The following is a 57,182-nucleotide window of genomic DNA, read 5'->3' as shown; positions in this document are numbered from 1 at the left end:
TCAATGATAGCATTGTCATAAAAGAAGAAGGAGTATGATTATGGCTACCATTGAAGATTTTATAGCACTTGATATACGAATTGGCACGGTTATAGAGGCAGAGGAATTGCCAAAAGCGCGTGTTCCTGCGATTAAAATGACCATTGATTTTGGTGAAGAGCTTGGCATTAAACAGTCTTCTGCACAAATTACCAAGCGTTATACACCGGCGCAAATGATTGGGAAGCAAGTAGTGGCAATTGTTAATTTTCCTCCCCGCCGTGTCGCAGGATTTAAGTCAGAGGTGTTAGTTATTGGTGGAGTGCCTATAGAGGGCGATGTGATCCTGTTAACACCTGATCAGCAGGTACCAAATGGCACAAAAATACAGTAAAGAGCCTTTGCATTACGCAAAAGGCTCCTTTTTATAAATGGGGATCCATATTTCACTTGTAAATGTTGGGGAGGAGAAATCGGTGCTTGCATGGCGTACGATTTCAGGGCCAGCTACTTGCTCATAGCCAGATGATGGGAACCATTCGGCATAGATGCGGCCCCACATTTCCTGTAGTGTTTGCGGGAATGGTCCGACCGCTTCAAATACGGCCCACGTACACGCAGGTACATCCAACTCAGTAAAGTGGTGGGTACCTTTTTCTGTTGTGGCTACTCCAATATAATGGTCGAGTTCTCCCTTTTCTTCCATTCTCCCTTCTGAAAAGTTGGTGGAGGCTTGGATTATCCCCTTTGGTTCGATATTGGACAGCTTTTTCAGTTGCTCAATGTCCGCCATTGTCAAAGAGCGAGCCAGCTCTGTTATTGCTTGATTTTCTCCTTGAAAAACAATGGGTACTCTTTTCATGAGTCCGATAATGTGAAATGCTTCTTTTTGCTCGAGTCGGTAATTCATTTCACTACCTCCTTTAATAGTAAGTTGGAAGGTCATCCGGGGGAATGCTTTTAAGATTTGACCACTTTGCCTCGCCTCGGATGGTGTGATGCCGTGCATTTGCTGAAAGGCTCTTGTAAAAGCATCTGCGGAGCGATAGCCATAACAAATGGCAATATCAAGGATTCTCCTAGAGGAATGAGACAGTTCTAGAGCGGCAAGTGTCAACCGCCTACGACGAATATACTCGGACAACGATACCCCTGCTAGAAAGGAAAACATTCGTTTAAAATGATAGTCCGAGCAATAAGCTATTCTTGCAGCCTCTTTTAAGTCTATTTCTTCTGTTAGATGAGCTTCAATATAAGCTACTGCCTCATTTAATCTTGTTAAAGAATCCATATCCATCACCTTCCTTATCACTACCTTAACAGGCATAACAATACGACATCCGACAATTGATGCACCATTTAGTCGCCTTTCAAAAAATAATCTATCGAACAGGCAAATAACTAACTTTCGAAGCTATTTTCTCATATATATAATAGTGTAAAGCTAATTTTTTAGCCTTACACCTCCTGACTTGATACTTAGGGTCACTGCTCGCACGGTGGCCCTATCCATTATGACCAGCAATAGCTTACATGTCAATATTTGTAAAACACCCTTATAAATAGAAGAACTCATGATGCAATGTAATTTTTAAATTTTCTGTATATTCCATTTACTACTATTATTAAATATAGCCAAGCGATCCTTTTTCAAGCATACTATGCGCTTTATTTAAGGGGGTCTTTGAATATTCAGGGGCTATGTTTGATACGTTTTAGCATCGTATGTACTGTAGTAGGATGATTTTCAATCCTAATATGAAATGACCAAGAACCTAGATTCTTGGTCATTTTTTGTTAGCGATAATTATTATGTGTTGGTTTAAATAGTGCTTCATCGGCGTTGCGCACAAGTGAGAAATGATCCACATTGTAATGGCCATGTAAAATGTCGTTATGATGTGCAATAATAACTTCTGGTGATAAACAGTCGGAGCCGTTAGTGGAATGACCTTCTGCCACTAATGTGACATCAAAGCCATGAACGGTTGCTGTTTTTACTGCTGTATCCACACAATGCTCGGTTTTACAGCCCATCATCACTAAATGTTTAATGTCATGGGTCTGTAAATAGTCCAGTAAGCCTGTTTTGTAAAAAGCATTCGTTGCCAGTTTATCAAAGAAGACAGCTGTCGTTGGAACTTGGATCGCTGGATGTACTTGAAAGCCTTCCCCTTCGCCACCTGCCACATCTTGGTCACGAACAAAAATAATATGTGCCTGGGCTTCCGCGGCCTTCTGGATGACGGCATTGATTGTCTCCAGTAATTCGTTTTTCTGATAGACGGCTTGTTCATCCTGATTACCCTCGATTAGTTCTTGCTGTGCATCAATCACCACTAGTGCTTGCTTCAAAAGCATCTCTCCCTTATTGTTTGCTAACAATATTTTACCATTAATAGTAAATTAGTTATACTATTTTTTAACTTTGGAAACGGTTATACCATCCCCAATTGGGAGAAGGATGGACTCAAGCTGTGGATGATTAGCGATCGTCACGTTGAATTTTTTCATGATGGCTGTATAACGCTTTGGTGTAGCCTCAGGGTCTACTACACTGCCCCCTGCAAGGACATTGTCTGTCACAATTAATGCACCAGGGTTTGCCAGCTTGATGCACGCCGTTACATAATTTTCATAATTATCCTTATCCGCATCAATAAAGAACAAATCAAAACGTCGTCCATCTGCTACTAGCTTTTCCAGACTGTTTAATGCAGGGCCCGTCAAATAGGTAACCTGCTTCTCAAAGCCTGCCTTGGCAAGATTTTTAGCAGCAAGCTGTGCATAGCTTTCATCTAACTCTAATGAAGTCAATGAACCTTCTGCATCCAATCCTCTTGCCAAACAGATGCCACTATACCCACCGAGCGCACCGATTTCTAATAAAGCCTTAGCCCCTGTAATCGATACAAGCATCGTCAGCAGTTTCCCTGAAGATGGTGACACGGAAATGGCAGGCATGCCTTTTTCTGCAATCGAGGAAATAACATTCTCTAACAGCGTATCCTGCTGATAAAATACCGTATCAATATAGTTATTCATTTGTTTCATGCACATTTTCCTCCTGTCGACTGTCAGCTGCTTCCGTTGTTTCACCTTCCTGAATGTCAAATAACTGGCTAAATTCTTGGATGACCATGTCAATCGCTTTTAATTCCCCTATCAAAATTTGCTGAATCGATTGAAACTCAGGCTGCTCTAATTGCTGTTTAATCGTTGCTCGCTTAACATGTAGCATTTCTAAAAATGAAATGGCCTTGCCTCGTCGGAATGTTTTCGCTCCTCGCTGTGCTGTACCATCCATGCCTCTATGACGTCCTCCACGGTGATGTCCTTCTCGCATATGTTCTCTAAATCCAGAACCTCTCATTAATAAAAATCCTCCTTTTGTATACAAATGTATACATTTATTTAAACTAATTGTATACATTTGTATACGAAATGTCAATTAACATATTGCTTTGCTAGTCAGACATATGCTAGAAAATAGGCAGGTGGAAATGGAGGTCAGTTGATTGAAAAGGATTATAAAATATGTTTTGGGAATCGGTACTTTATTGATACTGTCAGGCATATTTTTGATTGGGGCACAATCTCACTATAATCAGCAGGAAATTAAGATTGCTAGTAAGCTATGTCTTGAAAATGGAGGCCAGCCAAAAATCGTACGAGATTATTTGGCATTGAATTATTCCTTTTCATGTCGAAAGGACTGAGGTTGTACATAATGCAGGCAGTGGTATGCTAGAAATTCTAATCTATTTCTCGGGCAAATGGCTAGCGAACAAAATTACTTTTTCATATGTATAGTAGTGTAAAGCAAATCTAGCCTTTCCAAAGCTCTCCTGTTTTGAGGTCACTTTCCCCTGAAGGTGGCCTTTTTGCCATTAAAAAAGACGTCATGTAGACGCCTTTAATGTTTGATCGATATCCTCAATCAACCTATCGACTTGTTCCTTTGTGATCTTGATGACATATAATTCTGTCGTTTCGATTCCATCATGGCCTGTTAGGTGTTGAGGATATTGACAGTTATTTGATATTTCTTTGTCCATACAATCACCTCTTCAATGATATATTCGACATAAAGTATAGCAAACCTTCTATAAAAAGGAAAATATCAGTATATTTTTTCACTCATTTTGAATATTGGATTGACTGCTGGTATGAAAAGAAGTTAAAGCAATAAGTTCATTTAGACTATTTGCTTACCAAATTTCGCAATTTTTTTGAGATAGAATGTACCCATAAAAACTAGAATACTGCCATAGATTTTCAGCATCACATTTCTAACAGACGCCTCTTCAATCGTTGTACTGAGGAATGTAAGTCCCACGACAATGATAACCATACCAATGATGGCATGAATAATTTTCATCTCTCATTCCCCTTTTTAATACGCAATACCTACCCGTGTCTTCAAAAATTCCTCGCTAAAGATTTGTTGATAGGCAAAGTCTGCAGTATCTGCTACTGAAATTTGAGTGCCACCCTCTGGCAAGAAATCACGTTCGATTCGGTAGTTCCCTGTCCAAGCTCCTTTAGGTAGATAAGTAGGACAGACAATCGTCCAGTCCCTATCAGACTGCTGTAATTGTTCGAATACATGTTGGTGCTCCTGTGCGGCAAACGTGGATTTTTGTTTAGATTCAGTCGATTGATAGCGGAGAATCGTCGGTGTAACACGACTTTGTAAAATCCCTGCTGTTCCGATTGTAATGATTCTTTTCACCTGTTGTTGTGTCATCGCCTCAAGTATCAACGGTAAACTCGCCGATAATGTATCGCGACCATCTGTATTTAATGCACTGACCACCACGCCCACATTAACCATTGCCTGCTCAACATCCTGCCTATTTAAAACATTTCCTTGAATAACACGCAGCTGTTGATGATGTTGCTGTATTTTATCAGGATCACGGACCAATATAGTGACCTCGTGCTGATCCTTTAATGCCAGCTCAACTAGATGGCTACCTACACGTCCACTCGCCCCTAATACTAAGATTTTCATTGATCTCACCTCTTTTCTTATTATAGCATGCTTTAATTTCCCTTTATATGTAAAAGGAGACACTATCCCATGTGCCTCCCTCTCAGCTCATTTAGCCTCTATTAGCTGGACATTAACCATAAATAGAGGGATATTGTTTTTTCTGGCCAGCTCGTCGATGATGGATTGAATCTCACTTTCTGTACTTACATCAATTTCTTCGCCATTGTGTAATTGAATCGTGATGACCTGATGTTCTGGCGAGTCTATTAAATAGCCAACCGTACTATCAGGGGCGTAGCCTACCTCTCGTATCTCCTGCAACACCTTTTTCGTAAAATCTGTAGTCTGTAATTTTTGGCCAAGCTCCTCTGCATAGGGAGTTGGACTATTCGTACTGGTCGCTGTGGTTAAAGGCTGCCTTTGTACAATTAGCAATGAGATCACTACTATTAAGCACATGAAAAGAAAGAAGATTTGCAGTATTCTCTTCATACATTCACTCCATTTCTTCATGAAATTAACAGGCGGAAGTCTAGCAATCTTTTCTCCTGAAAACTGTTAGGGTTATCACAATTATCTATGGCTATCTCTCTCTTGATTTTTCAAAAAATAATTTTAAGCTGTCGCAGGGGGCAATTACCAAGAAGTATCGTTCATCATTTCATAGATTATAAGTGTAAAGGTTAGCGCTACCATTACTAAAAAACTAACAAAAAGGGAGATTAAAAGATGCAAGATAGTAGATTTAGCCATTATATGAATTGGAATAAGAAAAAAGAAAAGTGCTGTGAACAGTATGTAAAATGTAATTGTCATTTACAGAAGAAATGTGAGCACAAAGTAGAAGAATGTAAGTGCAAGCATAAGTATGACCAATATAAATGGGAACATAAACAGGATGGATGCAAGTGTTGGCAAAAAAATGAGCCATGTCAGCGGGAACAAAAGCATAAGCACTGCCATTGCAAAAAAGAGGAAAAATACTGTGATGAAGAAGATTATTACTACGAGGCGGAACATGCTAAAGATCACCACTGTAAAGGCTGTATTTGTCATCAATTAAAATGTCTGTCTACTGGTGCTTTCGTAGATGTTATTTTAGCAGGTGGCGGTAGCTTCGCGGGTATTTATTTTATCAGCTTAGATCCTAAAACTTGCTGTGCAACATTCTTTGAGGTAGCCGGTGCAGTCGCATCACCACTCATCATCGATTGCCAACAAATTATCGCCATTAGAAGTGCCAATCTAGCGTAAATGTTTGAACGCCCTGTTGGATACCAATTCATATACTATAAATCCTACCACTACTAGCAAATTTGATCTTCTGCCAGGTTATTTGACTCAAACCTGGCAGAATACATTTTTTCTATTATGCATTCACAATCACTTTGACAATGGGCTCTAGTTTTCCTCTATTGACATCGCCAAGATAATCAACATCTACTACGACAGCTCGTGGCTCAAAACGTTGAATACATTCTATGAGGCGAGTTGTGTTCAGCTTCTTTATACGTTGGAAGGGTTTACGAGTTTCACACTTGATCGCATATTCTCGAAGCGGACAAGGGATCGTAAACGTTGATAAAATAAATGCTACATTTTGTAAAATGCCTTCCACTCCCGTAGCATTGCCATTAACATTACTTAAAGCCGTTACTTGATGTGTCATACTATCAACCTTTCTTCTACGTTCATACAGTTTAATTGGCCTTGGAAAAAGAGCACTTTGTTATTTATGCGGGCAAATCAAAAATTATGAACATTTGTTTTTATGTACCCTCAGTTATTTTTATTCAAACAACTTCTTCGTTGATAGTTTGACAGACAAGCTTAGCGCGTAATGGCATAGTATACAACATACAACCAGCTAAAACAGCCATGGATGATTGCCCAAATAATCGAATGATGGACACTCCATGAAATCGTTATCGCTAAAACTGAACCAAAGCCAATGCCATTTTTTACGACCGTTTTATGCTCCACTCTTTTCACCTTCTTTGTTCTTTTCACCTCTCCATCTTGCCAGCGCAACATGTTTTCCTCCTATCGTCAATGATGTTTATGCATAAGCGAACAAGGGCATCCTGAAAGAAAGGATGTGATGTTATGACCATTTTCATTTTGGCTACCACCATTGTGATCCCGAGTCTTATGGTTTATCTACAGCTCAAATGGGCGATCTTTCGCCTGCTGTTCAACATAGTAGGAATCATCGCTGCCATACTTTTCAGCACGATTGCTGCTACTTCTATAACGCACATTATTCTTGAGGATGCGGTTTTTATGACAACGATTCATGCGGTTTTCTTAAACCCTCTTTTTCTATTGACAGGAGCGTATCTCGGTCTATACTTGATTAACCGAATCATCGATTGGACCGTTCGTGAAAAAGGCAAGCCCTCTTCCCTTCAGTAGAAATCGCAATAGACGCGCCAAGTCTGCGTTGTTGGATTGTAGAAAAAATAAAAATTGCCATGATCCACAATGTTCAATCGTGCCTTCGCATCCGAGGCAATTTGGAGGACAAATGGTGTATCCTCTCCAAAATCATAGCCACTCTGACAGAAGCTTGGGTAGCCACCGATTTTATGAAGCGGATAAAGGTCTTCTACGATATCCTCAAAATATTCTAGCTCCTCTTCATGCTCCAAGGTCAAAATATCTTCTTCTATTTGAAGCGGTATACCTCCCCCATCCCATACTGGATAGTCATTCGTAATAAGCTTTGGTTGGAGAGGAAATGCACGAATGCCATCATGCTGCCATTCACGCTTTACTAAACCTTCCAATGTCGTGTATGTTCTAATATGAAAATAAGGACTAAGATCATCCTCCGTTAGATGATCCAAAAGACGTTCATCAACAAACAGTGTGACTAATTGAAAAGGCTTTAGCGCTACTGGTACATAGGGTAGATCTTTTAAAAAGAAGGTAGCAAGCGGCTGATAGCCAGAGGGTGGTTGTTCCTCTGGTAAAGACCAGCCGACATAGCCAATCCAGCTTTCCAATAAATCATGTGTCGGTCGAATACCACCTGTTTGAAAAATCGTGGCCTGCTTTGCTAGTTGCGCACGAATATATTCAATTGTCATGCGCTAGCTCCTTCTGGCGACAGCAGCAATCCGTTGTATGATCATTCACCATGCCAACTGCCTGCATAAAGGAATAGCAAATCGTGCTACCGATAAATTTAAAGCCGTCCTTCTTTAATTGCTTGCTCATACGATCACTAATTTCTGTCGTCACAGGTACATCTTTTATAGATGCCCATTCATTCATCAATGGCTGGTGATCAACAAATCCCCAAATATAGTCAGAGAATGAACCGTATTTTTCCTTGATTTGTAGATAGGCTTTAGCATTTGTCACCACACTAGCAATTTTTAATTTATTGCGCACGATTCGTGTGTCTTGCTGTAATGCCTGTAGCTTGTCCTCTGTATAATGTATAATTTTTTCCACATCGAATTGATCAAATGCCTCACGGTAGCCTTCACGCTTTTGTAAAATCGTCCACCAGCTTAGCCCTGCCTGTGCTCCCTCTAGACAAAGCATTTCAAATAAATGCTGATCATCATAGACTGGCACTCCCCACTCCTTGTCATGGTATGCCACATACAAAGGCTCATCTAACTTGACCCAATCACATCTTTTCATTTTATTCCCTCCATTTTATGTATCTCTTACTTAATGGCTGTCATACAGAGCCACCCTTTACTCGATTTTTCCGTAACATAGACTGTTTGAAAACCTGTACGTTCTAATAATTGCTTCATAGCAGCTGGTGTTTGATAAGCTTCCATATGGTAATTCATTTTATATAGCTCTGCTATAATAATAAATTTTCCTCCGTTTTTCAGCACCCGCCATACTTCCTTGACATCCTGTTCTAATGATGGCCAAAAATAATGTGTTTGAAAGGCTGTAATGGCATCAAAAAATTGATCCTCGTATGGGATGCTTGTCACACTCGCCTCTTTAACCACTACTTTGCCACTGGCGACATGTGCTTCATTCAGCTTGATGGATTCCTTCACTGCCTGCTCAGAAATATCTATACCATAGATTATACCATTTGGATTCAAATTGGATAGAATTTGAAGCGTTTTTCCGCCCCCGCATCCAATGTCTAACACACGATCCCCATCATTGATGGCGCCTTGCCGAATGAGCCATGCATACATACCTCGATGGGCAATATTCATTATCCGTAGCATCCATGAGCCAATCCAGCCATTAGGTTTTTTCGCTTGTTCAATTAACGTTTGTAAGAGTGACATTCAGTAGATTCCCCCTTTTTCAGTACTGGTGTTAAAATAGAAAATGTAACATTAGTGGAAGCTCTTACTAGTTTGTACGTGCTAAAAATCGTTTCGTTTCATTTTTTTCCAGGGGGGATTGTATGATCAAGCAAGCAACACAACCGGATGCTCTAGCAACAGCCACATTAGCCTTACTGCTTTGGCCCAATCATTCACTAGAGGCATTTGCCGAACAGATGGCTCAGCTCTTAAAGGAAGACAACGCCGCTATTTTTCTAGCCTATGACCAGGCTAAAGCCATTGGATTTGCTCAATGCCAATTGCGAACGGATTATGTAGAAGGTACTAACTCTAGCCCCGTAGGCTATTTAGAAGGTCTTTTCGTAATGGCAGATTATCGACAGCAAGGCTATGCAAGACAGCTTGTAGCGCACTGTGAGCAATGGGCAAAGAACAAAGGCTGTCAAGCGTTTGCTAGTGACTGTGAATGGCACAATGAAGAAAGTTTACGCGTCCATCTACAACTCGGTTTTACAGAAGCCAATCGCATTATCTGCTTCACAAAAAAATTATAAAAATGGCTGACAAAAAAATCACAGGTGCTTTGTGTAGCTCACCTGTGATTTTTCGATACTTTTTAGTTTAGATATGTATTGTTGGAAATATTTCGTTCGCGCTCATCTATGATTAAATGGATCATTAATGCGAGTTGTTGTTCGATTCGCATATTGTTTAAATGTAAGATATCAGCAATCACATTCTTTTGCTTTTCTGCTAACTCAATCCCCTCTAGCAGCAACATAATTTCTTCTTTTGTCAGCCCAAACATACACATATCACCCCAATATCTCTGTCATTTTATTATTGTAAAATCATTACACACATTTCTCAAATAACGTATAATTATCTTATCACATGAACCATTTTTACTAATTATAGGATAAAACATCGTAAATAATCAATCTCTTATCGATTATTACTTAATAATTTTTTTACATTTCATTTATACTTTATTATTTTCATCATAACTTTTACAAGGAATTGTATAGCTTTTCCATTAAAATATTCAAAATATTACAGAAATCGCAGGATGACATCTATTCTATTATAAAAATAATCATGCATTTTGTCGAATTATCGTGTTCTTTTGCACAAACTCAAGGTTTTTCAACTGTGCAAACATATTCCTTTACCCACTTTTCACATGAATAAAACCTATTTTCTCCATTCCATAAAAAAAGTAATTTCAAAATTGAAACTACTTATCTTATTTGTATAATCGGCTTTTATATTATTTTTTTAATATCATGTTTCGTGATTTCTATCTTATGGTCTTTCATCACCTGCATACCCTCAATTGAGGAAACCTTGGACGCTGCATCCTTTTGCCATGTCCCTGTATGAACTTGCCCTTGCACAAATAATTGACTATTTTCCTGGACCACAGCCGGAGCCTTTACTGCATGAATATCCGTATGACGCATCTCCATTAATGATTTATTGGACAATGCTAAAAATGGTCGAGCTGCCTCATCCACCGTACAATGTTCAATACGTCCCATTGATTGATCTGACCAAATCATGACATAAGGACTTTCTTGACCGTCTTTAAAATAGCTATGGGCTACTTCAAAAATGGCATCAATACAAGTAATGCCATTTCCTTGCATTTGTTCAAAGGTACAATACTGTGTAAACAAACGGGCATTGTTTATATAGATGTGATGGCTTTGCAGCTCTCGAATCATTGTATGTTGCATCATAATCTTGGCATGATCATTGCCATAAATACCACCCGATTGTCCGAATTGAATGGTAGATTGACGAAGCTGAAGTCCACTGGCATCCACAATGATATGGAATTGCTGATGATTTTGAATTTGACATTCCGTCAACGAAACATCTGCTTCGTCGACAATCGCTACACCCACAGCCATGCCATTTCGAATGTGGCATTTACGAAATTCTACCTGGCTATTTTCAATCAGAATCTGTGCCTTCACATGTCGATAAAATTGGCAATCATATAACTTCGCTTCCGTTTTTTCACCAAGGTAAAGACCGTGACCTTGCCCATCTGAAAAGATTGAATCAGCGATCATTAGCTCACTGCGGTGGACAACCATATTCGTATCGAGATGCTCTTTTATTTCACAGCCATCCATCCGCAAAGTTGTGCCATCAAATAGCTGAATTCCTACCCATTGCCCCTGATGAACCAGACAATTCGTCATAGCCATTTCACTCGCTGCTGCAATAATTTGTGCCTTGGCATGCCCATGAATCTCACAGTCCTCCAGCACCAGCTTCACATGACGAATGGCAAAAATACCATGCTTTTTCCCCTCCAGCAGCAGACAATTCGTCAACGTCAGCTCACAATTTTGGGCAATGATTTGGGCCTTCACATGATGCTCAAATGTCGTGTCAACGAGGATCACACTTGAACCATTTGCCACCCGTAGCCCAAAATGATTTAGCGATGTCGCCAGCACAGCACAATTTTTCATCAGCAAACTACCATAGCTCACCATCATCTGTGTCCGAATCAATTGCTCCTCAATAATACAATTTTCTAACTGTAAATCCCCTTTGATATATAGCCCCTGACCTTGCCGAAACCGTAAATTCCGCATATCCACATGGGTTTGATAGCGAATAAAAACGCCACCCTTGATGGTCACATTCCCAACCCCATACAACGTCAGCCGCTTGGAAATATCCAAGCTCTCCTCATAAATTCCATCCCGAATCTCAATCATATCGCCAGGCATTGCCTCTTCAATTGCCTGCCCGATACTTTGATACCGATGCATAATACTCCTCTTCACCACAAGTACAGCCATTTGCACACTCCTTAGCCTAAAAAATGATCGTACCCTATTTATATACCGAACATGCTTAGGGTTATTCAATTTTGTGCAAAATTGCTGCAATATGCATGCATTCACATGAAAGGTTTGACATTTTAATGAATGTGTACGGTTTTGGGGAATAAAAAATGAACAGCGATTGTAGGTCAACTGACCCCACCTGTTGCTGTTCACCTTTTTTATTTATCTGTGATGGTTATTTAGTTTTAAAGAATAGCACACTTTTTATGCAGTAAGTGACGGACTCACTTAGGCAGTTACGAGGGGCAGGAGATTTCAATCCACACTCTCTATACAGAGAGTGACTGCGAAAATAAATAAATTCTCAACAAAATATCCTTAATATTAATGTTTATAAATAAAAAATAGGTATTAATAACCAATATAGTTCTGTCCAAGCGGCATTTCCATCAATATTTTTGGTGCGAATCATGCTATGAAATCATGTTAGCTTACTATCCGCACTTTACTTTATTATAGCAATCATTTCCTGTAAAAAAAACCAACAATAACCGAATTTCCTCGATCATTGCTGGTTCTTAAAATTTGTTTTATTTTTTTCGTTTCACAAAAACAAAGGCGAAAATGGCTGCTAGGACTACTAGGATGGCAATCATCCATACTGTATTTGAGTTGGATGTTGTGTCATCTGCTGCAGTTGTTTGTTGTTCTTTTGGCGTGGCATTCGATGACTGCACTTCTTTGGCGTCCTCTTTTGCTACTTGTGCGGAGCTAATTTGCACATATTGTAGAGTAGCTTCATTCGAGGCTGCTGCTTCGTGTTCATGGCTGTCGCCGTGCCCTTCGGCATGATCCCCGTGACTTTCTTCTTGACCACCGTCATGACCATGATGATGATCTCCTGCTGTTGTGAAAATAGAGCGTTCCAGTTGTTGACCTACCCAGTTTTTGGCATCTGTTGAATCAGCAAAGATGCGCGGGTGTCCTGACAGCATGTATGTTTTACCACCAATGATGATGCCTGTTTCGTCACCTGTTACGACATCTTCAATAGTACCTGTTGGTCCTTCTGCAAAGCCGCCCATTTGAATAAGCGTATGACCACCCATATCAAATGTTAGGTTCTCTGTTAAGAACGCAATGTACTCCTCTTTTGTCATGGTCGCATCTGGATTCGCTAGCTCTAGTTTATGATGAAAAAGGGCAGTATTAATTTCTTTGTACGTAAGGTCCCCCTCTAAGGAAGAAACGTAATCCTCTTTTTGTGCTGCTTGTGCTAGCTCATCTACAGTCGATCCTGCTAGGCCAAAGAAGCCACCTACCCAGCCTGCAAAATCCTTGCGTGATAAGTTGTCTGTTGGGTTTAAGGCCATATCTTTGCCATTGTACCCAAGAAGCCCGATACTGTGTAATACCATAATGTCCTGAATATTAGAGGCTGTTTCAGGGACATCTGTGAATAGTGTACTTTTATCCATCGTATGGGCATAGGCAACTGGTGCCATGAATAAAGTACTCATTAATAATAAAAGTAAATATTTTCTCAAAATGATTCCACCTTCCAATGCAATAGTATACAGCGTAAATGTGTTGGAAGTTTGAAATCAAGCGCAATTTTCTATAGTTTGAAGCGACGAATGAGGCCATTTAATTGTTCGGCCATTTCTGCTAAATGCTCGGCACTATGTTTCATTTCCTCCATAGAGCTTGCAGCCTGCTCAATGGTCGCCGATGTTTCCTGAATACCTGCCGCTGACTGCTCTGAGACAGCCGCAATATCATCGACAGATTGGTGAATCGTGACAGTATTGTGAACAACCCCGTGTAAATCGGAGGACATCCCATTAATGCTTGCTGCAATGGCATCGATCGCATCTGCAATACGATAGAATGTTGTATTGGTCGTGGCAATTTGCGCTGTGCCTTTTTCTACTTCTCCATAGCCTTGCTCTAATGAGGAGGTCACTGTACTTGAATCATCCTGAATAGCTCTTACGATAGCTGTAATATCATCAACGGAGAAGGCCACCTGCTCGGCTAATGCGCGAACCTCGTCGGCTACTACTGCAAAGCCCTTTCCTTGTTCCCCAGCTCGGGCCGCTTCAATCGCTGCGTTCAGTGCTAATAAATTTGTCTGTGCCGCAATATTTTGAATGACCGCTACAAGCTTAGAAATTTTTTGTGTTTGTTTACTGAAAACAGTTACTTGATCCACCGCGTCCTTTACCATCTGCTGAATCGCTTCCATTTGCTTTGTGGAAGAGGTCATGGCATCTCTACCTTCTTCTGTTAAAGCTTTGACTTCCTGCGAATATTGTTGAACGTCTTTACTGCCGTCATGAACAGTCGTTACTTTGACAGCAAAGTCGTTTATGGAGGAAGCGACATCTGCTGCATGGTTTGCCTGTCGTTCTGTACCGCTGGCGATTTCTGTAACAGTATGGGCAACTTGTTCTGTACCTGCTTTTACCTCCGTGGTTGACTGCAAAAGCTCCTCACTGTGAGCCGCTACCTCATCCGACACTGTTTGAATATGTTTCAAGAGTTGATTTAAAATATCTGCCATTGTGTTGGTCGCTTCCATCAACTGGCCCACTTCATCCGTTGATTGAATAGGTAAAGGGGGCTCGCTTAAATCCCCCTTCGTCATTCGTTGCATACGCTCTGTTAATGTAATAATGGGTCTTGAAATACCACGGGCACTTAGTAGTTCAATCATCACGGCTAGCAGGACAATGAAAATACCTACGACAATCGCAATTAGCTGTTTATTTTCACCAGCAGCAATCATGTCCGTGCCTACCTCATTAATGGCTTGCTTTCGTTGCGCCGCTAACCCTTCATAGCCCTCACGAATCGCGGTTGCCGTGTCATCCATTTTCGTTAAATTTTGGATAGCAAGCTCGGTTTGACCCTTGTCATATACTGCAAATACTTGTTGTTCAATATAACGATTCCATTCCTTTGCCATTTGCGCATATTTCCCGAATTCACCTGAGGTTGTGAGTGCTGATCGTTTTTCCTCGTTGTCGGCTGCCTTCGCCACATTATCTTGGAAAATCTCTTTATATTTTTCATTACCAGACAGTACATAGCCTCTAACTGCCGCTATTCTTAAATCGATTGTTTGTGCTTGCTCAAAATCTGCAATTAATAATTGTAATTCTTGCTGAACAATTTGTTCTGTCGCATTGTTGCTTTGTGTGATGGCATAATAGTTGTACGCAATGTAGCCTATCATGATGGCGATGACAATACTAAAGGAAAAAACAATGCGTCGACTGATTGTTTTGAACTTCATCTGCAAAAACTCCTTATTTTCCATATCTATTCCATAAATAGTAATCTACCATTTAACAAGAAGGATTGGTGGCTTTAGGAATTTTTACTAGATTTCCAGAAATAACTTGGTCAATATAGTGTTTTTTATAGCATCTTTCGTCTTGAGTATATTGGACTACAATCAATCCCAAGCATTAAACATAACGTCGCCAATCGTTTGGCTATTAAAATAAGCGATGTACTGCCATTCCGTCACTGATAAGCTATGTAAAGCCTGATCCTTTGATAGTAATGTCATAAGAGTAGTCGCTTCTAAGCATTTACGCATGGGGAAATATTTGTGTAGCCGAGGCTTTGATAAAAATGTAAAGGGAAGCTCCTCATTCTGCTTCGCAAACGCAATATAGGGCATATATCGATGATGAAGAATTGTCAGCTTCTCCCCATCTAAGTCCACCATTGCCTGCATGTAGACAAAGGGAGGTTCATCGATAAATTGTCTTACTTTTGCTCGCTGTTCACTTGTCACTAAATGGTACACCATTGACTGAAACGTACGCATATCCTGCTCGATTAAATGCTCGGCATCAAAACCAGTAATTCCTTTTGTTAAACGCAAACCATCACTCCTTTTTAGTTGACTCTATAAGGACCTTCTCGTTTGAACTAGTCATTTCCTGCCAATCTACCTTATTTCTTTCAATATGATAATCAATTTGTAAAAAAGGAATCCCCAATATCGTCATCCGATGCGAAGCGGTCAATGATGCCATTTTCTTTATGATGCTCCCCCTTGCTTTCTCCCCAGCCACTAACCTGTAAACCTGGTATGACCTTCGTTTCATAGGTAAAACGCTGTGGCTCCTCAGGTGCTCTTTTCGGTATATATGTATGGATGTAAAACGTAAATCCCATTGCTCATGCAGCTGTGGTTTTTGTGTATAATCCCATGCTTTTTCTATAGGAGCCTGGATGTCTATCTCAACATAAATAGGTTTTTTGCTCATAAACTCACTCCTTTTTTTCGATTAAACCACTATCATTATAGCAGTAAATTGATAACCTTCTATTAAATGGGTATGCTTATTAAGTTTCTTCCTAAAAATAAAAAACTTGAATCGAAATGACGACTTGCCGAGTCTAATAGTCGAAAAGGAGGCGATTTTCATTACAACCACGCAACAATCTCTTGTAGCCTTAGCCCAACATGGCGATGAGCAAGCGTTTTATCAGCTAATTGAGCTGGAGCAGCATAAGCTTTATCGTATGGCTTATGTCTATGTACAAAATGAAAACGACGCCGTAGAAGTTTTTCAGCAAACGATTATTCGAGCCTTTGAGGGCTTAGCACAATTAAAGGAGCCGCACTATTTTACCACTTGGCTAACCCGCATTATGATCAATTGCTGTAAAACCTATATAGCCAAGAAAAAGAAGGTTCAGCTTGTCGAACCACAAACCTTAGAGGATTTAAAAAGTACATCTCCTACATATATCGAGGAAGAGCTGGATTTATGGCAGGCTCTTTGCCAGCTTGAGGAAAAGTATAAAACGGTGTTATTGCTACGATTTTATCAGGACTACTCCGTCAAGGATATTGCAGCGATTTTACAATGCCCTGAAGGCACCGTCAAAACACATATTCGCCGTGGCTTGCAAGCATTACGACAACAATTAAAGGGGGCATATCTTGATGAGTGGGTTCAATCCGTTGAAAGAAGTCATTAATGCAATACCCATCCCTGAAGGACGTTTAACGGAAGTGTTACGTGTTGAAGGGATGTCCAAAATTTATCAGCAAAAGCATCACACCGTGAACGCCTTAAAAAATATCCACTGCACCATTTATCAAGGAGAGATGGTGGCCATTATGGGGACAAGCGGCTCTGGTAAAAGTACCCTACTGAATATGATTAGTGCGATTGATGAACCAACAGACGGGGCATTATTTTTATTTGGTCAGGAGGCTCAGGATATATATCAAGAGCCCAAAGCATCGCAATTTCGTAAAGAAAATATCGGCTTTATCTTCCAATCCTTTCATCTGTTAAAAGATTTATCCGTGGAAGATAATATTGCACTCCCCCTTATTTTAAATGATGTTGCTAGTAAGGACATTAAAGTGCGCGTGCAGCACATGATGGAAAAACTGAAAATCGGCGCTTGGGCAAAGCATCGACCACATGAGCTATCCGGAGGACAAAAGCAACGGGTTGCTATTGCTCGTGCCATTATCGCAAATCCGCCTATTTTGCTAGCTGATGAGCCAACAGGAGCGCTGGACGTCAATACGACGGATGAGATATTGGAGTTGCTTGTTGAGCTTCAAAAAAAGAGTCAACAAACGATTTTACTTGTCACTCATGACCCTTATGTTGCTACCTATGCCAATCGGGTGTTGTTCTTCCATGACGGTGCGATTGTAGACTCCTATCAAAACCAGCGAAATGAAGAGGATTTGGATTGTATTTTAATGAAATTTAAGCAGGCTACGAGGGGGGAGCGATAATGTTTACAATGCGTGCCGTTGCCCTAAAACTTTTTCGTGCCGCTTGGGCAAATGTCCTAACGAGTATTAGCATTATAACCATCTCCATTTGCCTTGTGATGACGATGAGTGTCTACGCTTTAAACGCCCATAATCAAATGAAGGCTGACATCCAAGCCTTGTACGGAGAAATGGATATAATGGTCGGCTATAATCCAGATCAACATCAGCTGTTAACGACACAACAAATAGAGTTACTTTCCAGCCTAGCAGGTGTCACCCAAGTGTCTAATGTATCTTTAGCTCACACAAAGGTTGAGCAAGAAAAAAGCACAACCTTTTATACCGTTGGCGTAGAAAATGATGACCTTGTGAAAAGCCGCTATCATTTCGAGATGAATCTTGGTCCGAACGATGCCATTATTTCAGAAAATGTGGCACGTATTTTCAAGAAGAACGTCGGAGACACCATTCATATTCAAACGAAGAATTTTATTGTCCGAGAAATTTTACCAACGATGAAAGGTACGGATAGCCCTAATATCATATTGTTGCCAAATACCATTGTGAAAACATGGATGAATAATAGTCAGCCACAAACTGCTGGTATGTTTGCACTTATTAAAACAGAGGATGGGCTTGCTAAGGCAGTTGGCACAGAGATCAAGCAACTTGATGAAACTCTTCGTGTAGATGTCATGAGTGATTATGATTTGTTTAAAAGAAATTTACAAAGCTTAATGATTTTTATGATTGTCCTAGCTGTCTTTATTTTACTCATTGCAAGTGTTTTATTACTGTCCACTTTCCAGCTATTATTTTATAAAATTAAAGAACAGCTGATGATTTTACGTGCTCTCGGTGCATCAGTGCAGCAAGTTAGGCGCATTGTCAAACTACAATTATCACTTATTATTTGCTTTGGGGTTATGCTCGGAACAACGATGAGCTTACTGGTCATAAAAATTTGGCTACCACAATTGATTAGCCTCTTACATTTACCAAATGCTAGAACAGAGCTTCCTCTTCCTTTTGTGATTGTGATCGCGCTTTCGAGCTTCTTGATTCTTCAGGTAATGACACAATGGCAAGTAGCAAAAAGTGCCAGATTATTGCCATTACAAATCGCAACAGACAATGAAAATTTACGTCTTCGTTGGACCAAATGGAAAACGATCATGGTCGGCATTGGAGGAATTATCGCTGTTTTGTTTTTGTTGCAAGCACAACTGACAGGAACAGGAAGCAATCAAGGAGCACTATTGATTTTAATCGGAACACTATTGATTTGTGGGATTTTACTGTTATTCATCCCCTATCTGTTTACAGCCCTCCTTCAGGTTGCATTAAAGCCGATTCGTGCAGTGCTTGGCAAGGAAGCCTATTTAGCGTGCCAGCAAGTCATGCCACAAGTACGCAAAAATAGGCCGATTGTGCTCAGCATTATTGGGTTAATGGTCATTTTAACCTTTGGTAGCTCGTTAATGAAAACGTTACAGCATAATGACCTAGCCTTCACCGAATCACAATACGAAACCGCTGTAAAAATCAATAATGAATTAAATGATCCAACCCTTACACCCGCAGTTATTAAGGAAATGGAGGCCTTGCCAAGCGTGCAGTATGCTTATGCACAAAGTAATAATGCGTACATTGCCCTGCAACTCGGCGATGAATGGCTACCAGAGAACTATACAACCATTGATATCGAGAAATTTGGACAATTAGGGAAGTTGCCAAAAATCGAGGGCCCTTTACAGGATGGACTGTTAGTGACAAAAAGCTTGGCGAATCGTCATCATTTATCGGTTGGTGATCGTATTACAATAGGCTCCTATGATGTTGCTGCACAGCAGGATCGGCCAACAGGTGAATTACAAATTATAGGAATTATTGATGCACCTCTTCACTACGCAGAATTAATCGTGGATTGGTCATCCTTCCTCACTTCTCAGGACCACACAATCATTGAAGACATTATGGTCGAAACGACTAACCCTGAGCAAGCATTGTCTGACTTGTCATTCTTAGAAGAGCGCTGGCCAGCCTTGAAATTTACGGATAAAGTGACCATGATGGAGCAGTCCCGTGAAATGTTCTTCCAACGTTGGAGCCTATTTGTCGGCGTCTTTGTACTATTAATTGTCGCTACTGTCCTTGGTGTACTGCAAACATTACTGCATACCATTTATACCAAACGTAGTGACTATGTCATTCAACGATTGATAGGCTTATCACCAAATGGTTTAATAAAACTTATTTTGACGCAAGTCCTATCGTTTGTGCTATATGGCCTCACTGTCGGCACGTTTATTGGACTTATTTTAACAAGAATGCTGGGATTCATTGATGAAAGCTCTCCGATGTCCTATGACTACTTAACATTAGGCATAACAAGCAGCGCCTTCTTAATAGCAACACTTATTGTCTTTACGATCCAAGGCTATTGGATTAGCCGACAAAAATTAGCGAATGAAATCGTGGAAATCTAAATAACAACAGCCCTTCTATATCAGAAGGGCTGTTGTTATTGTTGTTGAAAAAAGGTGATGTCAATAGCAGAAAAAGAATCTTTAGCAAGGTGAGCGGGTGATTTCCGCTCCGCCAGCGTCCTTTCCAGGGGGCGTCCGATGAGCCGTAGTGAACAAAATAGCCCATTATTTGTATGATGAGAGAAAGGATAGGCTCTTATTTTCCATGTGGAGAAGTGATGAGTGACAATACCCTTCCATAAAGAGTAATGAATACTTTCACTTTAGTTGAAAACCTTTGCTAAAAAGGTACCATTTTTGTGGGTTGAAGTGGAAGGCTACTTGACTCCCGTGGGATAGCGAGACAGGCGATCCCCTGCACGAAGCGGCTCGGCGCTCGCCCACAAGAAAAAGCAAGTAGCCTGCAACGAAAATCCTTTTTCACCTCTCACCTTTCACAAAAATGCTATTGATGGTTTTGTTTTTCAACACTATGACAACAGCCCTTCTATTCAGAAAGGCTGTTGTCTTTACTGTTCAAAATTCAGATTTTGAAGGGCTCTCACATTCGTTTCGTCATTTTTTCGACGAGTTGCCCATTCCATCGAAGGTTATGGTTTTTGGCAAGCAAAATTATAACCACCTATTTTTCTAGCCTCCGTCGCATTGGTTTGTCCATTTAAACCAGCATCATCTCTTGAGTCAATGATGGGGTTGCCACCCTGTGCAAAGCATTTATTCATGTAATTCATTTTTTCTTTATGTGTCAAGTATCGGTCCCAGAAGAAATAGCCTATGAAAGAAACCAAACCAATTCCGGCAAGCCATGCTATAACAGCATATGGTGTTACTTCTCCATCTTCATTCTCTTTATAAAGGATTGTACCATCGTAATTTTCCATGTCTAGCCCAAAGGTTAAAAGTTTATGGTGAACCTCATTAGGAGATAGTGATTCGAGAGATTCGTAATAATTTAATTCTTCATCTGAGAAATGATATAATTCCTGGGCAGCTTCTTCATCAAACTCTAATGTTTGTGTAGCCAAATTATAGTAGATGGATTCGGCTAAAGCACTTTCTTTACGTCCAAATTCATTAGCATTCGCAAAATTCGGAAAAATTGTAGCAACAATCAACGTAACAATCAAACCACAAATAAAAAATTGAAGCTTCTTCATCACAGCAAACCTCCTTGTTTTATTTATTTATGTTAAAATATTACATTAATGGATAATGTAATATTAACTTCATTATACATAATATCCAGATAAATGTATAATATATAAAGAAAGTGAGGTGTTTTTTTGTATTTCTCAAATATACAATTATTAATGCTTGTATTTGCCTTTATTATTGCGATTTTCAGTGTGATTAAGGTGTATCAAATAAAAAAAGAGTATTTGATTAAACACAGAGAATTAGAGGTGGAATACGAAAGAATCCAACTGGAGAAACAAAAACAAAAGATCCTTTAATTTAGAAAGAAACATGCACCTCAGTCATTAGATTTTCCCTAACGATTGGGTGCATCTATTGGTTTTATCCTAACACCTCTTGGTCTCCAGAATGCTTGTCCTGCAACATTCCTCCATTAGCATTTATTCCAAAAAATCTATTATCTCCTGTATGATTTCATCTTGATCCCGGCCTAATGTCATCAAATGTTTAGCGTTTTTAAAGCCCCTCTTCTGCTTAGTGGAAGAGTGAACATGTTGATAAATCGTTTCAGCGCTTTGTGCATACGATGCATCGTCGCGTTCACCGTAGTAGATAGCGATAGGAACGGTAATTCTATCAAGCTGCTGCATCGTTGCTTGGATAAACTGTTGAAATGCGCTCATAGCATCTAACGCCATGTGGTGAAATGGCTCCATTTCCTGTGAAATTTGAGACGCTGATTTGCCCTCTATCGTTTTATAATTGTAAGCATAATCAATTATTCTTTGTTTTAATTGCGCTGGCTCCTTATCAATTGGTACTGATAAGACAATGATTTGTGATAGCTTTTCGAATTGGGCAAGCTTTAAAGTAAAAATGCCACCGATGGATAAGCCAATGACCGAAATTTTCTGATAGCCTTCATTCAATAAAAATTGGTGGGCATTGACTACATCCTGCCACCAGTCGTCTACCTGATAGTGTAATAACTGTTCTGGGGTATGACCGTGTCCTCGGTATAATGGTGCATAGCAAGTGTAGCCTTGTGCATGTAATGAAGTGGCTACTTTCTTCATATCTCTTGTATGACTTGTAAAAGAATGTAAAAGTAATACGGCATGCTCGTTTCCCTGTAAATAAATTTCTTTCGCTGGTAGTATCTTCAGCACATAATCAAGCCCTTTCTCGAATTCGTTTATGCTCCCACAAACAATACTGCCTGTCCTATCGCAATAAAAAAGGCTTCCTCCTGGATGGGACTACTGTCTTCAATTTCTAGCGTAATGTCAAAATGCGTCTCACAGAAAGTAGCTTGCCAACGTGCGATAGGCTGCTCATTCACTGTAAATACAGACCAGCCCTCCATTTCTTTGTTGAGCTTGATTTGCTGTTCACCATTTGTAATCAGTAAATCAGGAATCATGATTTGCCAGCCATCATAGGCAATCATATAGTCTTTGCCTGACACCAAATCCTTGCCTCTGAAATGTACGCGCCCACGACGGGATACTTTTTTACACGTAAAAAGTGGTCGACCGTTGCGATCATTGACATCAAAGCGAACAAAATAACGATAGTCCATTGTGCGGTCAAATGCTTTTTTTAGAGCATTGGAATAAACACGTTGAACAGTGGACGATACCTCCCCTGCTTCATTGATAATTTGGATGGCCTCTGTTGACTCGATAGCTGCTGGTTGCTTGTATGTATAAATTTTCACGACTTTCGCTCCTTCAAAACAATAACTTTCTTAAAGCTACCATAAAATAAGCGCCAAATACAAAGGATGTATTTGACGCTCCTATTATTGTATAGGTACTTCTACTGTAAATGGTTGGAACTTCACTTCTTTATAGGATGATGGATTGAATGGGATATGTGTTTCTTTGCCATCAGCGTCTATTTGAACGCTCCCACTTCCTGATGGAATGGAAACATAAGGCGTAATGATTAATTTTTCAACGTGTTGTGCTATTGGATCAAAGGCTTTGTTCCATACTTGTTTCCTCTCCTTCCATACTTAGAGTCTTTTATCCAAGCAAAAGGTTTCACTTTTATTTATTTTTTTGGCCATACAAAAAGTAGACTACTGTATTTTAAGTAGCCTACTACATTTTCCTTTATTGATCTAATTTAAAGGTAATATCTCCGACACCCAATTCCGAATGAACCTCTAGCACAACATCTGCCTTGTCATAGGCTTCGTTGACATAGACACCCTGGCCTTTGGATACAAGACCCTCTATATTTGAAGATCCGATGCCCTTCTCTGTCGTTAATTTGACACCAACCTTTGATGGTAAAATAACGGTTGTTTGACCGACGCCCGTTTCAATCGATGTCTTAAAGCTCTTTTTCCAATCGCCACCTAAATTAACCGTTACATCACCGACACCTGCATCAATATCAAGCTTTTCCAGCTGGAGCCCCTGTAAATCTAGGTTTGCAAGGGATGCGCCTGTTTCAACTGTCAAATCCATCGGGATACTGTCATTCAGTTGGATTGCCCAAGTGTTTTTAATATTTGAGATTCCTAGCTTTGTAGAGCCTTTATGCTGAATATCCACTTCTCCCGTATCGCCGTGGACATCATAGTCTACCTGTGGGGCTAGCTTTTTAATATTATAGTCGGCCTTGCCCTCTACCCATTCCTTCGCACCGCTCGATACTGTCAGTTCACCAACACCTAGATCAATGTCTACCTCTAATGCTTTCACTTTATCCTTTTCTACCAAGATGGCTTCCTCTCGCATCTTGTTGTTTGGAATAAAGGAGAAACACCCCGATAAGACCAATACAGATGTACCCATTATGACACCTAAACCAACTAATTTTTTCAACATGATTTCCTCCCACCATATAATCTACCAATAATTTCATTATATAGGAGTCAACCTTTTAAAATACGACCCTGCGCTCGAAATTTATCTAAGACCTAAGACGTAGGGTTCGCTACTGATAAGGGATATCTCCCCCTTCCAGCAATGCCTTTAAATTAGCCAGCGAAGCCTCATAGCCTGGTGAGTTAATGCTTACAGTTGTCCCCTCGTGCTGTTGTACTAGCGTAATGGCAATCAACGTTTCCGGCACCTCTAAGTAAAAGGAAAACTCCTCATGTTTTTTTACGTGCTGAATCGTGAGCTGCATAGGTAGCTTTTCAGATAGCTGATTATGCGCATTAGGCATTAACGTAAACGTTATCTTTTCACCATCTGCGAGTTTAGGGATATCCCAGGTGGAGCCTGGTGCATACCATTGCGAGAGGAGTTGTTCCTCTGTAATCGCTTGCCACACGCTATCTATTTTCGCATCAATCCAAATCGAACTGGTCATTCACCATTACCACCTTTTTCTATTTTCCATTATTTTACCGAATTTTCAAACGATAGACTACTTTGGGATGTTCGGTATAAATGAAATGCCCCAATGATGATGAACATGGCCATGAAATCCAAGGCTATTTGATGACTTGAGAAAACAGCAACTAAAAAACCATACAACGTTGGTGCTAAGACAATAAAAAATTGATTAATCGTTAAAGCTGCACTCACGGTAAGTCCCACAGCTTGAGGATCAGAATGCTCGGTGACACAGGTAATATATAAGGAATACCAGCCGAGTGCTAAAAAACCAAACACACCACAAAAAATAATCATCAAGCTCTTCCCATGTATGACAAAGGGCAAACAGCCAATCATCATAAATGTGGCAACCATGACAAGCACTAACAATGACGCACGTTTATGAGCGAAATATCGGTCACCCAGCCAAGCAAGCACAATTCTCCCTAGCATGCCTCCCAGCAAAATCAAACTTAAATAGCTCCCTGCCTCTGTTAATGTATAGCCGCCCTCTTGATGTAAATAGCTCATAAAATGAGCAATGATGACCATTTGTAAGGACATCATGACAATGCCGACAAAAAATAGAGGATAGAGCGCTCGATTATGTTGAATAGCCATCATCTTTTCTTTAAAGGAAATAGGATTTGCGGCAACGGTTACGTGCTGTTTTGGTTCATGATACAGCAGTAAAAATAAAAGTCCCCCACCTATCGCCACTAACCCCTGTACCAAATGCACAGTGGACAGATGGTGCTGTTGATATAAATACGTTAGTACAATAGAAGAAAGTGCCCCACCAATGGGGATACCTGTCTGGCGAATACCAATAGCAAGCCCACGATGCTTATCTGGAAACCACTTCACAATAGCGGTACTGCCGCCAGTTTGTGCACTACCATACCAGATACCAACAACTATTAATACGAGGAGCAATGTCGTATAATGGTTCACAGGTATTAACAGGAAGGCTGACAGGCCCAGTATAACGGAGCCCCATCCAATAATCCGCTTTTCTCCTTTTTTATCCATAAGGTAGCCAAATAACAGCATGGAGAAAATCGGCCCTATATTGACGGCTGAAACAATCAGTCCAGTTTGAAAGGACGTTAAGTGCCATTCCATTTGATAAAAAGAGGCAACTGGCCCCATCCCATAGGTGACAAAGGTTGAAGCTGTCTGTGACAGTGTAGCCACTAGTAAAATAACCCATTGATAATATGTATGCATGTTAACCCTCCATCAGGTTGATACCGCTTTATTTATGCAGTATACCTTGTCGCTACCTAGAGTTTACGTTGACTGATAGCATACGTAAAATGGAGGAAAATGATAGCAGCTATCAAAAAATTTAATAGGTGTGTGACGAACAATATGAACATTGAAGACATTGCCTTAAAAATAGAGCTTTTAGAAAGGCAAAACTTAAGTAAATCCGCTGAAATCACTAATTATACACAATCTGCCTTAACTTCGAAGGTAAAAAAAATAGAAAGTGAAATTGGACAGGAGATCTTTAAACGAACACCACAAGGTTTAAAGCTGACGGAGGTAGGTAGCCATTATTTACAATTTTTAAAACAGGTTGCCCAAAACTATGAAGAATTTTTACAAATGATCGGACCTGCTCAAACGAGCCTCCATTTTGGAACTTCTCATACAACCATTAAAATTTATGGTGCATCCATTATGAACGAACTCCAAACGAGTCATAGTCCAATTGATGTCGATTTCACTGTCGAATCAAGTACATCTTTAAATCACAAAGTACATAATGCTGAGCTGGATTGTGCACTGACTAGTAATCCAACTAAACAGTATGCCGATTTAAACTATGATCTAATTGCGTCAGAAACATTTGAGGTCATTTCAAGCCCTTCTCATGTCATCGATTTTGAGCAACGAACGCCAGTAACACTACTCGTCTTAAGTAAAGGCTGTATGTATACACATGCATTGGCACAATGGCTAACAATGAAGCAAGTTCCTTTCACAATGAAAGAAATTAAATCCGTTAGTAGTATTCTTGATTTTTTAGAAATTGAGCATACGATTGCAGTCTTAAATACGAAATTATTGGCACTTTATCATTGCCCTGACCTGCACTTTTATGACATGGATGATCTCAATAAAGTAATTGAAACGGTCTTTATTTATCATGAAAACGACAGCAAGCATTCCTCTATTATGCAATTAAAGCAGGTAATAGAGTCCTTGCTTGAAACGGAATAGTATCGAATACAGCAAGGCTTCGCTAGTCCTTGCTTATTCTATATTAATGAAGGTGTTAGAACGAATAATACGTGGATGCTGTCATTGCTTTTATTGAGGAAACGATGTCGAACATTCGGCGGAATCCGCACAACATCCCCTTCCAATAGCTCATACTCTTCTCCTTCTAGCTCTACATAGCCTTGCCCCCTCATCATCACTGCTATCTCTTCTTTATCATTGTGACAATAATGACTTTCCGTGGTCACTGCGTGTGGATTTAATTCCATCATGAGCATGTCAATTCGAGCTTTCATAAAGTCAGGTGTTAATACATCATAGACAATATGATCCTTGTTTTCTCGATATATTTTTTTGCGGTTGTGCTTGCGTGAAATAAGTGTACTTGTATCGATATCATGAATAAAAAGTGTAAACAATGGTACATGTAAAGCCTTTGCAATTAACTCCAGCACACTTAACGATGGATTCGCTTGTCCACGTTCGATTTGACTAATTAAAGAAGTACTAATGCCTGCGTAATCTGCAAACTCTCTAATGGTCATACCATTTTTCTTCCGATAACTTAGTACGGTTTGTCCTAATTGATGATACTGCATGGCACGACTCCTTTTTATCATAATGTGTATTTTTCTAGTTTTGTGCTGATATTCTAAAAACCCTATTTTATTGAGGAAGACTACACTATAATAGGTTAGGCAATATTATTAATCTTGTTTATTATTATAAACAAATACATAGGAGTTCATCATGTTTTATTACATCTCTTTATTTTTTGCTGTCTTTGCATTATCGACTTCAGCTATTTTTGTCAAGCTTGCCGATGCGCCACCAGCCATTACGGCCTTTTATCGATTATTTTTTGCGCTACTAGTGCTACTCCCCTTTTTATTAGCGCAAAAGGGATTGCGACAGGAAATGACGAGCCTCTCCAAAAAACAGTGGGGACTGGGCATTTTATCAGGATTATTTTTAGCCTGTCACTATGTCTTATGGTTTGAATCATTAAACTACACATCGGTGGCTAGTTCAACAGTCATTGTAACACTACAACCTTTATTCTCTTTAGTGGGAAGCTATTTTTTATTTAAAGAACGTTTTTCTAAAGGAGCAATTGTTGGCTGTTGCGTAGCCATTATCGGTTGTTTCATCATCGGCTGGCAGGATTTCCAGATTAGTGGACAAGCTCTTTATGGCGATATCCTTGCCTTTATAGCGGCAGGTATTATTACGGCCTACTTTTTTATCGGACAATCTGTTCGCAAGGATTTATCACTTGTTCCTTATTCGATCATTGGCTATGGAAGCAGCTCCATCTTCTTAGCGGTATACGCCCTCTTTATGCAGGAATCGTTCTTCGACTATTCAGCATCCACTTGGTGGTCTCTTGTAGGATTAGCCGTTATTGCAACGATTTTTGGGCAAACCATTTTTAATTGGCTATTGAAATGGTTAAGTACAACCGTTATCTCGATGAGCATTTTAGGCGAAACGATCGGTACATGTATATTAGCTTATTTTATTTTAGATGAGATGATTTCTATTCAACAAGGGATCGGCATTATCGTCATTTTACTAGGACTTGCGCTCTTTTTACTGCAACAACGAAAATCTCATTAAGACAAAACAACGGCAAAGGCTGCCGTTGTTTTGTTATTGCAGGGACTTTTGGGCAAAGCCAAAGGAAGTCCCCGTGTCGTTTGATTGTAATGAAACGTCGATGTTCAATGTTTTGGCAATGTCCTGTATAATTTTGAGCCCAAGTCCTGCATAATCGGCATCAGGCTCGAAGCCGACTCCATCATCACACATGAACACTTGACCATTCTTTATAGAAACCTCTAGCTTAGTTGCTTGGGCATGCTTTAATGTATTTTGGAAGACATTATCAAATAAACGTTGTAGCCATAATTCATTGCTAATCCAAATAGCATGTGGGTCGTCATGGTGAAAATGCAGGGCTATGTTTTGCATGCGATATAAATAACGCCACTTCTTCATCATCGTTTCTAGTAGCTGTGCAAGCTGGATTTCCTCCTGGACAACAAAGGAATTTTCACTTGTATCAAAGGCTTGTAACTGAAATGCATTTGTTAAATTCGTTATATAGTGGATTTGTGCATTTAAGGATTCCACCAATTTCGGCTGCCCTTGTAATTGATCTTCTAGAAAAAATAACTGTAAACGTATGGCCGTCAAGGGCGTATGGATGTCATGTCGTAACTTTTGCAGCAGCTCTTTTTGGAGCTCCTGCTGCTGCGCTAACTCTAATTCTCGGTAAGTCGTCCGCTCAATTAAGAGATTGACAGACTGCATAAGCTGTCCTATTTCATCCTCACTACTAATTGTTAACGTATTTGGTATCCGTTCATTACTAGCTAATTCCCGTATCGTTTTATTGAGCATCGTGATTTTTGACAATAAAGAATGGATAGTTGTTGAGAATAATAATGCTAACAGTCCTAATGACAGCACAAACGCTACGAGCATAATAGGATAGGCAAAGGATTCATGAAACGGAATGCCTTCATTTTTCAATTTAAAGACCTTGTCATAAACAAGAGCTATAGCCACACTAATGCTTAATAACACAATTGGTACACTAGCAATCGCCAAAAATAATAAAGTACGGTATTTCGTTTTTAAGGTCATTTTTTGATGTAGGTATTCAAACGATACCCTTCTCCATAAATATTTTGCACAATGCCGCCTGCTGGATCATGTAACTTTGCTCGAATCTTTTTAATATGGACATTGAGAATATTATGATTGCGTTCATCCAGTGGCCAAAGATAGTCGAAAAATTGATCCTTTGTTAACACTCTGTCTCGATTGTCAAATAAATAAAAGAACATTTTCCGCTCTGTCGCTGTCAATGCAATTTCATCATGAAGATTTTGATTAAACACTTTACGCCGCTCCCCATCAATAAATAAATGCTGGATTTGCGTCAATGTACCATATTGCTGGCTCAACATTTTTTGCATCCTAAGCAAAAGCTCACGCGGGTCAAATGGCTTTGTCAAATAATCCTCCCCGACCGTTAAGCCCTCTAGCTTACTATCAATATCATTTCGTGCCGATAGAAAAATAATGGGGATATTTAAGCCTAATCGTTTAATATTTTTGCTTAATTGATAGCCATCCTCTCCTGGCAGCATAATATCCATAATGACTAAATCCACTTGCTGAATGAGTGACATAATGTCTCGACCATCTGTTTTCCAAATCGCTTCATAGCCTTCTCGCTGTAGTATTTTTTGTAGCAAATCCCCAATCATTTGATCGTCTTCTACAATTAAAATGGTAAATCCTTTCATATTATCGACCTTTCTTATCAGCATTCGTTTTCATAAATATCATGGCTAGTTGATAGATTTCATCGGGTTGATAAAGATAAATACTATGTGTGCCACTGACCTCTTCCACCTGTGCATAGGTGAATTGCTGTGCAAAGTCTGCATAATCCTGCCTTTTCTGCTTCGTATATTGCGAATCTTTATTGTCTTCTGCAATGGCATCAATCAGCAAGATTGGCGTGTTTTGCGGCTTTGGAAGCTGTTCTGATTGTAAACTATTTTCATAGACCTGTAACAGCTCATTTTTCATATCCTCATTAAAAAACTGTCTAAAGGACAATGCCTGATACATTTTCTTTTCCTCTGCTGTTAAAAAGGACATTTTCAATACTTGCGGATTATAGACCTGTGATGGCAGAAGTCGGTGTAAACCCATTCTAGTTGCTAGACTCATCCCCTTCACCATCCATCTATCGACGGTTCCCATTGGATGCTTTACATATTGACTAGGTAAACCAATGTCCAGCGCGATGATTCCCTTTACTTCTTCGGGGTATTTTTGTGCCCAGTAAATGGCTTCTAGCCCTGAAATGGAATGTGGTACGAGTATATAAGGAGGCTGAAGACCACTTTGTAGCAGAGCCTCTCGTGTTTGCGCTAGGATTGTCTCAATGTCTCTTGCATCATGGGCTACATCACTATAACCATAGCCAGCTCGATCCACTACGGCTATTTGATGGTGCTGTGAAAACTTACGGTACAGCCCCTTTAACTCATACACTGGGGCTGCAATACCTGAGCCTGCCATAAATACATACGTGTCCTCGCCAACTCCCTCCTGATAGACATTAATTTGATGACCGTCGACGTCTACTAGTGTGCCATTATTTTGTAAAATAGCAGATTCCTTCTGTACTAAATAATAATGGTAGATCCAAACAACCACCATTCCAAGCATGATTAATGCTCCTATGTATACCAATAATTTCTTTAATTTCTTCATACGTAGCTCCTCTCCGTTCATACTTGCAAGGATACACATTAAAAATAAATTTCTAATTAATTTTTGGAGAAAAATTATAGTTGCACACTTCCTAAAATGACTCAGCCATCTGACCCCGATTGAATATCGGCACCAGATGGCTGCATAGCTTTGAACGATTCATTATAAGTACCTGTAGTCTAAATGGACACTTTATTCCAATAGTAAAATCATTAGTAGTATAATAGGACACTGTTAAAGCATTTGGACTAGCTATCTCTAAATATCATCTGTTTACTTTTTTTAACTTCTCTGTAATATCTAGTATCACTGCTCTTACCACTTCCTTTTATTTCAATACAATGAAGGCCGCAATAATGTTACACCCTCTTTTTTGTTAGTATTTTTAGACGTCTCCTGTATATATACGTTTCAGTGATTCCATAAAAAAACTGCCTACATTGAGATAGACAGTTTTCTTAGTATTAAGCATCTGGATAGTTTTTTTGTACAAAGTCGATGGTTTGTTGTATAAGGGCTTTTAGGATGTCTTCATCCACATCTGCAAGCTTATTAATATACACGCAGGCTTTCCCCGTTGTGTGCTTGCCAAAGTGCTGTAATAGCTGCTCTCGCTCATCACCTGGGGCAAAATACAGGCTAATTTTTGCTTTGCGTGGGGAATAGCCAACACGGGGTGCATCCCCTTCATGGCCTGTTTTGTATTTATAATGATAGCTACCAAAGCCGATAATACTCGGTCCCCACATTTTGGCTTCATAGCCTGTGACCTCTGTAAAAATGTCCAATAACCGAAAGGCGTCTTCTCGTTTTTGTGGATGGTCCACATTTTCAATAAATTCAATGACACTTGCATCTGTTTCTTTCATTTTTAATTCATACATGTCTATCCCTCGCTTTCTGGAAGATGTACCTTTATTATTCCCTATTCTACCTGCTCTAACAATAATTTTTGCTGGAGATGACGATAAATGCCCTGCTGCTGCATTAACGTTTGGTGATTACCTTGCTCGACAATTTCCCCCTGTTGAATGACGAGAATTTGATCGGCATTCTCGATTGTTTTTAAACGATGGGCTATGACAAAGCTTGTGCGTCCCTGCATCAAATGCTGTAAGCCTTTTTGAATATCGACCTCTGTTTGCGTATCCACACTCGATGTCGCTTCGTCCAAAATTAAAATATCAGCATTCTCTAAAATAGCACGAGCAATGGCGATGAGCTGGCGTTGTCCCTGACTTAAATTAGCGCCACCTGCCTGCACAGGTGTATCGTATTGGGCTGGTAAATATTTAATAAAGTGATGGGCATTTGCAATTTTCGCCGCTTCCACGACCTCTTCATCTGTGGCATCTAGCTTCCCAAAGCGAATGTTTTCACGAATGGTGCCAGAGAACAAATACGTGTCCTGTAAAACTACGCCTACTCTTTGGCGAATGGTCGCCATTTGATAGTGTTCGATATTGTGCCCATCAATCAAAATTTCCCCTTGATCCACGTCATAGAAACGCGTCAGTAAATTAATAATCGTCGTTTTCCCTGAGCCTGTTGGACCAACAAGAGCGAAGGTCTCTCCTGCCTTGGCATGGAAGTGAATATTTTTTAACACAGGCTTATTTGGCTCATAGCTAAAAGATACTTGCTGGAAAATAACATCCCCTTTGAGCGATGTTGCCTCGATGGCATGAGGCTGATCTACTACCTCGGATGGTTCATCTAGAATCTCAAACACACGCTCTGCACCAGCAATGGCCGACTGAAAGGTATTTAACAGATTCGATAACTGATTAAGCGGACGGAAAAATTGCCGTGTATACGTCACGAAGGCGGCAATGATCCCAACTGTAATGATGCTCTTCACGGCTAAAAAGGCACCCGTTCCGATAACGACGGCTAAGCCCAAGTTATTCATAAAGTTATTAATCGGTCCTAATAAGCCAGAGGTAATTTCTGCACGTTGGGCGGAGTTTCGCAGATTTTCGTTTTGCTGATGAAACGTATCAATCGTTTGCTGCTCCTTCCCAAAAAGCGTGAGGACCTCCGCACCCGTAATCATTTCCTCAATATAGCCGTTCAGCCTGCCAAGATCCCGTTGCCTTGCTGCATAATTTTTACTACTGCGCTTAATAATTTGCTTGGTCGTGAACACAATAAGCGGAATAATAATCAATGTCACAATGGCTAACTGCCAGCTCAATGTGAACATCGCAATACTGACACCAATGACAGTTAAAATAGATGACACGATTTGCGTCACACTTTGCGCAAGGGCCGTATTTAAATTATCAATATCATTTGTGACACGGCTCATTAAATCACCAAGTGCACGCTGATCAAAAAATCGTAATGTGAGCGTTTGAAGCTTATGAAACAGTTCCAGCCGCAATGTCCGAATTGTTTTCATCGCCACATGAATCATGACATAGGTTTGCAGCCATGTCAGAATAGATGCTACCGTAAAAATAACAGCTAAGACGATACCTAAACGGATCGTGCCGTCGATATCCTTTTTCATAATATAATCATCAATAATATGCCCAATCAAATAGGGCCCTGCTAGACTTAAAAAGGTAGAAGCAACGACAAAAAAGATGGCTAAAAACATCCCTATTTTTTGCTGTTTGACATAATGCCATATTCGGAACAATGTTGCTCTTTGATTTTTCGCCTTCTCAGATGGCCCTCCGATACGTGGGCCACGTCCAAAATTCATTTGCTTTGGTTGATTTTGACTCATTTTTGTTCACCAGCCTTTTGCTGCGACGCATAAATGGCTTGATAATGCGTATTGGCTTGTAGTAACTGCTGATGGGTTCCTTGCCCAACAATATCGCCATCCTCTAAGACCAAAATCATATCAGCCTGCTGTATCGAGGCAATTTTCGACGCTACAATCAATGTCGTTGTGTCTTGATACTGTGTGGCAATAGCCTGCTGCACATGCTGCTCCGACGCACTATCGAGCGCGGAGGTAGTATCATCTAGCACTAGAATGGCAGGCTTACGAATAAATGCACGACTTAAAGCAAGGCGCTGCTTTTGCCCGCCCGATAAATTTGTAGCTCCCTGTGACAATTCATGGGCTAAGCCTTTATCAAGTCGCTCCACAAATTCACTCGCACAGGCTGCCTCTATTGCCTGTTGTATTTCCTCGGCTGTCGCCTCATCCTTGCCGAGTCGAATATTTTCTTCAATCGTTCCAGAGAACAATAACGCTTTTTGGGAGGTAAAGCCGATATGCGCACGTAATGTTGCGAGGGCATACGATTTGAGTGGTCTGCCATCTAGGCGAATTTCACCATCTGTTGGATCAAATAAGCGAGGAAGCAGCTTTACTAGCGTTGATTTGCCACTACCTGTTTTTCCAATGATGCCTACCGTTTGCCCAGACTTTACAGAAAACGAAATTTTTTTGAGGACATCCTCTGCTGTATCATAGTATCGATAGCTCACCTGATCGAAGTCAATCGCACCTTGTATGGATGCAGAAATCGCCTGTTCCGATTCCTTCACCGCAATGTCTTTATTTAAAATATCCACAATCCGTTCGCCTGAAGGCAATGCTCGTGCAATTTGCATTAGCACCATACTAGAAGACATTAAGCCATTTAAAATAATCGTTAAATAGTTGATAAACGCCAGAATGACCCCAACTTTCAAAGTACCCGCCTCTACCTTAATGGCCCCAAGCCAAAGTGCTGCTACAATGCCCAGATTGACAATAAACATCGTAAAGGGCACAAGTACCCCTACGATTTGCTCTGCAGTGATGAAACGCTTTGTCAGCGCCTCATTTAATTCTCCAAATTGTGCCACCTGCTGTGTCTCACGACGAAACGCTTTGACCACACGAATACCCGCCAAATTTTCCTGTAGCTTCGTATTGACCCCATCAATCGCCTCCTGAACACGACGATACAGCACACCTGAATACTTCGTAAAAAAATACATGGCGATCATCAACAACGGCACGATAATGAGAAGGATGGAAAAAAGCTCACGCGCTGTCACAAACACGATAATCACTGCTCCGATAAAAAGCAAAGGCCCACGCACAAAAATCCGTAGCGTCATCATAAATGCGCGCTGAATACTTTCCACATCACTTGTTAAAATCGTAATCAGCTTCCCTGTCGTAAACGCATCCCGCTCCTTGGCTGAATACGTCATCATCTTCTCATAAAGAGCCTGTCGAACATCCGATGCAAAATGAATCGCAGCCTTCGAGCTGTAGTACGAGCAACCGACTCCACCAATAAGCCCCAGCACTGCGCTGCCAAGCATCCAGACAAACATAGTCAATACATAACGATTATCCCCATTGACAATCCCTGTATCAATCATATGCTGCATGATGGTTGGCTGAATTAAATCCATCGTCACCTCTAGCACCATCAATAACGGCGCAATCAAAGTGAAAAATTTATAAGGCCCCAAATACTGCCCTAACTGTTTAACTACCTGCATACATTCGTCTCCGTTCTATTTAAATCCCATTCGTTCCTCATTATAACTGAAAATCATTCCCATTTGGCAATAATTTTTCGGGTCTCGTAATATTTACAACCCTATCAATCATTTAAGTTAGGTAGCTATCTAGCATATTTTTAGCCAGTTAATATTCAGTTCATTGATGTCATGTATGATCTGTTTGTAGATATAAGGGGAAATTCCATGGGAGCATCACTAGCAACGAATGTCGAGTGGGCAATTGAAGCCAATCGTTTGGTTAAGCTTTTTGGAAATAATCGTGCTGTTGATGGTGTCGATCTGAACGTTCGTGCTGGAAGCATTTACGGTGTGTAGTGATGGTGGCAATCTTGGCCCCTCTCACAATACGTGCTTATATGCGCAGGACATAAACCTTGAAAATAAAAGCTTTGTAAAAAACAAGGGAACGCCCGGATGTGGACGTTCCCATTGTTATGCCAATAAAGCTGCGTTTTCCTGGCCATGCTCCTTGCATTTTACTTAGGATGACCATTGCTGGAAGCAAGCTCTGTTACAGTGTAGTGATGCGTAGTTTTTCGAAGTTTCGCAGGAAAAGCTTTTGTGCCTGTTGCTCTTTATCAGGATCAATGCCTAGCAAAGTGACCGTGCAGGGCCCTGCGGATTTTGTACAATCAACAGAACTTTCAACACGCTGCCCCCTAAATAGACGGGCGAATTCTCCTTGCAGCCCCTTTGATCCAACGGGCCATACTTGCTGAACCATTTCCGCTCGCCATGCCTGAAAAATTGGCTGCAACTGTGCAACATCTTCAGGCTGCGCCAACACTTCCTCGCCCACAAGTGGCAAGCCATAGGTGTACCAGCTAAGCTGTTCATGGTCAAATGCACAGCGCTGTTGGCTCTCCCCTAGCATCGTAATAGCTAAACCTGATTGCAATGTGGGCATATTGGATTCTGTACTACCTGCAATGGCTGGACATGTAAGACTCGCCTCTTCAAACACTTGCTGAATGCCTTTCTCATAGCGTGACCATGCGGCATCACCGGAAAAATTAGCAAGCAGTATTTGGATGGGCAATGCCTGCGCGGCAAGCTGCTCTAAAAACGATACACGTGCCGTCATATAGGCTGTCAATTGATCCGATGCAGACACAATATCCTGAGGTTTTTCCCCAATGGCTGCCGCATTATCCATTGTCGCAACCAACGAACCTACTTTCATCGCATTTCTCACTGTACATGACCTTCCTTACGCACAAAAACCTTTGACAAAACGGGCATAACTACAGCGACAATCACTAAATTGATTACCGTTGCCATCAGAATACTCCCTAACGCTCCCCAGAAAAATGCTGGGCTAATAATAAAATAAAACGGAAGTGGCGCCACAATGCCGTTTAATACTAGGGCAACGGGCCATTTCCAAAAATGCATGCCTTTTTTATGCATCACACCAAAGATCCAGACAACCATCAACATTTCTACGGCAATTAGTAGATGTAGAGGACCTAGTGGGAATCCAGCCGTGAGCGCTGTAATAAAATGACCGATCAGCCCAGCGACACCTGCTAGTAGCGGTGATAAAAAGACAACCCCTAAAAAGGCTGGGGCCGAGTCTAGAGCCGCCGTTGAAATAAATGTTGGCACTTTAATCATTGCCCCTACAGCACAAATGGCCGCTACCATTGCCGTCAATATCCATTTCCTTAATCTTTGTCGTTCCATGCCTTCTCCTCTTTTCTATTGAGTGCTTACCTTATTTCAGCTGTTCAGCCAATCCATACCAAATTCGTACAACTTGCTCTGCTTCCTTGAACAAAGCTTGGTATAAACGACCACATGTATCTCTTAGTAGACGTGCTTGCTTTTCCATCGGCACAACGCCACGCCCCATATCCGTGACAATGAGCACTAATCTACATTGTTGTTCCAATGTCTGTACTGTTGCTAGCACCGTTTGAACCACTTGTTCATCTTCCTCCAAATTTTGTGTCACGAGCCATTTTTCTAAATTTTTTATGACGAGGACATCACAGGCTGGTGCCACCTCTGGTAATTCGCCATCAAGCATTACCATCTGATGCAGTTCATACAAACCCTTCACATAGTCGGTTTTGCCGTTATAGGCGCCTCCGATAAAGACATGCATCTTGCTCCCTCCTCCCAAGCCTTTCTTGAAAACGTTAAAACAAATTGTTTGTCATGTGGCACTTGATAGGACCAAAAAGGCTCCTCTGTTGGGGCAAAAGCAACGAGTAACGCACGAATGACCCCGCCATGAACAACTAAATAATAATGATCCTCATCCTTTGGTAAATGGTTGAAGCCGTCTACAACACGCGTTACAAAATCATCAAACGCTTCGCCTTGTGGTGGGGGCGTGTGAATCGGATCGTCAAGCCATGCACAATAATGGGCATTCATTTTTAACTCCTCATAAGTTTGCCCTTCAAACGCACCAAAGTTTGTCTCACGAAAGCGTGGCTCTGTCTGGTAGCTTGCATTCGGAAAATAATGAGCCGCTGTTTCTCGGCAGCGTAGTAAATCACTGCCATAAACCTTATCGACATTCGCATCTACAACAGCAAGCTCGGTTGTCGCTGCTAATGGTGCGTCCGTCCAACCAAGATAGCGCTTTTCTAAATTTTCTTTCGTTGGTGCATGCCTCATTAAGCACACAGTAACAATGTCACCCATAGCACAACCTCCATCCCCTCAATCGATGCACCTAGTAAATCACCTGATACGCCACCAAAATTACGCAACGTAAATTGGCGAAAAATAAAAAGCGCAATGGCTAAAACGATCACTAATATAATGGGTAGCAGAGAGAACTCAGTAAAGACAAATACAGCCGTTATAGCTAAGAGGAGCGATAACAGCAACCATATTTGCAGTAGCTTGGCATTAATATGAGACTTAAAAAAATAGGCAAGACCTTTTTCCTTGGAGCAGTGGAGTGACATAAAATAAAAGCTCATACCCACCCTCGTTAGAAATGGCACAAATAACACCATCCATAAAGCGAATTGCTGCTGTACAAATAGCTCATGTATAATGACAAATTTACCCATTAATAAAAACACGACAGACAATACCCCGAATGCCCCTACACGAGGATCATCTAAAATCTCCAATCGTTTCTCTCGATCTCGATAAGAAAAATAGGCATCGCCCATATCGATAAAGCCATCTAAATGTAAACCACCTGTCCATAAAGCAAATAGCCCTATGACAATAAAAGCTAGCATCACTTCACTGCTTGCGGTCCACTGCGTGAGACTATACAGCACGGCTGCCACCGTCGTCCCCATCAAAGCCCCTATCCACGGTAAGCAAGCGAACATGCCTGTGATGGTGAACCTCGTTAATGGTAACTCTTTATGTACTGGCAAAACCGTAAAAAATTGAAATGCCAATAGCAGGCTATGCCAAAAATTTTTCATCGTCTTGCCCTCTTTCTCGATTTATTTCCACCTCTTCACAATACCGTCATTCATCTCATAGGCCTCCTGTGCCATTGCAACGAACCATTGATGGAATTGTCCGAGTGTTCGTCGGTATAATTCTACTTCATCACTATTATAAGGTGGCTCATCAAACAGTTCATTGGAGACAACAAAAAAAGTCATGTTCTTCTTTAGTAGTGACTGAATAGCCTGTTTAACAACCTGTAGCTTATTTTCTAAACACCCAGGCCGTTGTACACACGGTGTCCCACTGTCATAGCCTTCATAAAAAGCATTGGTCAGCCAAGTTGTGACGCAATCCCACAGCACCACATCCCCATCTTGAAGTGTCTCAAACACCTCTGCTATCGCATATGGGGCCTCCACCGTCAGCCATTGGATAGGCTGTGCCTGTCGATCTGCCTGATGACGATGAATCCGCTTCTCCATTTCACGATCTACAGCAAGACCAGAAGCCAAATATATCAAGCGTTTTGCAGTATTAAACTGCGCTTGATATTGCTGCATCGCTGCTTGCTCAGCAAAATGAGATTTACCACTACGCACACCACCTGTAATAAAAATGAGTGGCATTTTCAGGCACCTCCTATTGTAAATGATGCAAATTACCGATATCTTGGACAAGCCATTGTTGAGCTTGTCGTTCAATCACTGTTACACTCGTCCCATGAATATATGGCGCTGTCCACAGCTCACTAATGCTGTGCTGTAAAATGGCGTTGATAATACATTTAATGGTGACGGCATGAGAGACAATGAGGATTGATTCATCCCGATATTGGGCTGCTATTTTTTTGAGTGTAAACATCGCTCTTTCTGTCACAGCGCCGAAGCTTTCGGTATGAGTAGCAATAAACTGTGCTGGATAGTTTGTATATAGCTCATAATCCAGCTTATTCGTCGCCATTATCTCCTCAATGGTATGACCTTGCCATTCCCCTAAATAGATTTCTCGTAAATCATCTTCATAGACAATAGGCAGCTGGCGATTAGCTGTGAGAATAGCCATCGTCTCCCTCGCACGACCACTTGAGCTACAATAAGCAGCAGCAAATGGGATCTGTTGCAGTTGCTTGTGTAGCCGTTCAGCCGCTGCTCTACCGTTTTCTGTTAATGGTGAATCCAGCCACCCCTGTAGTCGTTGCTCTTGATTCCATTGTGTTTCCCCATGTCTTACTAGATAAAAAGTTGTCACTTTTCTCTCCCCTTATTTGCGCTAAACCAAGCTTGCAGACAATTATGTAAAGAAGTCATGGCCGCAATATCTTTTATTCCAATACGGAACCATTCACCCTGTAAACCTTGAAAATTTTTCGTATGACGCAGAACAATACCTTGTGCTAGACAATAGGTGAAAAAGGTATCTGCCTGCTGTGTTTTTGGTAGTGAGAAGCACACATAATTGGTAACGCTATTGGTTACTTGACAGCCATTTTCTTGTAAATAACGATGCAGCCATTCTCTTTGCGCTGTCGCATAGCTAATGGCTTGCTGACAATAATGCTGTTCATCTAAACAGCTCGCACCAATAACAAGCGCAAAGGCATTTAAATTCCAATGCGGCAGCATGTCCTTTAAAGTGCTCACAATGGAAGCATGTGCAACTAAATAACCTAGACGTAAACCTGGAATCGCATACATTTTAGTCATCGAACGTACGACAATGACATGCGGTTGTTGTGTACTATTATGAATTAGCGAATACGCCTCATCTACCCAATCCATAAAGGCTTCATCAATGACAAGCTCACAGTTAACGGCAGCTCCATGCTCTATTAAGGCAAGTAAATCTTCTTTTTTCGGCAGGACGCCCGTCGGATTATTAGGTGTACAAATATAAACTGCGTCTGCCTCCATCATTTCATGCTGTAGCTGCTCCATAGGTAATGTGTACTCGATGAAGTCTGTCACCAAAACGGGCACAATATCAGCACCCACTGCACGCAATGTTCGCTCATATTCAGAAAAAGTCGGATGCACAATGATGACACGCTTTTTCGCATAGCGTCTTGCTAGCACACTAAAAAGCTCTGATGCCCCGTTACCTAATAGAATCGTATCCTTTGCCACTTGATGAAAAGCTGCAACCTTTGTTAAAAAGGGCTCTCCATCAGGATCTGGATAACGTTGAATTAGCGGATAAAATGTACGCCACCGTGCCTCCACAAAGGATGGCGGTCCCGCGGCATTCACATTTTCACTAAAATCATACACTACTTCAGGCATAGTTAAGCCTAATTGCTGATACACATTATGCGGATTTGCTCCGTGATTAGGTAATGGCATAAATGAACACCTCCACTGCTAGCATGACAAGCGTAAAGAGAACTGTGGCAATACGCATATGAAGAATAGATGTAGCAATATGCTCCTTTGTTAAAGGAACTAATTTTTCTCCCATAATTGCTCGATGAGAGACAACACCCTTATACGTATTTTTTCCACCGAGCTGTACACCGAGCTGCACAGCCGTCGCTGCCTCTAAATAGCCACTGTTTGGACTTGGATGCTTTTTCGCATCCTGTGCCCATCGCTTTAAACGCTTGCCAAGCGAATAATTTGTTTCATTTTTTGTGCCAAGCACAATTAGCAAGCCTGTAATACGACTTGGAATAAAATTCAGCACATCATCAAGCTTGGCAGAGAACATGCCAAAGTCTTTGTATTTTTCATTTTTATAGCCGACCATCGAATCTAATGTATTGACAGCCTTATAGCCCCATAACCCTATTGCCCCAAATAAAAAGGCATAAAAGAGCGGTGCTGTCACGCCATCGCTTGTATTCTCAGAAACCGTTTCTACCACACCACGCACAATTTCATCTTCATCCAGCTTCTCGGTATCACGTCCAACAATCCACGACAGCTTGACACGCGCTTCCGCAAAATCACCTTTGACAAGCGGCTCATAGACAGCCATTGCCGCCTCCTTCAAGCTACGCTGTGCCAGTCCAATCCCAATGAGAAGCCCTTCTACTAGAATGCCAAAAATGATACTTACCTGATAACTAAGGAGCAGAATCAATGTCACTATAAACATGGTCGTCCCAACAACAGCAAGTGCCATCACCATCCCACGCAGCTTTCGCCATTTGCCCTTATTCCATAGAGCTGTTTGCGATTGAATCAAATGTCCAATCCAGCGTACAGGATGGGAAAGCTTTGGAGGGTCTCCTACTAATAAATCGAAAACGAGCCCTATGATACAGGCAATTACGATAGCAATCATCAAGCTCTCTCCTCTTTATCTTTTTTGTATTTCCTTACAGCCTCACGCATCGTTTCATAGACGCCATAGCCAATGACCTTGCCGAGCATCGTAATGGGGCCTGCATACTGATGGTAGTCCCCCTCTTCTGTGGAGGCAATCAGCAAGCTATCGGTAGAAGTACCTGTAGCTTGCGTACCTGTTGTTGGGTCTGTAATAGCTTCATCCACTAACGCCTTCACCTTGGCTTCTGTTGTTGAAATCATTGCCTGAAATAGTGCTTCATCCGATAGCTTTCCGTTGATGAGCACCCATGTATTAATCGTCCCTGCATGGTACTGCTCCTCCCGATGAAAAGCACGTGTAATATCGACCGCATTACCTAGCCCCGCAGTAATCATAATGACAAGTTGGATGCCTTCAAATGTAAAGTCGCAAATGGTCGCAAATTGGGCCTGAACGGCCGTCATCATGGCTACAGTGTTGTGGAGCGGAAAGCGCTGTGCCTGCAAAAATTGCTGTAATTCCTGATGGGGTTGCCGTTCATCATAAGTAATGGGTACTGTTCGATTCATGAGATGCGTATAATGTCCAAAGCCTGGATTATGCATGGCAGAGGATACGACCTTCATAGGTGAAGCTGTTTGAAGAGCAACATAATGATCAAATAGTTGAATATGGTCTTTCGTCAGTATAGGCATTTCATCGCCTCCTCGCACGAGATAGTTACGGAACATAAAAAAACAAATTCTTACAAAGAAGAATTTGTACTGTCGATTCTTTATTCAAATTTGAACCTTCTGAACGTATGTACAGAATAACAACTTCATAATACTCAAATTATTTATTTTCTTTGAAATTGTATCATAACTTTGGCTATTGTCACAATTCCAATTTCAAGGCGTTATTGTTGCTTTTGTTTGAGATTTTTAAAGCGGATCACAGAGCCTATAATAATAAAGACCCAGCCAATGCCAATGTAAACAATTTTCATTGTTTTGGTCGATGACGGTAAAATATCCATAATCGTTAAACAAACAAAAAGTATCCCAAGGATGGAGAAAAGCATCCCAATTGTTAAATTCTTCACGAAAAACCCTCCCAACTTATGTACGCCCTCGATTTTACCGTATTCTAAGCAAAAAGAAAACACTAATCCAAGCAAGAAACACTTGGATTAGTGATGATTGTGTCATTTTGCTTTCGCATGAGCAAAAAACTCTTCATATAATGCTTGTAAAATACGGTTTTCATATTCCTGAAGGACCCCAAATACGAGGCTGACTTCAGAAGAACCTTGATTGATCATTTCAATATTTGCGCCAGTTTCTGAAATCGCTGTGGCAGCACGGGCAGCTAAACCTGTATTATGACGCATCCCTTCGCCAACAATCACGATCATCGAAAAACCGTGACGCATTTCTACATACTCAGCATGTAGCTCTTCTTTCACACGACTAATAATACGTGCTTCATTTTCTGGAGTTAGTTGATTTGAACGCATGATGACAGAAATATCGTCTAAGCCAGACGGTGTGTGTTCATAAGAAATATTCTCATCTTCTAAAATTTGGAGCAGCTTTCGTCCAAAGCCTACTTCACGATTCATCAAATATTTAGAAACATATAAAGTTGAAAAGCCACTGTCTGCCGAGATTCCTGTAACGGGACGACCTGTTGCAGGACGGCTTGGTACGATACGAGTACCTGGGGCTAATGGATTATTTGTATTTTTTATGTTAACGGGCACCCCAATCTTGTAGACAGGCATTAACGCTTCATCATGGAACACTGAAAAGCCTGCATATGATAATTCGCGCATTTCGCGATACGTAATTTCTTTAATTTCCACTGGATCATTGACAACTTTCGGATTCGCAGAGAACACACAATCCACATCCGTAAAGTTTTCGTACAGCTCCGCTTCAACGGCTGCTGCTAAAATGGAACCTGTAATATCAGAGCCACCGCGGTCAAATGTTCGCAATACGCCCGCTTTAGTGTAACCGAAGAACCCTGGGAACACAATAATTTCTTTTGTATCTTTTAAAGGGGCTAAATTAGCATACGCTTCGGGTAAAGCAAATGTGCGTTCAGGCAAATCATTGACCACTAAACCTTCTTTTGGACTAATGTAGCGTGCGGGCATACCAATGGCATTAAAGTAAGCTGCTATCAGCTTGGCATTATTATCTTCACCTGCTGCTTTAATACTATCGATGAATAATTCCACGTTCGTTTTGTCACCTTGTACACGTTCACGTAAATCTTCCGCAATTACGTCACAAATGGCATGGTCTAATCCCAAACCATCTGCAATCGCTCGAAAACGATTCACAACAGTTTGCAATTTTTCTTCCGTATTCTCATGTTGTAACGCTGCATTTGCTAATTGTATTAATAGGTCTGTTACTTTTATATCGTCATCAGAACGTTTCCCTGGTGCTGAAACGGCAACAATCTTACGTGCCGGATTAGATTTCACAATGTTTGCCACTTTTTGAATTTGTTCTGCACTTGCTACAGATGTTCCACCAAATTTACACACGATCATATCTATCAAATCCTAACTTTTCAAATTAATTGTATTCCTCCAAAAAACAATTGAATGTACACAGTGTACAAATTATCGTTTCCTACGTCAATACAATTTAAAAAATTCACGCAATTTATCGAGAAATATGGACAATTTTCGTACTGTTTGATTTATTATACGGATTTCGCATGAAATAGTTAAGGTTTTTATGAATTTTTTTTCGTGACATTCACATATTCGTGAAATTTTCCATTTTGACTTTCTTCTATATAATGAAGAAAACGCTTACTCCAACTATGATATGCACAAACAGCCACTATGTTTGTGCTATTTTATATGTAAAAAAGACGACTTGAGCAGAGTTCTAACGCTTGATTTCGGAGGAGGAGTTATCGCTCATTCACAGAGTTTCCTGCCCTTCCACGAGTATTCCTCGGCCTTCCGCGAGTATTCCTCTTCCCTCCGCGAGTATCCCTCTTCCTTCCGCGAGTATTCCTCCTCCTTCCGCGAGTATTCCTCTTCCTTCCGCGAGTATCCCTCTTCCTTCCGCGAGTATCCCTCTTCCTTCCGCGAGTATTCCTCCTCCTTCCGCGAGTATTCCTCCTCCTTCCGCGAGTATTCCTCTTCCTTCCGCGAGTATTCCTCTTCCTTCCGCGAGTATTCCTCTTCCTTCCGCGAGTATTCCTCTTCCTTCCGCGAGTATTCCTCTTCCTTCCGCGAGTATTCCTCTTCCTTCCGCGAGTATTCCTCTTCCTTCCGCGAGTATTCCTCTTCCTTCCGCGAGTATTCCTCTTCCTTCCGCGAGTATTCCTCTTCCTTCCGCGAGTATTCCTCTTCCTTCCGCGAGTATTCCTCTTCCTTCCGCGAGTATTCCTCTTCCTTCCGCGAGTATTCCTCTTCCTTCCGCGAGTATTCCTCTTCCTTCCGCGAGTATTCCTCTTCCTTCCGCGAGTATCCCTCTTCCCTCCGCGAGTATCCCTCTTCCCTCCGCGAGTATCCCTCTTCCCTCCGCGAGTATCCCTCTTCCCTCCGCGAGTATTCTATTAATCATTGAAGTTCTCGCTCAATTGCTTGGATGCAACAATCTTTCATGAGCAGCCGCCTTCTTCTACATAAAAAAACTAGGCTCACGTTATGTGATGCCTAGTTTTACTTGTGCTATTGGATTACATGGCTGTCCAGCCACCATCGATCACTAGCTCTGCGCCTGTCATGAAACGAGATTCGTCAGATGCTAGGAAGACTACACCATAGGCTACATCTTCCGGTTCACCGAAATATGGTAGTTGTGTGTAAGTTTGATAGAATGGTAGTGCGCCTCCCTCTACCATTGTCGGTGCTGTCATCGGTGTGACGATAATGCCTGGGTGCACAGAATTCACGCGAATTTTATCTTTGCCGTATTCGATAGCAGCCGATTTAGAAAGTACACGCAGTGCACCTTTTGCTGCTGTATAGGGGCTTGTACCAGCCATCCCAACGATTCCGCCAATGGAAGAAATATTAATGATTGAACCGCCGCCCGCTTTTTGCATTTCAGGAATCACGTATTTCATACCAATAACACAGCCATTCAGGTTGATATCCATAATTTTATTCCATTCAGCCATTTCCATGTCAGCCATCGTTTTTGGTGATGAAACGCCTGCATTGTTGACAAGAATATCGACTTTGCCGTAAGCCTTTACAGCCTCCGCAATTACTGCTTTCCACTCGTCTTCTGAAGTGACATTATGTGAAAGCCCCATAATCTCTCCACCATTTTCTTTAATTTCTTTAACTAAGTTATGCAATGGCTCGATTTGCACATCTGTTGCAATTACCTTTGCGCCTTCTTGTGCGAATAATTTTGCTTCGGATGCACCCATCCCCATCGCTGCTCCTGTAATAATTGCTACTTTTCCATTTAAACGACCCATAATAAAAACTTCCTTCCTTCTATATAAATGAACAATTCGTGAACACGTTAACAACCAGTTGTATTATCGACACCGTGTCGTTAATATAATTATAACTCGCTATTTAAAAAGGGCAAACAACACAAAAACCTGTTATGATGCTTACACAACATTCACAATAAATCTGTTGTTTAAATAGAAAATTTGATACAAGGAGCATAAAAATGTCGAAAAAAATGGACCCCCGCGTCATCCGAACACGCCAATTATTAAGAGATGCACTGGTGGAATTAATTGATGAACAAGGCTATGAGAAGATTACAGTTCAAGATATTACACAACGAGCCACATTAAATCGTGCCACTTTTTATTTACATTACCGTGATAAGCTGGACCTCCTCTATCAAAGCTCAGAAGAAACTTTGCATGAGCTTGTCAGTAGTATTCGTCCAAACTTTGAGGAGAAAAAGGATTTTGATTTATTACCAAATTATGACCAGCCTCACGAGACATTTATGCATTTATTTGAACAAATAGCGCTGAATAGTAAGCTTTATAAGGTTTATCTCACGGAAAAGAATATCCCTTATTTCTCTGATGGTTTGAAAAACATTATTATCAATTTCGTCTCAAGTGGCATTCAAATTATGGAGCCTAACGATCAAAAGCTAACAGTGCCCCGTGAGATGGCTGTACGGTTTTATGCCGCTGCCTTTCTTGAAGTGATTGTTTGGTGGTTGGAACATGATATGCCGTATACACCAAAATTTATGGCGACCCAGCTCATGCGTATTACCATTAAAGGGCCTTATATTGACAATCCCTTTGAAAAGTAAAGAAGATTTGGGTATAGGTTAAGCCCATACCCAAAGGACTTACCTATGCGCCATTTAGTAATCTTTCATCAAACATTAATTGTATTTGAATGCCGAACGGGTCTTCGATAATGCCATAAGCTTTACTAAAAACATTACTGGATAACGGAACAATGATTCTTACTCTTTCATCTGACGTTAAGCTCTTATAAAAATGCTCCATTTCTTCTAGGTCTGCGCTCTGTATACATAATGAGGAATGATTTCCTACTACATAGTGTTCCGTAACATCCATTGTAGCTTCTGCTAGCATTAGCTTTGTTTTGCCAATTAATAAAACAGCATGTGCTATATGCTGTTTATTTTCTTCTGTAAGACGCATTGTCTTGTCACGCTTTGCCATATCCTCATATGTCACAAGCAACAGTTCCTCCGCATTCAAATGTTCTTTGTAAAATTGGACAGCTTCTTTTGCCTTTCCGTTCATGGATAAAAAAATAGCGACTTCAAGTGTGGCACTCATCGTATCAATCTCCCTTAATAAATATAGTTAGATAATAACTCTATTGATATTACCTAACCCTTATTTTAGAATATAAAGGTATCAAAACATGACACCTTTTAAGGAGATAGCCATGAAAAAATCAGAACGACTTAATGATATGATCAGATACTTAAATGGTCGGGAATTTTTTAATTTAACAGATTTAATGACTACCTACAGCATTTCTAAAAGTACAGCGCTACGTGATGTTCATTCTTTAGAGCAATTAGGCATGCCGATTTTTGCCGAGCACGGAAGACATGGACGGTATGGCATCTTAAAAAACAGGCTATTGTCCCCTATTATTTTTACATTGAATGAGGTGTATGCTTTGTACTTTGCTATGCTCACATTAGAATCTTACCAATCAACACCTTTTCATCTAAGTGTTAATCAATTAAATGAAAAATTTGAAAGCTGTCTGTCTAAACATCAAGTAGAACAGATGCATCAAATGAAAAAAGTCCTGCAATTTGAAGCTAACCAACATCATCATATTAGTCTTTTTTTAGATAAGATTTTAATGAGTATTCTTCATGAATATGGCTGTCAATTTCAATATCAAAAAAATAATGAGCAAAAAGATTACTATGTTCAATTTTTCAAAATATCTGCTAAATTTGGGCAATGGTATGTAACTGGCATAGAAGTGGATACGAAGAAAGTGAAGGTTTTCAGATGTGATAAAATAACGTCCATTGAAATAATAGATAGTAGCATGCACTTTTCTCTAGACGCACTAATCAATCGGTCATTAGAAATGGATCAACCAAAGAAACGTATTGCCTTTGAGGTAGAAATTTCAGCACAGGCAAAGGATATTTTTTATAAAGAACATTACCCTTCTATGACACTAGAAATGGATGATAAAACTGTAATTAAGGGCTTTTACAACCCAGGAGAAGAAACATTTATCGGCAATTATTTTATGAGGTATGGTCAGCATATTATCTCCGTGAAGCCCAAAGCATTACAACAAATAATCCAAGACCAAGTAGAGAATCTCCTTCATCACTATCAAAAATTAACCTCACATTAGCCCATAAAAAATCCCGAACTATATGATTTGACTAGCTCGGGTTTTCTGTCTATATTGCTCGATACACATAAGACCGTTAGCAAAAACTATAAAATGAATTCAATTGATCGGTTTTTTTGCACCATAGATCATAAAGCTCTCCCGCTTTTACTTTTCATTAAACTCAAATTCAATTTTCCCTTCTACCAAACGGAGTGACGCATTAAATTGTTTGCCATTCTTTGATTTAAACCCTTTCATCACAGCTGTTTTACCAATCTTACATAAATCATGAATATTCTTCTCCGTTAGTTTTTTTCCTAATAGCCTTCCTGGAAACGTTTGCTTACAACCATTTTTATAATTCGAACAACCGTAAAAACTTTTACGCAAACCTATTTTTCCTACTTTACATGTCGGACACATCACAATATCTTTCACAACAGCTGGTTTAAACTGCTCCGCTTCAATTGTAAGTGACTCTAACTGTTTAGGCACTTCCGCTATTAATTGATTAATAAACTTGCCTATGCTTTCAATGAAATGTTTGGCTGACCCTTCTCCATGACCAATTTTATGTAAATAAATTTCCCATTTTGCCGTCATCGATGGACTTGACAGTAATGTTCCTTCAATTGCTCGACATAAAAGCGCACCCTTAGGCGTAATACTCACGATATTTTTTCGTACTTCAATAAATCCATGCTTTTTAATCGTCTCGATAATGCCACTACGAGTTGCTTCCGTCCCAATACCTTCAATCGACTTCAGCACCTCGATTTCCTCTTCATCCTCAACCGATTTACCACATGTTTTCATCATCGTAATGAGTTGACCTTCTGTATAAGGCTTAGGAGCCGTTGTCGTGCCTTCTAAAATAGAAACCTTACTTTGTACCATCTCATCTTGGAAAACAACAGGTAACGACTCTTCACGCTCCTGCAACTCTTTCTCATTTGAAAACAATTCTTTCCAACCTTTTACAAGCTCTGTTTTCCCTACCGTTTTAAACGCAACGTTTTTGACATTCGTTATGATCGTTTTTTCGTCGTATTGATAATCTTGGTGAAACATAGCGAGTGTCGTATTGACGATTTCAAAATAAATATTTCGTTCATCCGCATTCATGGATTGTAACGCTTTTTCTGTCGGCACTTTTTTCGTTGGGATAATAGCATAGTGCTCCCCAACGTTGACACTATCGACGTAGCGTTTGTTATTCCCTCGGTTGATTGCATGAAATGACTTTCCCACGAGCTGTTGATAGTTGGCCAATGAGTCATTTAAATAGGCAAACTCATGATGTGTAATGAGCTGTGAATCGGTACGCGGGTAAGAAACGAGCTTTTTCTCATAAAGTGATTGCGTAAGTTTCAACACATGCGATGGACTGTATTTCCAACGCTTATTGGCAGTAGCTTGTAATGTTGATAACGCATGTAGTTTAGGTGGTGCGATCCGCTTCATTTTGTTCGTTACACTTGTAATTAGACCCGTATCCAGCGGTTCAATCCTATGCTGTTGCAATAATTGCACAGCCTCTGCACGCTCTTTTGTTTTTAAATTTGCCTTCCCTTTATATACACCATTTTGTGCTTTGAAAACCCCTTCAATTTCATAAAATTTTTCAGGCTTGAAATGTTCGATTTCCTGCTGTCTTTTATAAATTAAATAGACGGTTGGTGATTGCACACGTCCGATGGAGATACTGCCCCTAAAGCCCTTTTTTTGTAAAAGTAGCGTATAGAGGCGACTACAGTTCATCCCTACTAACCAATCGCTAATTTGACGTGTTTTTGCTTCTTGGTACATGAGCAAATCACGCTCATTACTTTGCATATGATTAAAACCTTTTCGAATTTCCTCAACCTCTAATGAATTGATCCATAATCGTTTAACAGGCTTGTTGACTTTCGTCATTTTTAAAAGGGAGTAGAAGATATTTGAACCCTCACGTTCACTATCGCAGCCATTATAAATCATGGTTACTTGCGGATCATTAAAGATTTTTTTGACTGCATGAAATTGTGTATACATTTTAGAGACAACTTTATCTTCAAATTTTTGTGGAATGATCGGTAATGATCCCAGTGACCATTTCTCCCATTCCTTCTGATATTCTTTTGGTTCCTTTAATTCAACAAGATGACCCACTGCCCAGGTAATGACTGCACCATTAGGAAAAGTTGAACAAGGTTCCAGTTCAATAAATGTTTTCTCTTTTTTCTTTATTTTAAATGCATCTGCATAAGCCCTTGCTTGAGATGGCTTCTCTGCCAAAACGGCGATTTTCCCCATTGATCATCACATCTTCTTTAAAATAGTTTCGTAGCTTTTCTATAAAAACATAAAACTCAACTAATCAGATTAGTTGAGTTGATGGTGAATACCTTACTACTATTTTACTTTAAACAATTAAAAATATCACTTATTAAAATCTATGAACTAAAAGGACCCTTCAAATGGTTGATGCAAGCCAATCGATTTCGTTTAGCTTCTTGAAATTTTGACGGAATTAGGCGGCTGTGATTTAACTAACGCTAATACATTTAAACATGTAATATGTGTCATTCGATAAAGCTTATTATCATCCCATTCATCAGGGAACAACGGTTTTATACTTTAATGTTGTTCCTAACTTTTACTAATAGCCCTATAATCTACATATTCCATATAACCGTCCCAATCCATGACATCTGTGCTGATTCCGAGTCTTTGATATATGAGTTTGGAGCGTTCCTTTAAACTATTGTCCATCGTAACAAAAATATCCGTCCCCGCCGCATAAATCATATGCTCTATATCATGCGCACTACTTTTTATTGCACGGTTCTTGTCTGTCTTGTATCCGATATCATCCAACACTCGAACAAGTGCATGTATCGCTTGATGGACAAAGGTATAGTGCTTTACACGACCTTTCTCGTCAATCATTTCTTCCCATTGGAACGCCTCACATGCCGCGATAATCTTCTCGTGGTTAAATACCTTATCGTAGGTTAATCTACTTGTGTAGATTTGATTTGTACGTTCGGGATAAAATATTTTGCGGTCATCGGTGGTAATAACGCGATAAGCCTCAACATCAGGTGCAACCTCACTTTTCAATACCCTGCTTATGCCATAATCCGGGTCCTCGTGGGCAAGGCATAATTTGTTACCTCTAAAATTGGAAATGAAGAGAGAAGAAGAAATTACCCGGATTGTATCCATTACTTGCTGCTCTTCTTCTTTATTGTTCATCCGTTTGATTTCCTCGAGATGAGATGGGCTGTAGACATATTGAATGTCAGCATAGCCAGGGACGAGTCTTCTCTTTTTTTCCTCCTCTTTATGGAACTTGTCTATCACATTATGGTCTAAATAAACAAGTGTTTTATTATTGGGATAGAATGGTATCCTTTTGAAATCTTCAGGGTTTACCTGAATTGAAGTAGAGTGTCGGAGAATTTGATCAAGGCCCCTAGCCTTTCTGACAAACTGTTCCTGTTCTATTACCCATTGCAGATCTTTTTCATTAAACAAATAACCATACACTATCCGTCTGTTCTCCACAAATGTCAAGCATTCGTCACAATCAAGACAAGGTGGTTCAAGTTCTCCAGATTCTAGTTGTTCTTCCGATTTTATACAATATATTTTATAAGTAGAATAATCATCAGTCTTCCCCTGCTTGATTTCTTTTAAAATCATATTTAAATATTGAGCAAATATGCCATAATTAAAGCAACTATCCATAGTTATCACCCTCTCCTCTGTATCTATTTTAGTTGTTCTTATAAAAGAAATACTAAATATAACTACTTATTATCATAATGATGGGGAAAGCCTGTTGGAATTTAGTTTATACAAAGTAATTGAGTTTTAATTAATTGCTATTACTATATACTTCTCCATATAACTATTGATAAAACATTGTTGGATACTTCCATTCTCAACGATAATCTAAGATTTCACCACCTTCATAACTCCCTAAGCTCAGCATATTATGACAACAGTTTATTCCACGCTTTGGCCCTTTCCATGTGTAAAGACGATTTCTTATTTCAGAAATGCGCCCGTTTGTTGAACAACAATTGTACAAAATGCGATTAAGGTATTAAGCACTAAGATGCCTTACATAGAACCTTTTAGTTCACCGATTGATTTAAATTTACCCTCAATAAACTTTAACGTTACATCGGCATCTGAAGTTGGGTTGTTGTTATAATTGTAAATTTCTAAAATCTCAGATTCAGCAACAAGTGCACCTATACCACCAAGAATCTCAAATGCTCTTTCTTTTGACATACCTTTTTCAAGCTTATTTAATTGCTCAAGGTTTATTTCAATATCAGATGTTTTTAATCCGATTTGTGCTTTATAACTTAGTTTTTCCCCCTCGAATGTCATTTCAGAACCCAACGAGTCTCCATCTGTTTCAAATATATAACGGTATTATACGGATCGCCTTCTGTACCACTTTTAGAAACAAGGGTTTTTACCAATTTCAAATTTAAATAATATGCTTTTTCAACTTCTAGTGTATCAAACATTTCAGCTATTTCAGTTATATCGGAAGAATACTTTATGCATTATTTGTAATTATTGTATATTGTTCCTTATTCACAATCACTTTGCCTTCTGGTTGACTGAGAGTATCGGTTAGGAATCTACTGCATCCAGTCAAAATACAACGTTAGTTGAATAAGATTATCGTTCATAATTATCGACTATATTTAATTGCAATACCAAGAAGGGCGTGGTCTGCAACTGCCTCATGACTAGAAAGAAAAACCTCCATTAAACCCTGTCCTGTTGTACCTTGTATCCCTTTAAGGAAAAATTTATGTGAATTAAAAACTAGAATTTACTACCTGGTAAATTTGATGAGCTTAAATTATGAATTATTAATTATGTTACCTACATTTATTACTGAACGGTCCCAATTTACCTTAAGATAACTTCCGATATGGACTTTTCCCATGGCGTCTACTTCCAGAATAATAAGGAAAGATTCTATCATCACCCCTTGTTACTTTAAAGTCCACTCACTTAGGTCCAATATGCACACTTTAAAAAAATGGCTAAATAGTGCATATTTAACCAGTATTATTTTACCAAAACAGGATTTGTTTATATATAAAAGTATTATTTTGTAAAAATAGTTGAATATTTGGTAATAATTGTGCTAATCTAGAATTAACTCGAGGGTAAGCAATTTTGCTATAGCATAAAAATTATTATTATTTTGGTAAGTACATAGTATTTTATAAATGAACAAGATTAAAAGGTGGAAGTTATATTTATGTCAGTAAAATTCTGTTACATACAACACTAACCCTAAATAAATTTATTTTCGAATGCTATTACATACTCAAAAATAGAAGTTTTAAAGCTTTTATATTCATTGCATTACGAGATGTTTTCATCAAATTTTAGAATCGAAAACATTAATAAAAAGAATAGAGGATAAAAAATGAAAAAAAAATATGTTTTAAGCGCTTTATTTTTACTGACGATGAGTATTGGTGCATTACCTGAAAATTCTAAGGCGGCTTCAGAAGAAGATAATGTTAATGGTGTTTCGAATGTAGATATAGATTATATGGAAAACAAAGAATATTATGATGGATTGGCAAAACAAAGAGATTTAGAAATTGCCGAAAGAGAAAAACAAGAACAAAAACAAGGTTTAGCACGTGCTTCCGCATATTATACAATACCAGTTACCTACAATAAGCAAGCGTATTCCAATTTTTGTGGCCCAGCGGCAGGAAGACAAGCCTTAAGTTTCCACAAAGAAAAAAGTAAGAGTAAGGATAGTTTACCAACCCAGGATAACTTTGGTGTCACTATTGGTACTCTACCAAACAAAGGGGGGACACAATCTACAAATCTTAGAAACGGTTTAAATCAATATAAAAATGTATATGGTTTTAGTTCAAATCCCTATATAGTAGGTAATCTTACTGACTCTGCTAATCCTGCGAATACATTTATTTCACGTATTACTGATAGCTTAAAGAATCAAAAAACAGCACCAATCTTATTAACAGAAACCGAATGGATTGAACAATATAAAGGTACAAATTACCGTCATTATGTAACAATAAGTGGATATAATGAATCCGGTCAGACTCTAAGAGTTGTAGATCCAAATCACCATACAGAATTCACAGGAACCGGGACATATTGGACATCTATCGGAAAAGCAACAGATAATACTACAACTGGCAAAGGTATTTCAAAAGCTACATATAAAGCTGATGGTGCTAACCCTGCAATGATTTGGTAAAATAGAACAAAATTAAATAACTAGGTTTATTTGGGGAGATTATTTTGAAAAAAAAAGCATTAGTAGCACTCGGATTAATTGTCAGCTTAGTTATCATTCTACTAGTTATTCCTAAAGTAGTTCAAAATAATGAACACACTAACAATGCTGAAGAAAATGAGACTCTTGAAAACTATCAAATAGTTGATGAAGATTTTAATAAAACAGTAGATGTTCCTTTTTCTAGAATAACTTCTTTTAGAGGTAACGCTAACTCAATTTTTATGAGTGCAGATCATAAGAGTTCATCCGGTCTAGATAATAAAATCATTCAATATAATAGAAAGACTCAGAAATATAAAACTATATTTAACAGTAAATTTGAATTGCCGTCTGTCCAAGGTTTAGAACTGAATGATAATTGGTTAGTCTGGGTTGATTCTGATGAAACTGGGTCACAGAAAAATGCATATTCAATGAATTTAAATACGAATGAAATACAACCATTAACACAAGAAAATGATCCAAATATCAATAATGCTTTTCCTGTACTTGTAGAAGACTATGCTGCTTGGATATCAATAGATAGTAGGACAAGCAAGCCGAAAGTTATGTTAAAAAATCTAAAAACAAATGAAACTGAAAGTATATTTGATTTAAATACCTATACTTTTATGAATATGTTTTTATCTGCAAAAGATGGGAAAATATTATTTACTGATAAAAAAAATAATGTTGGTTATCTCTATTTATACGATGTGAAAAGTAAAGAAATCAAAGAAATAAAAACTGATTATGAATTGATTGGTTGGGCAAGTATGCTAAATGACCAACAACTTATTTATCTAACCTTTAATGACCCTAGTGAATCTAAAGTTGATAAACGAAAGCTTCTTTTTTATAATATTTCTAATAAACATACGCAAGAAGTTGTTTCGGATGTATTAAATGTAAATGCTCTTTACACAGATTTTAATAATCAAGTGTTTTTTTCTTATAACGATAAATATTTGATAAAATTTAAGCTAGAGAACAATTTACTGGTTGAAAATAGCGAATTGGAGACACCTGACGTTTACAGGTTTTCTGCGGACAATGATATCTATATTATTAACCAAGACCTTTCAGATGAAAAACGTAAAAGCAAATTAATTATCCAAAGTGAACTCTCTAATTAAAAATTTGGCCATTCCCAATCGGGAATGGCCTTATTCTTTTAAAGTTTTGTGAAAACTCAATTTCTCCCCTTAAAAGTCCGAAAAATAAAGAAAATCACTTATAACTGGAAATGGTATAGTAAAAATTAACCCTATCTTTCCTTAAGATTATTTTATTAAAAATAGCGTAAAAAAGAAGGTTTTGGTTCAGGACTAAGCATTGCGAATAGTATTATGAAATTGTATAAAGGCGTAATTAAAATTACAAGTCAAGAGAGAAAAGGGACGACTGTTGAATTGTTTTTACCAATAAACTTAGATCCCATATATCTAGAGTCCAATTACAAAAGTGTCCAGAGAAGTTCTTATCCATGTAAAAGAGGTTTATTTACTGTTGATAACAGTTAATAAACCTCTTAGTGTTGAAAAACAAAACAGTCAATTGAAAGGTAGAAATGGATTTCCGTTGCAGGCTACTTG

The 57,182-nt window shown here is 39.7% G+C and carries 63 protein-coding genes and 3 pseudogenes; 16 read left to right on the top strand and 50 right to left on the bottom strand.

Features of this window, described 5'->3' with window-relative positions; all coding sequences use genetic code 11:
• Positions 1–40 precede the first annotated feature (40 nt).
• Positions 41–373: a chaperone CsaA gene (gene csaA, locus CRI88_RS10945; RefSeq protein WP_036128917.1), complete on the top strand. Its 333-nt coding sequence runs from the start codon at positions 41–43 to the stop codon at positions 371–373.
• 12 nt (positions 374–385) lie between these two features.
• Here the strand turns inward: csaA and CRI88_RS10940 are convergent, their stop codons facing one another.
• The 4 genes from CRI88_RS10940 to CRI88_RS10925 all read right to left on the bottom strand — a co-directional run bounded on the left by CRI88_RS10940 (position 386) and on the right by CRI88_RS10925 (position 3,352).
• The gene (locus CRI88_RS10940; RefSeq protein ID WP_036128919.1) at positions 386–1,270 is read right to left on the bottom strand and encodes an AraC family transcriptional regulator; all 885 of its coding nucleotides are present in this window, start codon (positions 1,268–1,270) and stop codon (positions 386–388) included.
• 506 nt (positions 1,271–1,776) lie between these two features.
• Positions 1,777–2,334, bottom strand: coding sequence for an isochorismatase family protein (locus tag CRI88_RS10935; protein WP_036128921.1), 558 nt, complete (start codon positions 2,332–2,334; stop codon positions 1,777–1,779).
• 60 nt (positions 2,335–2,394) lie between these two features.
• The gene (locus CRI88_RS10930; RefSeq protein WP_036128923.1) at positions 2,395–3,033 is read right to left on the bottom strand and encodes an O-methyltransferase; all 639 of its coding nucleotides are present in this window, start codon (positions 3,031–3,033) and stop codon (positions 2,395–2,397) included.
• Positions 3,017–3,352, bottom strand: a complete 336-nt coding sequence (locus tag CRI88_RS10925) for a hypothetical protein (RefSeq protein ID WP_036128925.1) — start codon at positions 3,350–3,352, stop codon at positions 3,017–3,019. Before CRI88_RS10925 ends, CRI88_RS10930 begins: the two co-directional genes overlap by 17 nt.
• Positions 3,353–3,497: 145 nt before the next feature.
• Here CRI88_RS10925 and CRI88_RS10920 point away from each other — a divergent pair, with 145 nt between their 5' ends.
• Positions 3,498–3,698: a hypothetical protein gene (locus tag CRI88_RS10920; protein WP_036128927.1), complete on the top strand. Its 201-nt coding sequence runs from the start codon at positions 3,498–3,500 to the stop codon at positions 3,696–3,698.
• A 183-nt stretch (positions 3,699–3,881) separates the two neighbouring features.
• Here the strand turns inward: CRI88_RS10920 and CRI88_RS22455 are convergent, their stop codons facing one another.
• The 4 genes from CRI88_RS22455 to CRI88_RS10905 all read right to left on the bottom strand — a co-directional run bounded on the left by CRI88_RS22455 (position 3,882) and on the right by CRI88_RS10905 (position 5,491).
• Positions 3,882–4,037, bottom strand: a complete 156-nt coding sequence (locus CRI88_RS22455) for a hypothetical protein (protein ID WP_170829804.1) — start codon at positions 4,035–4,037, stop codon at positions 3,882–3,884.
• Positions 4,038–4,177: 140 nt separating this feature from the next.
• On the bottom strand, positions 4,178–4,360 hold the full coding sequence (locus tag CRI88_RS10915; RefSeq protein WP_036128929.1) for a hypothetical protein: 183 nt from the start codon (positions 4,358–4,360) through the stop codon (positions 4,178–4,180).
• A gap of 15 nt (positions 4,361–4,375) precedes the next feature.
• Positions 4,376–4,996, bottom strand: a complete 621-nt coding sequence (locus CRI88_RS10910) for an NAD(P)-dependent oxidoreductase (RefSeq protein ID WP_101966603.1) — start codon at positions 4,994–4,996, stop codon at positions 4,376–4,378.
• An 87-nt stretch (positions 4,997–5,083) separates the two neighbouring features.
• A complete protein-coding gene (locus CRI88_RS10905; protein WP_257982889.1) occupies positions 5,084–5,491 on the bottom strand; it encodes a hypothetical protein in 408 nt (135 codons plus the stop codon).
• 216 nt (positions 5,492–5,707) lie between these two features.
• On the opposite strand from CRI88_RS10905, the gene CRI88_RS10900 reads away from it, so the two are divergent.
• On the top strand, positions 5,708–6,232 hold the full coding sequence (locus CRI88_RS10900) for a hypothetical protein (protein WP_101966602.1): 525 nt from the start codon (positions 5,708–5,710) through the stop codon (positions 6,230–6,232).
• A 115-nt stretch (positions 6,233–6,347) separates the two neighbouring features.
• Here the strand turns inward: CRI88_RS10900 and CRI88_RS10895 are convergent, their stop codons facing one another.
• A complete protein-coding gene (locus tag CRI88_RS10895; protein ID WP_036128937.1) occupies positions 6,348–6,647 on the bottom strand; it encodes a hypothetical protein in 300 nt (99 codons plus the stop codon).
• 161 nt (positions 6,648–6,808) lie between these two features.
• Positions 6,809–7,012, bottom strand: coding sequence for a hypothetical protein (locus CRI88_RS10890; RefSeq protein ID WP_170829805.1), 204 nt, complete (start codon positions 7,010–7,012; stop codon positions 6,809–6,811).
• Between the two features lie 72 nt (positions 7,013–7,084).
• On the opposite strand from CRI88_RS10890, the gene CRI88_RS10885 reads away from it, so the two are divergent.
• Positions 7,085–7,393: a transposase gene (locus CRI88_RS10885; protein WP_101966601.1), complete on the top strand. Its 309-nt coding sequence runs from the start codon at positions 7,085–7,087 to the stop codon at positions 7,391–7,393.
• Here CRI88_RS10885 and CRI88_RS10880 read toward each other — a convergent pair.
• From CRI88_RS10880 to CRI88_RS10870, 3 genes are read right to left on the bottom strand one after another with little or no spacing between them, the layout of a single operon-like run.
• Positions 7,387–8,070, bottom strand: coding sequence for a DUF1963 domain-containing protein (locus CRI88_RS10880; RefSeq protein ID WP_101966600.1), 684 nt, complete (start codon positions 8,068–8,070; stop codon positions 7,387–7,389). The genes CRI88_RS10885 and CRI88_RS10880 overlap by 7 nt on opposite strands.
• Positions 8,060–8,635 carry a DNA-3-methyladenine glycosylase I gene (locus CRI88_RS10875; RefSeq protein ID WP_036128944.1) on the bottom strand — a complete coding sequence of 192 codons (576 nt, stop codon included), beginning with the start codon at positions 8,633–8,635 and terminating at the stop codon, positions 8,060–8,062. Before CRI88_RS10875 ends, CRI88_RS10880 begins: the two co-directional genes overlap by 11 nt.
• A 26-nt stretch (positions 8,636–8,661) precedes the next feature.
• Positions 8,662–9,258: a class I SAM-dependent methyltransferase gene (locus CRI88_RS10870; protein WP_101966599.1), complete on the bottom strand. Its 597-nt coding sequence runs from the start codon at positions 9,256–9,258 to the stop codon at positions 8,662–8,664.
• A 122-nt stretch (positions 9,259–9,380) separates the two neighbouring features.
• On the opposite strand from CRI88_RS10870, the gene aac(6') reads away from it, so the two are divergent.
• Positions 9,381–9,815: an aminoglycoside 6'-N-acetyltransferase gene (gene aac(6') / locus CRI88_RS10865; RefSeq protein WP_036128947.1), complete on the top strand. Its 435-nt coding sequence runs from the start codon at positions 9,381–9,383 to the stop codon at positions 9,813–9,815.
• Between the two features lie 62 nt (positions 9,816–9,877).
• Here aac(6') and CRI88_RS10860 read toward each other — a convergent pair whose 3' ends face one another.
• From CRI88_RS10860 to CRI88_RS10835, 6 genes and pseudogenes are all read right to left on the bottom strand, one after another.
• A complete protein-coding gene (locus tag CRI88_RS10860; RefSeq protein ID WP_036128950.1) occupies positions 9,878–10,069 on the bottom strand; it encodes a hypothetical protein in 192 nt (63 codons plus the stop codon).
• A gap of 457 nt (positions 10,070–10,526) precedes the next feature.
• Positions 10,527–12,056 (bottom strand): right-handed parallel beta-helix repeat-containing protein, encoded by a 1,530-nt coding sequence (locus tag CRI88_RS10855; RefSeq protein ID WP_257982888.1) that lies wholly within the window; start codon positions 12,054–12,056, stop codon positions 10,527–10,529.
• A 608-nt stretch (positions 12,057–12,664) separates the two neighbouring features.
• Positions 12,665–13,621: a hypothetical protein gene (locus CRI88_RS10850; protein ID WP_058843072.1), complete on the bottom strand. Its 957-nt coding sequence runs from the start codon at positions 13,619–13,621 to the stop codon at positions 12,665–12,667.
• Positions 13,622–13,692: 71 nt separating this feature from the next.
• The gene (locus tag CRI88_RS10845; RefSeq protein ID WP_058843071.1) at positions 13,693–15,375 is read right to left on the bottom strand and encodes a methyl-accepting chemotaxis protein; all 1,683 of its coding nucleotides are present in this window, start codon (positions 15,373–15,375) and stop codon (positions 13,693–13,695) included.
• 162 nt (positions 15,376–15,537) lie between these two features.
• Positions 15,538–15,975: a hypothetical protein gene (locus CRI88_RS10840; RefSeq protein WP_058843070.1), complete on the bottom strand. Its 438-nt coding sequence runs from the start codon at positions 15,973–15,975 to the stop codon at positions 15,538–15,540.
• 149 nt (positions 15,976–16,124) lie between these two features.
• A pseudogene (locus CRI88_RS10835) lies at positions 16,125–16,363 on the bottom strand (DoxX-like family protein); the annotation flags it as partial.
• A gap of 106 nt (positions 16,364–16,469) precedes the next feature.
• On the opposite strand from CRI88_RS10835, the gene CRI88_RS10830 reads away from it, so the two are divergent.
• The 3 genes from CRI88_RS10830 to CRI88_RS10820 are packed head-to-tail and all read left to right on the top strand — an operon-like array spanning position 16,470 to position 20,336.
• Entirely contained in the window at positions 16,470–17,084 is a 615-nt protein-coding gene (locus tag CRI88_RS10830; protein ID WP_283778132.1) for a sigma-70 family RNA polymerase sigma factor, read from the top strand.
• 52 nt (positions 17,085–17,136) lie between these two features.
• Positions 17,137–17,865 carry an ABC transporter ATP-binding protein gene (locus CRI88_RS10825; RefSeq protein WP_058843201.1) on the top strand — a complete coding sequence of 243 codons (729 nt, stop codon included), beginning with the start codon at positions 17,137–17,139 and terminating at the stop codon, positions 17,863–17,865.
• Positions 17,865–20,336, top strand: a complete 2,472-nt coding sequence (locus CRI88_RS10820; protein ID WP_058843068.1) for an ABC transporter permease — start codon at positions 17,865–17,867, stop codon at positions 20,334–20,336. Before CRI88_RS10825 ends, CRI88_RS10820 begins: the two co-directional genes overlap by 1 nt.
• Positions 20,337–20,926: 590 nt before the next feature.
• On the opposite strand, the gene CRI88_RS10815 is transcribed toward CRI88_RS10820, so the two are convergent.
• The 6 genes from CRI88_RS10815 to CRI88_RS10790 all read right to left on the bottom strand — a co-directional run bounded on the left by CRI88_RS10815 (position 20,927) and on the right by CRI88_RS10790 (position 26,044).
• Complete coding sequence (locus CRI88_RS10815) at positions 20,927–21,493, bottom strand: hypothetical protein (RefSeq protein ID WP_036128987.1); 567 nt, start codon at positions 21,491–21,493, stop codon at positions 20,927–20,929.
• A gap of 420 nt (positions 21,494–21,913) precedes the next feature.
• Positions 21,914–22,642 (bottom strand): alpha/beta hydrolase, encoded by a 729-nt coding sequence (locus CRI88_RS10810; RefSeq protein WP_231745129.1) that lies wholly within the window; start codon positions 22,640–22,642, stop codon positions 21,914–21,916.
• Positions 22,643–22,668: 26 nt separating this feature from the next.
• A complete protein-coding gene (locus CRI88_RS10805) occupies positions 22,669–23,193 on the bottom strand; it encodes a tubby C-terminal domain-like protein (protein WP_036128993.1) in 525 nt (174 codons plus the stop codon).
• A gap of 400 nt (positions 23,194–23,593) precedes the next feature.
• Positions 23,594–24,316 (bottom strand): toast rack family protein, encoded by a 723-nt coding sequence (locus CRI88_RS10800; protein WP_230594005.1) that lies wholly within the window; start codon positions 24,314–24,316, stop codon positions 23,594–23,596.
• A gap of 109 nt (positions 24,317–24,425) precedes the next feature.
• Entirely contained in the window at positions 24,426–24,806 is a 381-nt protein-coding gene (locus CRI88_RS10795; RefSeq protein ID WP_036128994.1) for an SRPBCC domain-containing protein, read from the bottom strand.
• Between the two features lie 29 nt (positions 24,807–24,835).
• The gene (locus tag CRI88_RS10790) at positions 24,836–26,044 is read right to left on the bottom strand and encodes an MFS transporter (RefSeq protein WP_036128996.1); all 1,209 of its coding nucleotides are present in this window, start codon (positions 26,042–26,044) and stop codon (positions 24,836–24,838) included.
• Between the two features lie 144 nt (positions 26,045–26,188).
• Between CRI88_RS10790 and CRI88_RS10785 the strand changes: the two genes are divergently transcribed.
• A complete protein-coding gene (locus CRI88_RS10785; protein WP_101966775.1) occupies positions 26,189–27,046 on the top strand; it encodes a LysR family transcriptional regulator in 858 nt (285 codons plus the stop codon).
• 38 nt (positions 27,047–27,084) lie between these two features.
• On the opposite strand, the gene CRI88_RS10780 is transcribed toward CRI88_RS10785, so the two are convergent.
• Positions 27,085–27,645 carry an XRE family transcriptional regulator gene (locus tag CRI88_RS10780; protein ID WP_036128998.1) on the bottom strand — a complete coding sequence of 187 codons (561 nt, stop codon included), beginning with the start codon at positions 27,643–27,645 and terminating at the stop codon, positions 27,085–27,087.
• A gap of 151 nt (positions 27,646–27,796) precedes the next feature.
• On the opposite strand from CRI88_RS10780, the gene CRI88_RS10775 reads away from it, so the two are divergent.
• Complete coding sequence (locus CRI88_RS10775; RefSeq protein WP_101966597.1) at positions 27,797–28,666, top strand: DMT family transporter; 870 nt, start codon at positions 27,797–27,799, stop codon at positions 28,664–28,666.
• A gap of 33 nt (positions 28,667–28,699) precedes the next feature.
• On the opposite strand, the gene CRI88_RS10770 is transcribed toward CRI88_RS10775, so the two are convergent.
• The 6 genes from CRI88_RS10770 to CRI88_RS10745 form a co-directional block, all read right to left on the bottom strand.
• Positions 28,700–29,698: a sensor histidine kinase gene (locus tag CRI88_RS10770; protein ID WP_101966596.1), complete on the bottom strand. Its 999-nt coding sequence runs from the start codon at positions 29,696–29,698 to the stop codon at positions 28,700–28,702.
• Positions 29,695–30,366 (bottom strand): response regulator transcription factor, encoded by a 672-nt coding sequence (locus CRI88_RS10765; protein ID WP_101966595.1) that lies wholly within the window; start codon positions 30,364–30,366, stop codon positions 29,695–29,697. The genes CRI88_RS10770 and CRI88_RS10765 overlap by 4 nt, the downstream gene beginning before the upstream one ends.
• A 1-nt stretch (position 30,367) precedes the next feature.
• Positions 30,368–31,348: an alpha/beta hydrolase gene (locus CRI88_RS10760; RefSeq protein WP_089932299.1), complete on the bottom strand. Its 981-nt coding sequence runs from the start codon at positions 31,346–31,348 to the stop codon at positions 30,368–30,370.
• A gap of 464 nt (positions 31,349–31,812) precedes the next feature.
• Positions 31,813–32,232, bottom strand: coding sequence for a DUF1801 domain-containing protein (locus CRI88_RS10755; protein ID WP_036129019.1), 420 nt, complete (start codon positions 32,230–32,232; stop codon positions 31,813–31,815).
• A 41-nt stretch (positions 32,233–32,273) separates the two neighbouring features.
• Positions 32,274–34,085 (bottom strand): ABC transporter ATP-binding protein, encoded by a 1,812-nt coding sequence (locus tag CRI88_RS10750; protein WP_101966594.1) that lies wholly within the window; start codon positions 34,083–34,085, stop codon positions 32,274–32,276.
• Positions 34,082–35,815: an ABC transporter ATP-binding protein gene (locus CRI88_RS10745; RefSeq protein WP_101966593.1), complete on the bottom strand. Its 1,734-nt coding sequence runs from the start codon at positions 35,813–35,815 to the stop codon at positions 34,082–34,084. Before CRI88_RS10745 ends, CRI88_RS10750 begins: the two co-directional genes overlap by 4 nt.
• A 207-nt stretch (positions 35,816–36,022) precedes the next feature.
• Between CRI88_RS10745 and CRI88_RS10740 the strand changes: the two are divergent.
• A pseudogene (locus tag CRI88_RS10740) lies at positions 36,023–36,151 on the top strand (daunorubicin/doxorubicin resistance ABC transporter ATP-binding protein DrrA); the annotation flags it as partial.
• Positions 36,152–36,350: 199 nt separating this feature from the next.
• Here the strand turns inward: CRI88_RS10740 and CRI88_RS10735 are convergent.
• The 14 genes from CRI88_RS10735 to CRI88_RS10670 form a co-directional block, all read right to left on the bottom strand.
• Positions 36,351–37,034 (bottom strand): hypothetical protein, encoded by a 684-nt coding sequence (locus tag CRI88_RS10735; RefSeq protein ID WP_244504813.1) that lies wholly within the window; start codon positions 37,032–37,034, stop codon positions 36,351–36,353.
• Positions 37,031–37,525: an ECF transporter S component gene (locus tag CRI88_RS10730; protein WP_089932306.1), complete on the bottom strand. Its 495-nt coding sequence runs from the start codon at positions 37,523–37,525 to the stop codon at positions 37,031–37,033. Before CRI88_RS10730 ends, CRI88_RS10735 begins: the two co-directional genes overlap by 4 nt.
• A 31-nt stretch (positions 37,526–37,556) precedes the next feature.
• The gene (locus CRI88_RS10725) at positions 37,557–37,949 is read right to left on the bottom strand and encodes a bifunctional adenosylcobinamide kinase/adenosylcobinamide-phosphate guanylyltransferase (RefSeq protein ID WP_089932308.1); all 393 of its coding nucleotides are present in this window, start codon (positions 37,947–37,949) and stop codon (positions 37,557–37,559) included.
• Complete coding sequence (locus CRI88_RS10720; protein ID WP_089932309.1) at positions 37,901–38,497, bottom strand: histidine phosphatase family protein; 597 nt, start codon at positions 38,495–38,497, stop codon at positions 37,901–37,903. Before CRI88_RS10720 ends, CRI88_RS10725 begins: the two co-directional genes overlap by 49 nt.
• Positions 38,470–39,246 carry an adenosylcobinamide-GDP ribazoletransferase gene (cobS, locus tag CRI88_RS10715; RefSeq protein WP_089932311.1) on the bottom strand — a complete coding sequence of 259 codons (777 nt, stop codon included), beginning with the start codon at positions 39,244–39,246 and terminating at the stop codon, positions 38,470–38,472. The genes CRI88_RS10720 and cobS overlap by 28 nt, the downstream gene beginning before the upstream one ends.
• Positions 39,247–39,267: 21 nt before the next feature.
• Positions 39,268–39,843, bottom strand: coding sequence for a bifunctional adenosylcobinamide kinase/adenosylcobinamide-phosphate guanylyltransferase (locus CRI88_RS10710; RefSeq protein ID WP_089932313.1), 576 nt, complete (start codon positions 39,841–39,843; stop codon positions 39,268–39,270).
• A gap of 13 nt (positions 39,844–39,856) precedes the next feature.
• Positions 39,857–40,465: a histidine phosphatase family protein gene (locus tag CRI88_RS10705; protein WP_089932314.1), complete on the bottom strand. Its 609-nt coding sequence runs from the start codon at positions 40,463–40,465 to the stop codon at positions 39,857–39,859.
• The gene (cobD, locus tag CRI88_RS10700; RefSeq protein WP_058845015.1) at positions 40,462–41,556 is read right to left on the bottom strand and encodes a threonine-phosphate decarboxylase CobD; all 1,095 of its coding nucleotides are present in this window, start codon (positions 41,554–41,556) and stop codon (positions 40,462–40,464) included. Before cobD ends, CRI88_RS10705 begins: the two co-directional genes overlap by 4 nt.
• On the bottom strand, positions 41,543–42,499 hold the full coding sequence (gene cbiB / locus CRI88_RS10695; protein WP_036117330.1) for an adenosylcobinamide-phosphate synthase CbiB: 957 nt from the start codon (positions 42,497–42,499) through the stop codon (positions 41,543–41,545). The genes cobD and cbiB overlap by 14 nt, the downstream gene beginning before the upstream one ends.
• Positions 42,499–43,179 carry an adenosylcobinamide amidohydrolase gene (locus tag CRI88_RS10690; protein ID WP_101966592.1) on the bottom strand — a complete coding sequence of 227 codons (681 nt, stop codon included), beginning with the start codon at positions 43,177–43,179 and terminating at the stop codon, positions 42,499–42,501. Before CRI88_RS10690 ends, cbiB begins: the two co-directional genes overlap by 1 nt.
• 203 nt (positions 43,180–43,382) lie before the next feature.
• Complete coding sequence (locus tag CRI88_RS10685) at positions 43,383–43,568, bottom strand: hypothetical protein (RefSeq protein ID WP_036117327.1); 186 nt, start codon at positions 43,566–43,568, stop codon at positions 43,383–43,385.
• A gap of 102 nt (positions 43,569–43,670) precedes the next feature.
• Complete coding sequence (locus CRI88_RS10680) at positions 43,671–45,032, bottom strand: aspartate kinase (protein ID WP_036117325.1); 1,362 nt, start codon at positions 45,030–45,032, stop codon at positions 43,671–43,673.
• Positions 45,033–45,414: 382 nt separating this feature from the next.
• Positions 45,415–46,065 carry a hypothetical protein gene (locus CRI88_RS10675; protein WP_101966591.1) on the bottom strand — a complete coding sequence of 217 codons (651 nt, stop codon included), beginning with the start codon at positions 46,063–46,065 and terminating at the stop codon, positions 45,415–45,417.
• A 115-nt stretch (positions 46,066–46,180) separates the two neighbouring features.
• On the bottom strand, positions 46,181–46,933 hold the full coding sequence (locus CRI88_RS10670) for a glucose 1-dehydrogenase (protein WP_036117323.1): 753 nt from the start codon (positions 46,931–46,933) through the stop codon (positions 46,181–46,183).
• A gap of 203 nt (positions 46,934–47,136) precedes the next feature.
• Between CRI88_RS10670 and CRI88_RS10665 the strand changes: the two genes are divergently transcribed.
• Positions 47,137–47,748: a TetR/AcrR family transcriptional regulator gene (locus CRI88_RS10665; protein WP_036117321.1), complete on the top strand. Its 612-nt coding sequence runs from the start codon at positions 47,137–47,139 to the stop codon at positions 47,746–47,748.
• A gap of 43 nt (positions 47,749–47,791) precedes the next feature.
• On the opposite strand, the gene CRI88_RS10660 is transcribed toward CRI88_RS10665, so the two are convergent.
• Entirely contained in the window at positions 47,792–48,250 is a 459-nt protein-coding gene (locus tag CRI88_RS10660; protein ID WP_036117320.1) for a VOC family protein, read from the bottom strand.
• A 112-nt stretch (positions 48,251–48,362) separates the two neighbouring features.
• Here CRI88_RS10660 and CRI88_RS10655 point away from each other — a divergent pair, with 112 nt between their 5' ends.
• Positions 48,363–49,310 (top strand): helix-turn-helix transcriptional regulator, encoded by a 948-nt coding sequence (locus CRI88_RS10655; protein WP_058845151.1) that lies wholly within the window; start codon positions 48,363–48,365, stop codon positions 49,308–49,310.
• Positions 49,311–49,457: 147 nt separating this feature from the next.
• On the opposite strand, the gene topB is transcribed toward CRI88_RS10655, so the two are convergent.
• The 3 genes from topB to CRI88_RS10640 form a co-directional block, all read right to left on the bottom strand.
• Positions 49,458–51,587 carry a type IA DNA topoisomerase gene (gene topB / locus CRI88_RS10650; RefSeq protein WP_101966590.1) on the bottom strand — a complete coding sequence of 710 codons (2,130 nt, stop codon included), beginning with the start codon at positions 51,585–51,587 and terminating at the stop codon, positions 49,458–49,460.
• Positions 51,588–51,923: 336 nt separating this feature from the next.
• Complete coding sequence (locus CRI88_RS10645; protein WP_058845171.1) at positions 51,924–53,027, bottom strand: hypothetical protein; 1,104 nt, start codon at positions 53,025–53,027, stop codon at positions 51,924–51,926.
• A gap of 378 nt (positions 53,028–53,405) precedes the next feature.
• Positions 53,406–53,693, bottom strand: a complete 288-nt coding sequence (locus CRI88_RS10640; RefSeq protein ID WP_058845172.1) for a hypothetical protein — start codon at positions 53,691–53,693, stop codon at positions 53,406–53,408.
• A gap of 1,054 nt (positions 53,694–54,747) precedes the next feature.
• On the opposite strand from CRI88_RS10640, the gene CRI88_RS10635 reads away from it, so the two are divergent.
• The 3 genes and pseudogenes from CRI88_RS10635 to CRI88_RS23205 form a co-directional block, all read left to right on the top strand.
• Complete coding sequence (locus CRI88_RS10635; protein ID WP_058845173.1) at positions 54,748–55,566, top strand: C39 family peptidase; 819 nt, start codon at positions 54,748–54,750, stop codon at positions 55,564–55,566.
• A 44-nt stretch (positions 55,567–55,610) separates the two neighbouring features.
• Positions 55,611–56,723, top strand: coding sequence for a TolB-like translocation protein (locus tag CRI88_RS10630; protein ID WP_058845174.1), 1,113 nt, complete (start codon positions 55,611–55,613; stop codon positions 56,721–56,723).
• 180 nt (positions 56,724–56,903) lie between these two features.
• Positions 56,904–57,110: pseudogene (locus CRI88_RS23205) on the top strand (hypothetical protein); the annotation flags it as partial.
• Positions 57,111–57,182: the final 72 nt, after the last annotated feature.

It is taken from the genome of Lysinibacillus fusiformis (genome assembly GCF_002845985.1).
Lineage (GTDB): Bacteria > Bacillota > Bacilli > Bacillales_A > Planococcaceae > Lysinibacillus > Lysinibacillus fusiformis_D.
The sequence above is the reverse complement of the archived record's forward strand: the minus strand, read 5'-3'. Positions and strand labels throughout refer to the sequence as shown.

Excerpts from the sequence above, each read along its gene's own strand:
- csaA (WP_036128917.1), top strand. The coding sequence starts at position 41 with ATGGCTACCATTGAAGATTTTATAGCACTTGATATACGAATTGGCACG.
- CRI88_RS10940 (WP_036128919.1), bottom strand. The coding sequence starts at position 1,270 with ATGGATTCTTTAACAAGATTAAATGAGGCAGTAGCTTATATTGAAGCT.
- CRI88_RS10930 (WP_036128923.1), bottom strand. The coding sequence starts at position 3,033 with ATGAAACAAATGAATAACTATATTGATACGGTATTTTATCAGCAGGAT.
- CRI88_RS10925 (WP_036128925.1), bottom strand. The coding sequence starts at position 3,352 with ATGAGAGGTTCTGGATTTAGAGAACATATGCGAGAAGGACATCACCGT.
- CRI88_RS22455 (WP_170829804.1), bottom strand. The coding sequence starts at position 4,037 with ATGGACAAAGAAATATCAAATAACTGTCAATATCCTCAACACCTAACA.
- CRI88_RS10915 (WP_036128929.1), bottom strand. The coding sequence starts at position 4,360 with ATGAAAATTATTCATGCCATCATTGGTATGGTTATCATTGTCGTGGGA.
- CRI88_RS10910 (WP_101966603.1), bottom strand. The coding sequence starts at position 4,996 with ATGAAAATCTTAGTATTAGGGGCGAGTGGACGTGTAGGTAGCCATCTA.
- CRI88_RS10905 (WP_257982889.1), bottom strand. The coding sequence starts at position 5,491 with ATGAAGAAATGGAGTGAATGTATGAAGAGAATACTGCAAATCTTCTTT.
- CRI88_RS10900 (WP_101966602.1), top strand. The coding sequence starts at position 5,708 with ATGCAAGATAGTAGATTTAGCCATTATATGAATTGGAATAAGAAAAAA.
- CRI88_RS10895 (WP_036128937.1), bottom strand. The coding sequence starts at position 6,647 with ATGACACATCAAGTAACGGCTTTAAGTAATGTTAATGGCAATGCTACG.
- CRI88_RS10890 (WP_170829805.1), bottom strand. The coding sequence starts at position 7,012 with ATGTTGCGCTGGCAAGATGGAGAGGTGAAAAGAACAAAGAAGGTGAAA.
- CRI88_RS10885 (WP_101966601.1), top strand. The coding sequence starts at position 7,085 with ATGACCATTTTCATTTTGGCTACCACCATTGTGATCCCGAGTCTTATG.
- CRI88_RS10880 (WP_101966600.1), bottom strand. The coding sequence starts at position 8,070 with ATGACAATTGAATATATTCGTGCGCAACTAGCAAAGCAGGCCACGATT.
- CRI88_RS10875 (WP_036128944.1), bottom strand. The coding sequence starts at position 8,635 with ATGAAAAGATGTGATTGGGTCAAGTTAGATGAGCCTTTGTATGTGGCA.
- CRI88_RS10870 (WP_101966599.1), bottom strand. The coding sequence starts at position 9,258 with ATGTCACTCTTACAAACGTTAATTGAACAAGCGAAAAAACCTAATGGC.
- CRI88_RS10860 (WP_036128950.1), bottom strand. The coding sequence starts at position 10,069 with ATGTTTGGGCTGACAAAAGAAGAAATTATGTTGCTGCTAGAGGGGATT.
- CRI88_RS10855 (WP_257982888.1), bottom strand. The coding sequence starts at position 12,056 with ATGCATCGGTATCAAAGTATCGGGCAGGCAATTGAAGAGGCAATGCCT.
- CRI88_RS10845 (WP_058843071.1), bottom strand. The coding sequence starts at position 15,375 with ATGAAGTTCAAAACAATCAGTCGACGCATTGTTTTTTCCTTTAGTATT.
- CRI88_RS10825 (WP_058843201.1), top strand. The coding sequence starts at position 17,137 with ATGTCCAAAATTTATCAGCAAAAGCATCACACCGTGAACGCCTTAAAA.
- CRI88_RS10820 (WP_058843068.1), top strand. The coding sequence starts at position 17,865 with ATGTTTACAATGCGTGCCGTTGCCCTAAAACTTTTTCGTGCCGCTTGG.
- CRI88_RS10815 (WP_036128987.1), bottom strand. The coding sequence starts at position 21,493 with ATGAAGAAGCTTCAATTTTTTATTTGTGGTTTGATTGTTACGTTGATT.
- CRI88_RS10800 (WP_230594005.1), bottom strand. The coding sequence starts at position 24,316 with ATGTTGAAAAAATTAGTTGGTTTAGGTGTCATAATGGGTACATCTGTA.
- CRI88_RS10795 (WP_036128994.1), bottom strand. The coding sequence starts at position 24,806 with ATGACCAGTTCGATTTGGATTGATGCGAAAATAGATAGCGTGTGGCAA.
- CRI88_RS10790 (WP_036128996.1), bottom strand. The coding sequence starts at position 26,044 with ATGCATACATATTATCAATGGGTTATTTTACTAGTGGCTACACTGTCA.
- CRI88_RS10785 (WP_101966775.1), top strand. The coding sequence starts at position 26,189 with ATGAACATTGAAGACATTGCCTTAAAAATAGAGCTTTTAGAAAGGCAA.
- CRI88_RS10780 (WP_036128998.1), bottom strand. The coding sequence starts at position 27,645 with ATGCAGTATCATCAATTAGGACAAACCGTACTAAGTTATCGGAAGAAA.
- CRI88_RS10775 (WP_101966597.1), top strand. The coding sequence starts at position 27,797 with ATGTTTTATTACATCTCTTTATTTTTTGCTGTCTTTGCATTATCGACT.
- CRI88_RS10770 (WP_101966596.1), bottom strand. The coding sequence starts at position 29,698 with ATGACCTTAAAAACGAAATACCGTACTTTATTATTTTTGGCGATTGCT.
- CRI88_RS10765 (WP_101966595.1), bottom strand. The coding sequence starts at position 30,366 with ATGAAAGGATTTACCATTTTAATTGTAGAAGACGATCAAATGATTGGG.
- CRI88_RS10760 (WP_089932299.1), bottom strand. The coding sequence starts at position 31,348 with ATGAAGAAATTAAAGAAATTATTGGTATACATAGGAGCATTAATCATG.
- CRI88_RS10755 (WP_036129019.1), bottom strand. The coding sequence starts at position 32,232 with ATGTATGAATTAAAAATGAAAGAAACAGATGCAAGTGTCATTGAATTT.
- CRI88_RS10750 (WP_101966594.1), bottom strand. The coding sequence starts at position 34,085 with ATGAGTCAAAATCAACCAAAGCAAATGAATTTTGGACGTGGCCCACGT.
- CRI88_RS10745 (WP_101966593.1), bottom strand. The coding sequence starts at position 35,815 with ATGCAGGTAGTTAAACAGTTAGGGCAGTATTTGGGGCCTTATAAATTT.
- CRI88_RS10730 (WP_089932306.1), bottom strand. The coding sequence starts at position 37,525 with ATGGAACGACAAAGATTAAGGAAATGGATATTGACGGCAATGGTAGCG.
- CRI88_RS10725 (WP_089932308.1), bottom strand. The coding sequence starts at position 37,949 with ATGCATGTCTTTATCGGAGGCGCCTATAACGGCAAAACCGACTATGTG.
- CRI88_RS10720 (WP_089932309.1), bottom strand. The coding sequence starts at position 38,497 with ATGGGTGACATTGTTACTGTGTGCTTAATGAGGCATGCACCAACGAAA.
- cobS (WP_089932311.1), bottom strand. The coding sequence starts at position 39,246 with ATGAAAAATTTTTGGCATAGCCTGCTATTGGCATTTCAATTTTTTACG.
- CRI88_RS10710 (WP_089932313.1), bottom strand. The coding sequence starts at position 39,843 with ATGCCACTCATTTTTATTACAGGTGGTGTGCGTAGTGGTAAATCTCAT.
- cobD (WP_058845015.1), bottom strand. The coding sequence starts at position 41,556 with ATGCCATTACCTAATCACGGAGCAAATCCGCATAATGTGTATCAGCAA.
- cbiB (WP_036117330.1), bottom strand. The coding sequence starts at position 42,499 with ATGATTGCTATCGTAATTGCCTGTATCATAGGGCTCGTTTTCGATTTA.
- CRI88_RS10690 (WP_101966592.1), bottom strand. The coding sequence starts at position 43,179 with ATGCCTATACTGACGAAAGACCATATTCAACTATTTGATCATTATGTT.
- CRI88_RS10680 (WP_036117325.1), bottom strand. The coding sequence starts at position 45,032 with ATGATCGTGTGTAAATTTGGTGGAACATCTGTAGCAAGTGCAGAACAA.
- CRI88_RS10675 (WP_101966591.1), bottom strand. The coding sequence starts at position 46,065 with ATGATTAATAGAATACTCGCGGAGGGAAGAGGGATACTCGCGGAGGGA.
- CRI88_RS10670 (WP_036117323.1), bottom strand. The coding sequence starts at position 46,933 with ATGGGTCGTTTAAATGGAAAAGTAGCAATTATTACAGGAGCAGCGATG.
- CRI88_RS10665 (WP_036117321.1), top strand. The coding sequence starts at position 47,137 with ATGTCGAAAAAAATGGACCCCCGCGTCATCCGAACACGCCAATTATTA.
- CRI88_RS10660 (WP_036117320.1), bottom strand. The coding sequence starts at position 48,250 with ATGAGTGCCACACTTGAAGTCGCTATTTTTTTATCCATGAACGGAAAG.
- CRI88_RS10655 (WP_058845151.1), top strand. The coding sequence starts at position 48,363 with ATGAAAAAATCAGAACGACTTAATGATATGATCAGATACTTAAATGGT.
- topB (WP_101966590.1), bottom strand. The coding sequence starts at position 51,587 with ATGGGGAAAATCGCCGTTTTGGCAGAGAAGCCATCTCAAGCAAGGGCT.
- CRI88_RS10645 (WP_058845171.1), bottom strand. The coding sequence starts at position 53,027 with ATGGATAGTTGCTTTAATTATGGCATATTTGCTCAATATTTAAATATG.
- CRI88_RS10635 (WP_058845173.1), top strand. The coding sequence starts at position 54,748 with ATGAAAAAAAAATATGTTTTAAGCGCTTTATTTTTACTGACGATGAGT.